Origin of the sequence: Amycolatopsis speibonae, from assembly GCF_042647925.1 — a bacterium.
In the GTDB taxonomy this organism is placed as follows: Bacteria; Actinomycetota; Actinomycetes; order Mycobacteriales; family Pseudonocardiaceae; genus Amycolatopsis; species Amycolatopsis speibonae.
In genome coordinates this window covers 53,833-104,462 of sequence record NZ_JBHRWK010000059.1, presented here as the reverse complement: position 1 = coordinate 104,462, position 50,630 = coordinate 53,833, and the positions used below count along the sequence as shown (strand labels likewise).

At 66.8% G+C, this 50,630-nt stretch carries 75 protein-coding genes, 2 tRNA genes and 1 pseudogene (1 of these 78 running past the window's edge); 61 read left to right on the top strand and 17 right to left on the bottom strand.

Going from position 1 to position 50,630, the window contains the following annotated elements; all coding sequences use genetic code 11:
* A protein-coding gene (locus tag ACFOSH_RS32060) for an MFS transporter (protein ID WP_378243301.1) crosses the window boundary here: on the bottom strand, positions 1 to 900 show its 5' portion. Its footprint begins 327 nt before the window's first position; only the first 900 of its 1,227 coding nucleotides appear in the window; its start codon is at positions 898 to 900; the stop codon falls past the left edge of the window.
* A 64-nt stretch (positions 901 to 964) separates the two neighbouring features.
* Here ACFOSH_RS32060 and ACFOSH_RS32055 point away from each other — a divergent pair, with 64 nt between their 5' ends.
* Positions 965 to 1,327, top strand: coding sequence for a MerR family transcriptional regulator (locus tag ACFOSH_RS32055; protein ID WP_378243299.1), 363 nt, complete (start codon positions 965 to 967; stop codon positions 1,325 to 1,327).
* A 151-nt stretch (positions 1,328 to 1,478) separates the two neighbouring features.
* Entirely contained in the window at positions 1,479 to 2,615 is a 1,137-nt protein-coding gene (locus ACFOSH_RS32050; protein WP_378243297.1) for a Gfo/Idh/MocA family protein, read from the top strand.
* Here ACFOSH_RS32050 and ACFOSH_RS32045 read toward each other — a convergent pair.
* Positions 2,612 to 3,355 (bottom strand): GAF and ANTAR domain-containing protein, encoded by a 744-nt coding sequence (locus ACFOSH_RS32045; RefSeq protein ID WP_378243295.1) that lies wholly within the window; start codon positions 3,353 to 3,355, stop codon positions 2,612 to 2,614. The two genes, ACFOSH_RS32050 and ACFOSH_RS32045, sit on opposite strands and share 4 nt — an antisense overlap.
* Before the next feature lie 277 nt (positions 3,356 to 3,632).
* Here ACFOSH_RS32045 and ACFOSH_RS32040 point away from each other — a divergent pair, with 277 nt between their 5' ends.
* Genes ACFOSH_RS32040 through ACFOSH_RS32025 form a run of 4 tightly spaced genes read left to right on the top strand, consistent with a single transcriptional unit; the run spans position 3,633 to position 6,270 of the window.
* Positions 3,633 to 4,232, top strand: coding sequence for a TetR/AcrR family transcriptional regulator (locus ACFOSH_RS32040; RefSeq protein WP_378243293.1), 600 nt, complete (start codon positions 3,633 to 3,635; stop codon positions 4,230 to 4,232).
* Entirely contained in the window at positions 4,222 to 5,103 is an 882-nt protein-coding gene (locus ACFOSH_RS32035; protein WP_378243291.1) for a crotonase/enoyl-CoA hydratase family protein, read from the top strand. Before ACFOSH_RS32040 ends, ACFOSH_RS32035 begins: the two co-directional genes overlap by 11 nt.
* Positions 5,100 to 5,990, top strand: coding sequence for an AurF N-oxygenase family protein (locus tag ACFOSH_RS32030; RefSeq protein ID WP_378243289.1), 891 nt, complete (start codon positions 5,100 to 5,102; stop codon positions 5,988 to 5,990). Before ACFOSH_RS32035 ends, ACFOSH_RS32030 begins: the two co-directional genes overlap by 4 nt.
* A gap of 22 nt (positions 5,991 to 6,012) precedes the next feature.
* Positions 6,013 to 6,270, top strand: coding sequence for a hypothetical protein (locus ACFOSH_RS32025; protein ID WP_378243287.1), 258 nt, complete (start codon positions 6,013 to 6,015; stop codon positions 6,268 to 6,270).
* Between the two features lie 65 nt (positions 6,271 to 6,335).
* Here the strand turns inward: ACFOSH_RS32025 and ACFOSH_RS32020 are convergent, their stop codons facing one another.
* Positions 6,336 to 7,103, bottom strand: coding sequence for a S1 family peptidase (locus ACFOSH_RS32020; RefSeq protein WP_378243285.1), 768 nt, complete (start codon positions 7,101 to 7,103; stop codon positions 6,336 to 6,338).
* A 203-nt stretch (positions 7,104 to 7,306) separates the two neighbouring features.
* The gene (locus ACFOSH_RS32015) at positions 7,307 to 8,026 is read right to left on the bottom strand and encodes a S1 family peptidase (RefSeq protein WP_378243283.1); all 720 of its coding nucleotides are present in this window, start codon (positions 8,024 to 8,026) and stop codon (positions 7,307 to 7,309) included.
* Positions 8,027 to 8,589: 563 nt separating this feature from the next.
* Between ACFOSH_RS32015 and ACFOSH_RS32010 the strand changes: the two genes are divergently transcribed.
* Positions 8,590 to 9,582: a hypothetical protein gene (locus ACFOSH_RS32010; protein WP_378243281.1), complete on the top strand. Its 993-nt coding sequence runs from the start codon at positions 8,590 to 8,592 to the stop codon at positions 9,580 to 9,582.
* Here ACFOSH_RS32010 and ACFOSH_RS32005 read toward each other — a convergent pair.
* A complete protein-coding gene (locus ACFOSH_RS32005; protein WP_378243279.1) occupies positions 9,570 to 9,983 on the bottom strand; it encodes a VOC family protein in 414 nt (137 codons plus the stop codon). The genes ACFOSH_RS32010 and ACFOSH_RS32005 overlap by 13 nt on opposite strands.
* An 82-nt stretch (positions 9,984 to 10,065) precedes the next feature.
* Here ACFOSH_RS32005 and ACFOSH_RS32000 point away from each other — a divergent pair, with 82 nt between their 5' ends.
* From ACFOSH_RS32000 to ACFOSH_RS31985, 4 genes are read left to right on the top strand one after another with little or no spacing between them, the layout of a single operon-like run.
* Positions 10,066 to 10,935, top strand: coding sequence for a sigma-70 family RNA polymerase sigma factor (locus ACFOSH_RS32000; RefSeq protein WP_378243277.1), 870 nt, complete (start codon positions 10,066 to 10,068; stop codon positions 10,933 to 10,935).
* Between the two features lie 3 nt (positions 10,936 to 10,938).
* A complete protein-coding gene (locus ACFOSH_RS31995; protein ID WP_378243275.1) occupies positions 10,939 to 11,310 on the top strand; it encodes a VOC family protein in 372 nt (123 codons plus the stop codon).
* A gap of 46 nt (positions 11,311 to 11,356) precedes the next feature.
* The gene (locus ACFOSH_RS31990; protein WP_378243273.1) at positions 11,357 to 12,355 is read left to right on the top strand and encodes a zinc-binding dehydrogenase; all 999 of its coding nucleotides are present in this window, start codon (positions 11,357 to 11,359) and stop codon (positions 12,353 to 12,355) included.
* Between the two features lie 9 nt (positions 12,356 to 12,364).
* Positions 12,365 to 13,486, top strand: a complete 1,122-nt coding sequence (locus ACFOSH_RS31985) for a hypothetical protein (RefSeq protein WP_378243271.1) — start codon at positions 12,365 to 12,367, stop codon at positions 13,484 to 13,486.
* Positions 13,487 to 13,496: 10 nt separating this feature from the next.
* On the opposite strand, the gene ACFOSH_RS31980 is transcribed toward ACFOSH_RS31985, so the two are convergent.
* The 3 genes from ACFOSH_RS31980 to ACFOSH_RS31970 form a co-directional block, all read right to left on the bottom strand.
* Entirely contained in the window at positions 13,497 to 13,814 is a 318-nt protein-coding gene (locus ACFOSH_RS31980) for an FHA domain-containing protein (RefSeq protein ID WP_378243587.1), read from the bottom strand.
* 315 nt (positions 13,815 to 14,129) lie between these two features.
* Positions 14,130 to 14,507 carry a hypothetical protein gene (locus tag ACFOSH_RS31975; protein ID WP_378243269.1) on the bottom strand — a complete coding sequence of 126 codons (378 nt, stop codon included), beginning with the start codon at positions 14,505 to 14,507 and terminating at the stop codon, positions 14,130 to 14,132.
* An 83-nt stretch (positions 14,508 to 14,590) separates the two neighbouring features.
* Positions 14,591 to 16,048 (bottom strand): pyridoxal phosphate-dependent decarboxylase family protein, encoded by a 1,458-nt coding sequence (locus ACFOSH_RS31970; RefSeq protein ID WP_378243268.1) that lies wholly within the window; start codon positions 16,046 to 16,048, stop codon positions 14,591 to 14,593.
* Positions 16,049 to 17,031: 983 nt separating this feature from the next.
* Here ACFOSH_RS31970 and ACFOSH_RS31965 point away from each other — a divergent pair.
* The 4 genes from ACFOSH_RS31965 (at position 17,032) to ACFOSH_RS31950 (ending at position 20,363) form a co-directional block, all read left to right on the top strand.
* A complete protein-coding gene (locus ACFOSH_RS31965; protein WP_378243266.1) occupies positions 17,032 to 17,313 on the top strand; it encodes a hypothetical protein in 282 nt (93 codons plus the stop codon).
* Entirely contained in the window at positions 17,306 to 18,358 is a 1,053-nt protein-coding gene (locus ACFOSH_RS31960) for a polyprenyl synthetase family protein (protein ID WP_378243264.1), read from the top strand. Before ACFOSH_RS31965 ends, ACFOSH_RS31960 begins: the two co-directional genes overlap by 8 nt.
* A 17-nt stretch (positions 18,359 to 18,375) precedes the next feature.
* On the top strand, positions 18,376 to 19,536 hold the full coding sequence (locus ACFOSH_RS31955; RefSeq protein WP_378243262.1) for an oxygenase MpaB family protein: 1,161 nt from the start codon (positions 18,376 to 18,378) through the stop codon (positions 19,534 to 19,536).
* A gap of 695 nt (positions 19,537 to 20,231) precedes the next feature.
* Positions 20,232 to 20,363: a hypothetical protein gene (locus ACFOSH_RS31950; protein WP_378243260.1), complete on the top strand. Its 132-nt coding sequence runs from the start codon at positions 20,232 to 20,234 to the stop codon at positions 20,361 to 20,363.
* A 92-nt stretch (positions 20,364 to 20,455) separates the two neighbouring features.
* Here the strand turns inward: ACFOSH_RS31950 and ACFOSH_RS31945 are convergent, their stop codons facing one another.
* Positions 20,456 to 21,151, bottom strand: coding sequence for a hypothetical protein (locus ACFOSH_RS31945; protein ID WP_378243258.1), 696 nt, complete (start codon positions 21,149 to 21,151; stop codon positions 20,456 to 20,458).
* A gap of 853 nt (positions 21,152 to 22,004) precedes the next feature.
* Here ACFOSH_RS31945 and ACFOSH_RS31940 point away from each other — a divergent pair.
* Positions 22,005 to 23,438: a SulP family inorganic anion transporter gene (locus tag ACFOSH_RS31940; RefSeq protein ID WP_378243256.1), complete on the top strand. Its 1,434-nt coding sequence runs from the start codon at positions 22,005 to 22,007 to the stop codon at positions 23,436 to 23,438.
* A gap of 44 nt (positions 23,439 to 23,482) precedes the next feature.
* On the opposite strand, the gene ACFOSH_RS31935 is transcribed toward ACFOSH_RS31940, so the two are convergent.
* Both ACFOSH_RS31935 and ACFOSH_RS31930 read right to left on the bottom strand, forming a co-directional pair.
* Positions 23,483 to 23,779 carry a hypothetical protein gene (locus ACFOSH_RS31935; RefSeq protein WP_378243254.1) on the bottom strand — a complete coding sequence of 99 codons (297 nt, stop codon included), beginning with the start codon at positions 23,777 to 23,779 and terminating at the stop codon, positions 23,483 to 23,485.
* Between the two features lie 204 nt (positions 23,780 to 23,983).
* Positions 23,984 to 24,056, bottom strand: a tRNA-Lys gene (locus ACFOSH_RS31930).
* A gap of 194 nt (positions 24,057 to 24,250) precedes the next feature.
* Between ACFOSH_RS31930 and ACFOSH_RS31925 the strand changes: the two genes are divergently transcribed.
* Positions 24,251 to 25,471: a L,D-transpeptidase gene (locus ACFOSH_RS31925; protein WP_378243252.1), complete on the top strand. Its 1,221-nt coding sequence runs from the start codon at positions 24,251 to 24,253 to the stop codon at positions 25,469 to 25,471.
* A gap of 622 nt (positions 25,472 to 26,093) precedes the next feature.
* On the opposite strand, the gene ACFOSH_RS31920 is transcribed toward ACFOSH_RS31925, so the two are convergent.
* A complete protein-coding gene (locus ACFOSH_RS31920; RefSeq protein ID WP_378243250.1) occupies positions 26,094 to 26,339 on the bottom strand; it encodes a hypothetical protein in 246 nt (81 codons plus the stop codon).
* A gap of 149 nt (positions 26,340 to 26,488) precedes the next feature.
* Positions 26,489 to 26,896, bottom strand: a complete 408-nt coding sequence (locus ACFOSH_RS31915; RefSeq protein ID WP_378243248.1) for a helix-turn-helix domain-containing protein — start codon at positions 26,894 to 26,896, stop codon at positions 26,489 to 26,491.
* A 163-nt stretch (positions 26,897 to 27,059) separates the two neighbouring features.
* Here ACFOSH_RS31915 and ACFOSH_RS31910 point away from each other — a divergent pair, with 163 nt between their 5' ends.
* From ACFOSH_RS31910 to ACFOSH_RS31720, 39 genes and pseudogenes are all read left to right on the top strand, one after another.
* Positions 27,060 to 27,299 (top strand): helix-turn-helix domain-containing protein, encoded by a 240-nt coding sequence (locus ACFOSH_RS31910; protein WP_378243246.1) that lies wholly within the window; start codon positions 27,060 to 27,062, stop codon positions 27,297 to 27,299.
* A complete protein-coding gene (locus ACFOSH_RS31905; protein WP_378243244.1) occupies positions 27,296 to 27,565 on the top strand; it encodes a hypothetical protein in 270 nt (89 codons plus the stop codon). Before ACFOSH_RS31910 ends, ACFOSH_RS31905 begins: the two co-directional genes overlap by 4 nt.
* 170 nt (positions 27,566 to 27,735) lie before the next feature.
* On the top strand, positions 27,736 to 28,434 hold the full coding sequence (locus tag ACFOSH_RS31900; RefSeq protein ID WP_378243242.1) for a hypothetical protein: 699 nt from the start codon (positions 27,736 to 27,738) through the stop codon (positions 28,432 to 28,434).
* Positions 28,431 to 29,201 carry a RhuM family protein gene (gene rhuM / locus ACFOSH_RS31895; protein WP_378243240.1) on the top strand — a complete coding sequence of 257 codons (771 nt, stop codon included), beginning with the start codon at positions 28,431 to 28,433 and terminating at the stop codon, positions 29,199 to 29,201. The genes ACFOSH_RS31900 and rhuM overlap by 4 nt, the downstream gene beginning before the upstream one ends.
* Before the next feature lie 77 nt (positions 29,202 to 29,278).
* Positions 29,279 to 29,707, top strand: a complete 429-nt coding sequence (locus ACFOSH_RS31890; RefSeq protein ID WP_378243238.1) for a hypothetical protein — start codon at positions 29,279 to 29,281, stop codon at positions 29,705 to 29,707.
* The gene (locus ACFOSH_RS31885) at positions 29,704 to 30,045 is read left to right on the top strand and encodes a hypothetical protein (RefSeq protein ID WP_378243236.1); all 342 of its coding nucleotides are present in this window, start codon (positions 29,704 to 29,706) and stop codon (positions 30,043 to 30,045) included. Before ACFOSH_RS31890 ends, ACFOSH_RS31885 begins: the two co-directional genes overlap by 4 nt.
* Before the next feature lie 235 nt (positions 30,046 to 30,280).
* Positions 30,281 to 30,643, top strand: a complete 363-nt coding sequence (locus ACFOSH_RS31880) for a DUF4326 domain-containing protein (protein WP_378243234.1) — start codon at positions 30,281 to 30,283, stop codon at positions 30,641 to 30,643.
* Positions 30,640 to 30,987 (top strand): hypothetical protein, encoded by a 348-nt coding sequence (locus ACFOSH_RS31875; RefSeq protein WP_378243233.1) that lies wholly within the window; start codon positions 30,640 to 30,642, stop codon positions 30,985 to 30,987. The genes ACFOSH_RS31880 and ACFOSH_RS31875 overlap by 4 nt, the downstream gene beginning before the upstream one ends.
* Positions 30,984 to 31,481, top strand: a complete 498-nt coding sequence (locus ACFOSH_RS31870) for a hypothetical protein (protein WP_378243231.1) — start codon at positions 30,984 to 30,986, stop codon at positions 31,479 to 31,481. The genes ACFOSH_RS31875 and ACFOSH_RS31870 overlap by 4 nt, the downstream gene beginning before the upstream one ends.
* Positions 31,478 to 31,624, top strand: a complete 147-nt coding sequence (locus tag ACFOSH_RS31865; RefSeq protein WP_378243229.1) for a hypothetical protein — start codon at positions 31,478 to 31,480, stop codon at positions 31,622 to 31,624. The genes ACFOSH_RS31870 and ACFOSH_RS31865 overlap by 4 nt, the downstream gene beginning before the upstream one ends.
* A complete protein-coding gene (locus tag ACFOSH_RS31860; RefSeq protein WP_378243227.1) occupies positions 31,621 to 32,094 on the top strand; it encodes a hypothetical protein in 474 nt (157 codons plus the stop codon). The genes ACFOSH_RS31865 and ACFOSH_RS31860 overlap by 4 nt, the downstream gene beginning before the upstream one ends.
* Positions 32,091 to 32,666 (top strand): hypothetical protein, encoded by a 576-nt coding sequence (locus ACFOSH_RS31855; RefSeq protein WP_378243225.1) that lies wholly within the window; start codon positions 32,091 to 32,093, stop codon positions 32,664 to 32,666. The genes ACFOSH_RS31860 and ACFOSH_RS31855 overlap by 4 nt, the downstream gene beginning before the upstream one ends.
* Positions 32,663 to 33,349, top strand: a complete 687-nt coding sequence (locus ACFOSH_RS31850; RefSeq protein ID WP_378243224.1) for a hypothetical protein — start codon at positions 32,663 to 32,665, stop codon at positions 33,347 to 33,349. The genes ACFOSH_RS31855 and ACFOSH_RS31850 overlap by 4 nt, the downstream gene beginning before the upstream one ends.
* Before the next feature lie 68 nt (positions 33,350 to 33,417).
* Positions 33,418 to 33,774 (top strand): hypothetical protein, encoded by a 357-nt coding sequence (locus ACFOSH_RS31845; RefSeq protein WP_378243222.1) that lies wholly within the window; start codon positions 33,418 to 33,420, stop codon positions 33,772 to 33,774.
* A gap of 91 nt (positions 33,775 to 33,865) precedes the next feature.
* Positions 33,866 to 34,258 (top strand): SsgA family sporulation/cell division regulator, encoded by a 393-nt coding sequence (locus tag ACFOSH_RS31840; protein ID WP_378243220.1) that lies wholly within the window; start codon positions 33,866 to 33,868, stop codon positions 34,256 to 34,258.
* A complete protein-coding gene (locus tag ACFOSH_RS31835) occupies positions 34,255 to 34,887 on the top strand; it encodes a hypothetical protein (protein WP_378243218.1) in 633 nt (210 codons plus the stop codon). The genes ACFOSH_RS31840 and ACFOSH_RS31835 overlap by 4 nt, the downstream gene beginning before the upstream one ends.
* Positions 34,884 to 35,639, top strand: a complete 756-nt coding sequence (locus ACFOSH_RS31830; RefSeq protein ID WP_378243216.1) for a DNA methylase — start codon at positions 34,884 to 34,886, stop codon at positions 35,637 to 35,639. Before ACFOSH_RS31835 ends, ACFOSH_RS31830 begins: the two co-directional genes overlap by 4 nt.
* A 115-nt stretch (positions 35,640 to 35,754) precedes the next feature.
* Positions 35,755 to 36,003, top strand: coding sequence for a hypothetical protein (locus tag ACFOSH_RS31825; protein ID WP_378243215.1), 249 nt, complete (start codon positions 35,755 to 35,757; stop codon positions 36,001 to 36,003).
* A 71-nt stretch (positions 36,004 to 36,074) separates the two neighbouring features.
* Positions 36,075 to 36,440, top strand: coding sequence for a hypothetical protein (locus ACFOSH_RS31820; RefSeq protein WP_378243213.1), 366 nt, complete (start codon positions 36,075 to 36,077; stop codon positions 36,438 to 36,440).
* A gap of 35 nt (positions 36,441 to 36,475) precedes the next feature.
* A pseudogene (locus tag ACFOSH_RS31815) lies at positions 36,476 to 36,712 on the top strand (WhiB family transcriptional regulator); the annotation flags it as partial.
* Positions 36,713 to 36,888: 176 nt separating this feature from the next.
* A complete protein-coding gene (locus ACFOSH_RS31810) occupies positions 36,889 to 37,716 on the top strand; it encodes a hypothetical protein (RefSeq protein ID WP_378243211.1) in 828 nt (275 codons plus the stop codon).
* On the top strand, positions 37,713 to 38,231 hold the full coding sequence (locus ACFOSH_RS31805; protein ID WP_378243209.1) for a zinc finger domain-containing protein: 519 nt from the start codon (positions 37,713 to 37,715) through the stop codon (positions 38,229 to 38,231). The genes ACFOSH_RS31810 and ACFOSH_RS31805 overlap by 4 nt, the downstream gene beginning before the upstream one ends.
* Before the next feature lie 25 nt (positions 38,232 to 38,256).
* On the top strand, positions 38,257 to 38,490 hold the full coding sequence (locus tag ACFOSH_RS31800; RefSeq protein WP_378243207.1) for an FDXHR family putative zinc-binding protein: 234 nt from the start codon (positions 38,257 to 38,259) through the stop codon (positions 38,488 to 38,490).
* A 13-nt stretch (positions 38,491 to 38,503) separates the two neighbouring features.
* A complete protein-coding gene (locus tag ACFOSH_RS31795; RefSeq protein WP_378243205.1) occupies positions 38,504 to 38,713 on the top strand; it encodes a hypothetical protein in 210 nt (69 codons plus the stop codon).
* On the top strand, positions 38,710 to 39,276 hold the full coding sequence (locus tag ACFOSH_RS31790; protein ID WP_378243203.1) for a hypothetical protein: 567 nt from the start codon (positions 38,710 to 38,712) through the stop codon (positions 39,274 to 39,276). Before ACFOSH_RS31795 ends, ACFOSH_RS31790 begins: the two co-directional genes overlap by 4 nt.
* Positions 39,276 to 39,575: a hypothetical protein gene (locus tag ACFOSH_RS31785; RefSeq protein WP_378243201.1), complete on the top strand. Its 300-nt coding sequence runs from the start codon at positions 39,276 to 39,278 to the stop codon at positions 39,573 to 39,575. Before ACFOSH_RS31790 ends, ACFOSH_RS31785 begins: the two co-directional genes overlap by 1 nt.
* Positions 39,572 to 39,871, top strand: coding sequence for a hypothetical protein (locus ACFOSH_RS31780; protein WP_378243200.1), 300 nt, complete (start codon positions 39,572 to 39,574; stop codon positions 39,869 to 39,871). The genes ACFOSH_RS31785 and ACFOSH_RS31780 overlap by 4 nt, the downstream gene beginning before the upstream one ends.
* Positions 39,864 to 40,832: a hypothetical protein gene (locus tag ACFOSH_RS31775; RefSeq protein WP_378243198.1), complete on the top strand. Its 969-nt coding sequence runs from the start codon at positions 39,864 to 39,866 to the stop codon at positions 40,830 to 40,832. The genes ACFOSH_RS31780 and ACFOSH_RS31775 overlap by 8 nt, the downstream gene beginning before the upstream one ends.
* Positions 40,829 to 41,179 (top strand): hypothetical protein, encoded by a 351-nt coding sequence (locus tag ACFOSH_RS31770; protein WP_378243196.1) that lies wholly within the window; start codon positions 40,829 to 40,831, stop codon positions 41,177 to 41,179. Before ACFOSH_RS31775 ends, ACFOSH_RS31770 begins: the two co-directional genes overlap by 4 nt.
* Positions 41,176 to 41,448: a hypothetical protein gene (locus ACFOSH_RS31765; protein ID WP_378243194.1), complete on the top strand. Its 273-nt coding sequence runs from the start codon at positions 41,176 to 41,178 to the stop codon at positions 41,446 to 41,448. Before ACFOSH_RS31770 ends, ACFOSH_RS31765 begins: the two co-directional genes overlap by 4 nt.
* Before the next feature lie 277 nt (positions 41,449 to 41,725).
* On the top strand, positions 41,726 to 42,052 hold the full coding sequence (locus ACFOSH_RS31760; RefSeq protein ID WP_378243192.1) for a hypothetical protein: 327 nt from the start codon (positions 41,726 to 41,728) through the stop codon (positions 42,050 to 42,052).
* Positions 42,045 to 42,362, top strand: coding sequence for a hypothetical protein (locus tag ACFOSH_RS31755; RefSeq protein ID WP_378243190.1), 318 nt, complete (start codon positions 42,045 to 42,047; stop codon positions 42,360 to 42,362). The genes ACFOSH_RS31760 and ACFOSH_RS31755 overlap by 8 nt, the downstream gene beginning before the upstream one ends.
* Entirely contained in the window at positions 42,359 to 43,645 is a 1,287-nt protein-coding gene (locus ACFOSH_RS31750) for a hypothetical protein (RefSeq protein ID WP_378243188.1), read from the top strand. The genes ACFOSH_RS31755 and ACFOSH_RS31750 overlap by 4 nt, the downstream gene beginning before the upstream one ends.
* Positions 43,646 to 43,831: 186 nt before the next feature.
* Positions 43,832 to 44,167: a hypothetical protein gene (locus tag ACFOSH_RS31745; RefSeq protein ID WP_378243186.1), complete on the top strand. Its 336-nt coding sequence runs from the start codon at positions 43,832 to 43,834 to the stop codon at positions 44,165 to 44,167.
* A complete protein-coding gene (locus ACFOSH_RS31740) occupies positions 44,164 to 44,517 on the top strand; it encodes a hypothetical protein (protein ID WP_378243184.1) in 354 nt (117 codons plus the stop codon). Before ACFOSH_RS31745 ends, ACFOSH_RS31740 begins: the two co-directional genes overlap by 4 nt.
* A complete protein-coding gene (locus ACFOSH_RS31735) occupies positions 44,514 to 44,735 on the top strand; it encodes a helix-turn-helix domain-containing protein (protein ID WP_378243182.1) in 222 nt (73 codons plus the stop codon). Before ACFOSH_RS31740 ends, ACFOSH_RS31735 begins: the two co-directional genes overlap by 4 nt.
* Positions 44,732 to 45,505 carry a hypothetical protein gene (locus ACFOSH_RS31730; RefSeq protein ID WP_378243180.1) on the top strand — a complete coding sequence of 258 codons (774 nt, stop codon included), beginning with the start codon at positions 44,732 to 44,734 and terminating at the stop codon, positions 45,503 to 45,505. Before ACFOSH_RS31735 ends, ACFOSH_RS31730 begins: the two co-directional genes overlap by 4 nt.
* Before the next feature lie 95 nt (positions 45,506 to 45,600).
* Positions 45,601 to 45,762, top strand: a complete 162-nt coding sequence (locus ACFOSH_RS31725; protein WP_378243178.1) for a hypothetical protein — start codon at positions 45,601 to 45,603, stop codon at positions 45,760 to 45,762.
* Positions 45,762 to 45,962, top strand: a complete 201-nt coding sequence (locus ACFOSH_RS31720) for a hypothetical protein (RefSeq protein WP_378243176.1) — start codon at positions 45,762 to 45,764, stop codon at positions 45,960 to 45,962. The genes ACFOSH_RS31725 and ACFOSH_RS31720 overlap by 1 nt, the downstream gene beginning before the upstream one ends.
* Before the next feature lie 42 nt (positions 45,963 to 46,004).
* Here ACFOSH_RS31720 and ACFOSH_RS31715 read toward each other — a convergent pair whose 3' ends face one another.
* From ACFOSH_RS31715 to ACFOSH_RS31700, 4 genes are all read right to left on the bottom strand, one after another.
* Positions 46,005 to 46,601, bottom strand: coding sequence for a hypothetical protein (locus tag ACFOSH_RS31715; RefSeq protein ID WP_378243174.1), 597 nt, complete (start codon positions 46,599 to 46,601; stop codon positions 46,005 to 46,007).
* Between the two features lie 190 nt (positions 46,602 to 46,791).
* Entirely contained in the window at positions 46,792 to 47,205 is a 414-nt protein-coding gene (locus ACFOSH_RS31710) for a hypothetical protein (protein ID WP_378243172.1), read from the bottom strand.
* A gap of 238 nt (positions 47,206 to 47,443) precedes the next feature.
* Positions 47,444 to 47,824, bottom strand: coding sequence for a hypothetical protein (locus ACFOSH_RS31705; protein WP_378243170.1), 381 nt, complete (start codon positions 47,822 to 47,824; stop codon positions 47,444 to 47,446).
* A 129-nt stretch (positions 47,825 to 47,953) separates the two neighbouring features.
* A complete protein-coding gene (locus ACFOSH_RS31700) occupies positions 47,954 to 48,133 on the bottom strand; it encodes a hypothetical protein (RefSeq protein WP_378243168.1) in 180 nt (59 codons plus the stop codon).
* A gap of 105 nt (positions 48,134 to 48,238) precedes the next feature.
* Between ACFOSH_RS31700 and ACFOSH_RS31695 the strand changes: the two genes are divergently transcribed.
* The 5 genes from ACFOSH_RS31695 (at position 48,239) to ACFOSH_RS31675 (ending at position 50,362) form a co-directional block, all read left to right on the top strand.
* Positions 48,239 to 48,430, top strand: coding sequence for a hypothetical protein (locus ACFOSH_RS31695; RefSeq protein WP_378243166.1), 192 nt, complete (start codon positions 48,239 to 48,241; stop codon positions 48,428 to 48,430).
* Positions 48,431 to 48,815: 385 nt separating this feature from the next.
* Positions 48,816 to 49,205 carry a hypothetical protein gene (locus ACFOSH_RS31690; protein ID WP_378243164.1) on the top strand — a complete coding sequence of 130 codons (390 nt, stop codon included), beginning with the start codon at positions 48,816 to 48,818 and terminating at the stop codon, positions 49,203 to 49,205.
* 59 nt (positions 49,206 to 49,264) lie between these two features.
* Complete coding sequence (locus ACFOSH_RS31685) at positions 49,265 to 49,633, top strand: hypothetical protein (RefSeq protein WP_378243162.1); 369 nt, start codon at positions 49,265 to 49,267, stop codon at positions 49,631 to 49,633.
* Positions 49,634 to 49,755: 122 nt separating this feature from the next.
* A tRNA-Ala gene (locus ACFOSH_RS31680) sits at positions 49,756 to 49,835 on the top strand.
* Between the two features lie 347 nt (positions 49,836 to 50,182).
* Entirely contained in the window at positions 50,183 to 50,362 is a 180-nt protein-coding gene (locus ACFOSH_RS31675) for a hypothetical protein (RefSeq protein WP_378243160.1), read from the top strand.
* The last annotated feature ends 268 nt before the right edge of the window (positions 50,363 to 50,630 follow it).

The following is a 50,630-nucleotide window of genomic DNA, read 5'->3' as shown; positions in this document are numbered from 1 at the left end:
CAGCGTCACGGCGACGTAGACCAGCGCCGGACTTTCGCCCGGCAGAGCCAGAATCGTCGCGCCGAGCGCCACGAGGAGGGTGCCCGCGACGGTCAGTGCGCGCAGCCGTCGGTCGATGAAGAGGCCGACGATCCAGATACTGACCATCGACGCCAGCCCGAACACCAGCAGGATCCGATCGACCGAGCCGCCCATCGACACGTGTTCGAGGAAGGTGGCGATGTAGGTGTAGAGGATGTTGTGCGCCAGCACGAAGGTCAGCGTCACGAACAAGACCGCGGCCACACCCGGCACGGCGAGTGTCCCGCGCACCGGGAGCCTGCCGCCCTTGTCCTGTCCCGGGAAGTCGGGGACGGCCAGCGCGATCCAGCCGAGCAGGCCGAGCGCGAGCACCGACATGAGCGCGAACGTCACCTGCCACCCGAAGGCGCCGCCCAGGAACGTCCCCGCGGGGATGCCGAGCGAGAGCGCGAGCGGGATACCGGTCATCACGACGGCGATCGCCTTGCCCCGCACCGGTTCCGGTGCCAGCCGCCGGGCGTATCCGGTCAGCAGCGCCCAGACGACGCCCGCCGCGATCCCGGCGACGAACCGCGCGCCGAGGGTCAGCGGGTAGTTCGTGGACAGCGCGGTGACCGTGTTGGCGACGGCGAAACCGGCCACTCCGGCCAGGAGCAAGCGTTTGCGGCGCCAGCCCACCGTCGCGGCGGACAGGGGGATCGCGGTGAGGGCGGTACCGATCGCGTACACCGTCACCAGCTGGCCAGTCGCCGCTTCGCCGACGCCGAGGCCGGCGCTCATCGCGGGCAGCACGCCCGCGGGCAGGGCCTCGGTGAGGACGGTGACGAACGCGGCCGTGGTCAGCGCGAGCAGTGCGCCAAGGGGGAGTTTCGGAGTCATGAACCGTATGCTCGAACCATCACATAGATGTGAAGGTCAAGTCGGCCGGAGTGAGGTGGCGCACATGCGGATCGGGGAGCTGTCGGAGCGGACGGGGACGTCTCGCCGTCTGCTGCGGTACTACGAGGAACAGGGTCTCATCATCTCCGAGCGGCAGGCCAACGGCTACCGCGACTACGGCGAGCCGTCGGTCGACAGGGTCGTCCAGGTCCGCGGCCTGCTCGACGCCGGGCTGCCGACCAGGATCATCAAGCAGATCCTGCCCTGCCTGGACAAGCCCCGGCAGATCTACTTCCCGGACGCGACCAGGGAGATGCTCGAAACCCTGGAGGCCGAACGCGACCGGATGACCAGGCGCGCGGAATGCCTGCTCCGCAACCGGGACGCCATCACCGAGTACCTCGACGCCGTCCGCGCTCGTCGCTGAGCTGAAGGGGACTTTCCCCGCAACTGACGCGGTGAAAGCTCCCTTCGCCGCGTCTCATGTGGGGAAAGTCCCCTTCAGCCCTCCTTGGTCTTGACAGTATGAGAAAGCGCTTTCAGGATGAGTGCAGGAAAGCGCTTTCAAAGGAGAACGGATGACCACGCGGAAACTCGGCGTCGTGATGAACGGCGTCACCGGGCGGATGGGCTATCGGCAGCACCTGGTGCGCTCGGTCCTGGCGATCAGGGAGGCGGGCGGGGTCGAACTCTCCGACGGCTCGCGGGTCCAGCTTGAGCCGGTACTGGTGGGGCGCAACGCGGACAAGCTCGAAGAGATCGCCAAGCGGCACGGGCTGACCCGCTGGACCACCGACCTCGACGCCGCGCTCGGCGACGACGACCTCCCGCTCTACTTCGACGCGCAGCTGACCGCGGTCCGCGAGAAGTCGATCGTCCGCGCCATCGACGCGGGCAAGCACATCTACACCGAGAAGCCGGTCGCGGAGTCGGTCGAAGGCGCGCTCGCCCTGGCCCGGCACGCCGAAGCCGCCGGGGTCAAGAACGGCGTCATCCACGACAAGCTGTACCTGCCCGGCCTGCTCAAGCTGAAGCGGCTGATCGACAGCGGCTTCTTCGGCCAGATCCTCTCCGTGCGCGGCGAGTTCGGGTACTGGGTCTTCGAGGGCGACTGGCAGGCGGCGCAGCGCCCCAGCTGGAACTACCGCGCCGAGGACGGCGGCGGCATCGTCGTCGACATGTTCTGTCACTGGAACTACGTGCTGGAGAACCTCTTCGGCGCCGTCAACGCCGTGACCGCGAAGGCCGTCACCCACGTCCCGGAGCGCGTCGACGAGAAGGGCGAGCGGTACGCCGCGACGGCCGACGACTCCGCGTACGCGATCTTCGAGCTCGAAGGCGGCATCATCGCCCAGCTCAACTCGTCCTGGTGCGTGCGGGTCCACCGCGACGAACTGGTCGAGTTCCAGGTCGACGGCACCAAGGGCAGTGCGGTCGCGGGCCTGCACAAATGCGTCATCCAGCCGAGGGAGGCCACGCCGAAGCCGGTGTGGAACCCGGATCTGGCCGAGACGCGGTCCTACCGCGCGCAGTGGCAGGAAGTGCCGGACAACGAGGACTTCGGCAACGGTTTCCGCGCCCAGTGGGAGCAGTTCATCCGCCACGTCGTGGAGGACGCGCCGCATCCCTACGACTTCATGGCAGGGGTGCGAGGCATCCGTCTCGCCGAAGCCGGCCTCCAGTCGTCACGCGAGAACCGCCGGATCTCGCTCTAGCGGCCGAAAACCGTTCCCGGGTCCTCGGCGATCAGCACCGAGATCTCCCGGATCTTGCGGTTCGTGTGCTGTGACGCCTCGGTGAGCCAGCGGAAGGCTTCCTCGGCGTTCAGCTCCAAACGTGCCATCACGATTCCCTTCGCGGTGGCGATGGCGTCCCTGGTCTCCAGCGCGGCGACCAGGGTCTCCGCCTGTCGTTCGGCGGCGGCCCAGCGGGACGCGGTGAGGATGATCGCCGAGATCGCCGAGGTGAACATCGCGACCAGGGCCGCTTCGACCGGGTCGAAGGCGTTCTCCTTGAAGCTCCAGACGTTGAGCGCGCCGGACAGCGGTTCGGTGGCGCGCCGCCTGAAGTGGGACTCGTCGGGGACGAACAGCGGGCAGGCCAGTGCGGTCCGCACGCCGAGCTGCTCGGCGGCGGTGGCGAAATCGGGCCAGCGTCTCGCCGTGTCGGCGTCCAGCAGGGTCCGGACGATCGTCCCGCTCTCGGCCGCCTTGAGGCAGGGGCCTTCGTCCGCGCTGTACTGCGCCTTGTCCAGGGGGAGCAGGGACTCGTCGGTGGTGGCGACGGTGCTCGGCTCGTCGTCGGAGTACAGCGTGACCGTGGCCGCGTCCGCGCCGGGCAGCAGGCCCACCACCTTCTTCGCCACCCGTTCCAGCAACTCGTCGCGGGGTTCGTCGAGCCGCATCGACTCCGTGAGCTCCCGCAACGCCGAAGCGGTGTCGCGAAACTGATCCATCGTGTCCCTTCCCGGCGGCCGGCGTGTTTCGCCGACCACCAGAACGTACTCGCTCCGGACGCGCCTTCGTTCGCCAAGACGTCGGCAAGACGCTGGCCGATTCGGGGGAACCGGCCGGTCCCTGATGACCGTCCTGGCCACTCACGCGTGTCGTCCCTCCAGTCACACGAAACCGCTCGGCAGTAGGTACCTAAGACACTGTGGGCCCTAACCGTCCTCACCGCTCACGAGGTTTCCGGGCATTGCTGAAGTGCGGAATCCGTGCTTCACTCCTTCCGTGCCGTACCGACGTACCCCGAAGACGCAGGCCAGGCTGGACTCGCAGCGAGGCGAGATCCTGGCCGCGGCCATCACGCTGCTGGCCGAGACCGGCTACGCGGGCTGCTCCATGGCCGCGGTCGCGGCGCGGGCAGGGGTGGGCACAGGCAGCGTGTACCGGCAGTTCCCGTCCAAGGCCGACCTGGTCGTCGAGGTGTTCCGCGAGGTCGTCTCCCGCGAGATCGCCAGTGTCGAGGCGGCCGCGGCGCGCGGCGACGTCCGGGAGCGGGTGGTCGCCGTGATCGAGACCTTCGCCGGCCGGGCGTTGAAGGCGCCGAGGCTGGCGTACGCGTTGCTGGCCGAACCGGTCGACGCTGTCGTGGAGGCCGAGCGGCTGGTTTTCCGCCGCGCGTTCCGCGAGGTCATCGCCAGGGCCATCGCCGACGGCGTCGCGAGAGGACTGCTGCCCCCGCAGGACGCGGACGCGACCGCCGCGGCGCTGGTCGGCGCCGGTGCGGAAACGCTGGTCGGCCCTCTGGCCGGGGACGGCGGCCCGGACACGATCCCGCATCTGGTCACGTTCACCCTTCGCGCGCTGGGAGGCTCCGATGGCGCCTGAGACGCTCACTTACCGCGTCGAAGACCGGAAGGCCTATCTGACGTTGAACCGCCCCGAGCGGCTCAACGCGATCAACGACGTCATGCCCGCCGAGATCCGGCAGGCCGTGGAGCGGGCGAACGAGGACGACGCGGTCCGCGTGATCGTGGTCCGGGGCGAAGGGCGGTCGTTCTGCGCCGGGTACGACCTCAAGCAGTTCGCGGAGGAAGACTCCGAAGGCCGCTGGAACCAGTGCCCGGTCTGGGATCCGGTCAAGGACTACCGGGTGATGAAGCGCAACACCGACGACTTCTTCAGCCTGTGGCGGTCGCTGAAACCCACCATCTGCCAGGTCCAGGGGCACGCGATCGCCGGCGGCAGTGACATCGCGCTGTCGTGCGACGTGCTGATCATGGCGACCGACGCGCGCATCGGTTACCCGCCCGCACGGGTGTGGGGCTGCCCGACGACCGCGATGTGGGTCTACCGCGTCGGGGCCCAGCGCGCGAAGCGGATGCTGCTCACCGGCGACACCATCGACGGCGCTACCGCGGCGGACTGGGGACTCGCGCTCGACGCGGTGGAACCCGGGCGGCTCGAAGCCGCCGTCGAGGAACTCGCCGACCGGATGGCGGGCGTCCCGACGAACCAGCTGGTGATGCAGAAACTGATGATCAACCAGGCCTACGACAACATGGGCCTTTCCGGCACCCAGACGCTCGCGACGCTTTTCGACGGCATCACCCGGCACAGCCCGGAAGGGCGCTGGTTCCGCGAATTCGCCGAACGCGACGGTTTCCACGAGGCGGTGGCCTACCGCGATTCGGGGCAGGTCATCCCGGACGGCGGCGGACCGCTGCCGGAGAACACGGATCCGAGGAGGTCGTCATGACCGCGAACACCGAAAGCGAACGTGTGGCCGAGCGCCTGCAGCGTTCCTCCGCACGGCTTTCGTACGACCCAGACGTCGACGTCGACTGGCTGGCACCGCTGGTCGACGGCGCCTACGGCAAGACGCCGGAACGATGTTCCTTGTACGGCACCGAACTGTGGGACAGGCTCGACGAAGACCAGCGCGGCGAGCTGAGCCGTCAGGAGGCCGCGGCCGCCGCGGCGTCGGGCATCTGGTTCGAGCTGATCCTGATGCAGGGTCTGGTGCGCCACGTGTACAACAGCGATCCGACGACGCACAACGCCCAGTACGCGCTCACCGAGATCGCCGACGAATGCCGTCACAGCACCATGTTCGCCCGCTCGATCGCGAAGACCGGCGGCGTCGTCCGGCGCCCGAGCCGCACGGCGCACCGGGCGGGCAAGGTGTTCGGCGCCGTCTGCGGTCCCGCGCTGCTGTTCGCCGGAGCGATCTACGTCGAAGAGTTGGCCGACGGCATGCAACGCGAGATGATGCGGGACGACAGCCTGCAGCCGATGATCCGGATGATCTCCCGCATCCACGTCATCGAAGAGGCCCGTCACATCAGCTTCGCCAAGGACGAACTGGGCCGGGCCTGGGCCCGTCACGGCCGAGTCGGGCGCGAACTGATCCGCTGGGCGATCGCCGGGATGGCCTACGTCGCGACCTCGGAGTTGTTGCACCCCAAGGCCTACACCTCCGTCGGGCTCGACCCCCGTGAAGCTCGCCAAGCCGCCGAAACGAATCCGCACTGGCGCCGGACCAAGGCGGCCTGGGCGGCCAAGGCCGTCGAGTACTTCACCGAGATCGGCCTCATCGGTGGCCCGAGCCGACGGCTCTGGCGCCGCGCCGGCGTCCTCGACTGAAACGAACAAGGAAGGTGGTTCCATGTCTTCACGCACCGGCAAGGTCCTCGGCCTCGGTATCGCCGCGACCGGTCTCGCCCACTTCGCCGCCCCGGCGGCTTTCGAACCCGTGACGAAGATGGCCTTCGCCGACGACGTCCGCAACTGGACCTACCGCAACGGCGCCACCGAACTCGCCATCGGACTGGCGATCGCGGCCCGTCCCACCCGGAAGGCCGGGGTCGCGGGGCTGGCCGTCTACGCCGGATGGCTGGCGAAGCGCGTCCTTTCCCGCCGATAGCCCGATAGGCCAGGGAGCGGGCCGCCTGCCGGCGTGGAGCGGCAGACGGCCCGCTCTCTCGTCGGTCAGATCCCGCTGGTCTGGCGGATCCAGCTACGACCCGCGGCGACGCTGCCATAGCTGGTGGTGCTGGACCGGTCGCTGGTCGAGCACACGCCTACCTGGACGCCGTCGTCGATCATCGGGCCGCCGGAGTCCCCGCCCGCGACCGCGCCGTTCGGGGTGTCGGCGTCGATCGCCGGGCCGCCGTAGTTGTCCTGGGCGTTCGTGTCGGAGATGCGGACCGTCGCCTGCTTGAGCACCTTCGACTGGTGGTCGCCTTCGTGGTCGGCCTGGGTCGCGCCCCAGCCGTACACGCGGGCGGAGTCGCCTTCCTGCGCGTCGGAAGTGCTGCCGGCGAGCCGCGCGAAGGTGTTTCCACCATTGGTGTTCAGCTTGATCAGGGCGAGGTCTCCGCCCGAGTACAGGTAGGTCGCCGAAGCCTTGGCGTGCACGCCACCGGAAGCGCTGTCGGAACCGACGTAGAGGTCGATGTCCTGCAGACGCTGCCCGTTGTTGTCGTACATGCAGTGCTTGGCGGTGAGCACCCAGCGCGCGCCGATCAGCGTGCTGGTGCAGAAGAAGGTGTAGCCGTTTGCGTGCCCGTTGAACCGGGCGATGTAGCCGGGATTCTGGGCGGTGCTGCCGCCGATGATCGACGGCGCGGCACCGGGCGAGACCGGTGCGGTCGGGGTGCTCGCCGCCGCGGGCGCCGCGACAAGGGTCGCGAGCGCGGCGCAGGTGCCGGCGAGAAGGGCGACGGCGCGGGCGGTCCGGCCGGTGGTTTCACGCATGGGGACTCCTCGGAAACGCAGGGGAGGGGGAACACTTCGAACGTATTCACGAGAGGTGCCCGGGGAAATCCGCGAGAAGATCCGAACCGGTCAACGGGAAGGAACAGTTCTTTCGGCGGATTGCGCTGCGCGAAACTGTCCGAAATAGACGAAAAAAACGGCACGCCTCGGTGGCCGAGGCGTGCCGTTTCGTGCGCTGTCGCTCAGACGCCGGTCTGCTGCTTGATCCAGCTCAGGTGCTGGGCGATGCCGGTGTAGAGGGTGCTGGTGGCGCATTCGCCGCCGTTGTCCCCGGGGCCGTGCGTCTCCCCGACGAGGGTCCAGCGTCCGGTGGTGCCGACGACCGCCGGCCCGCCGGAATCGCCGTGGCAGGCGGAATGCGTGCGATCGCCGGAGATGCAGACGTCACCGGCGCTGCCGCCGCCGGCGTAGCAAGAGCTGCTGGACAGCACCTTGAGGTCGATCTGCCGCAGCGTGGTCGGTGTGCTGCAGCTCGGCCAGCTGGTGCAGCCCCAGCCGAGCAGCCGTGCGGTGGTGTTCGGCGCCGGGTTGCTCGTGGCCATCGCGACCGGCGTGGAGCGGGCGGCCGTGGACAGGTGCATGAGGGTGAGGTCCGTGCCGGGTTTGGTGACGCGGCGGTCGATCCGGCCGACCTCGCCGCCGGAGTTCTTGTTCGTGGAGCCGATCCGGCCCTGCGACGCGCTGCCGCAGTGGTTGGCCGTCACGATCCACTGGGGCGCGACGAGGCTGCCGCCGCAGCCGTTGTTGAGCGAGACCATGAAGCTGTAGGTCTCCGTGGCGGTGCCGCCGCCGATGATCGAGGGCTGGACACCGGAGTCCGTTTGAGCGTTCGCGATTCCGGGCGTGGACACCGCGAGTGCCGCCGCCAGGATCCCGAGAGCGACTGAAGCCAGTTTTCGCATGGTTGCTCACAATCGGGCGGCCGAGCCGCCTGGTGGTCGTGGATGAGCGGGGATGATGGGGAATCCGGCAGAGGAGCTCGATGCCGGTCGATCCAAGATGTCCGACAACGGGAGAAGCGGAATACCTTCGTAGGTAGGGATACGAAAGTCGCGGATCGTTCCGCCCGCAGCCGGTACGTGGAACACCGGCTGCCTCGTACTTTCCTTCGGTTGAAGGATGTCGCGGCCGGAAGCCCGGAACGTTCACGGCTCCGGGCCGGGGTCTCGGACGGCCGGGAATCGGGCCGCCGGAATGGTTTCTCCGAATTGTCCGAAGTTGTCGAGGAATCCGGCCATCGTCATCCGGTTCGCACTCGGGGATTATGTGGGAAATCCGCGTCAACGGAACAGGACACTACTTTCTGCGGATTGCGCTCACGCCGAAAAGCCGTCCAAGATCACCGCTGAAGTCCGGCGGGCCACGACCCTGCCGTGGCTTGCCACACCGCAAGGGCGCGACCGGCGACGACCCGCCGTCCGCGGCTCCGGTTTCGACGCGATCGTCCTTCCGGGGAGAGAATCCGATGTCGCTGTTCGTCGTCACCCCAGGGGCCTCGGCCGAGGGGGAACTGGAGCGCGCGCTCGTCACAGGGCCTTTCAGCAAGGCGTTGTCGCGGGCCATCGACCGTAGCGGCTTGGGGCTGGGCAGGGTGAAGGAGCGGCTCGCCAAAGCGGGGGTGTCGGTCAGTACGACGACGCTGAGCTATTGGCGAACGGGGCGGACCCGGCCCGAGCGCCCCGAGTCGCTGCGGGCGGTCGGCTTGCTGGAAGACCTTCTCGGGCTCCCCGCGAGATCGTTGCTCGATCTGCTCCGCCGTCCGGAGGGCGACCGTCCCGCGATCCGCCGCCTGGTCGGCTGGGACCGGTTGTGGGATCCGCGGGAGCCGGTGCTTTCCGTGCTGCATTCGTTCGAGGCGGCGGACGAACCGTCGTTCGTGCTGCTGAGCCTGCACGAGTCGCTGCACATCGGGAGCGACCGGAAGCTGACCCGGTTGCGCGTGCGAGAGGTCGTCCGTGCCACCGAAGAGCCTGCCCAGGTCCGGGTCGTGGTCCTGCGGGGTTGCGCGCCGGGAAGCCCGCCGAGGCTGGTGGCGACCCGCTACTGCGTACCCGGCCGCACCGAGGTGTTCCCGGAGCAGGCGCTCATCGTCAGCGAACTGGTGTCGAACCGGATGCTCGCGCCCGGGGAGACCGCGATCTTCGAGTACGAATTCGAGTACACCGACGGTGTTCCCGACGATCGCCACGACCGGCGTTTCCGCCACTCCGTGCCCGAACATCTGCTGGAGATCCACTTCGACCCGGAGGCGATGCCGGAGAGTTGTCACTCCTACCGGCTGGATCACGTCTCCGGCCCGGAGCGCGACGTCACCGATGTGCCGCTCTCGACGCTCTCCCCGGCTGTCGCCTTCACCACGGCGGTGACGCCCGGGATCCAGGGGATGGCCTGGACCTGGCCTGCCGAGCCCGGCAGGCCAGACCGTGAGTCCACTATGGACGCGGGCTATTCCGCGTAGAGCTGATCCGTTCCCTGGGCGCTGTAGCCGAGGCTCCAGATGTAGCCGTCCGGATCCGCGAAGGAGCCGCCGTATCCGCCCCACGGCAGAGCGCCCGCGGGCTTGAGGACCGTGGCGCCGGCCTTCTCGGCTTCCGCGATGACCTCGTCGACCCGCGCCTCACTGCGGACGACGTAGGTGAGGACCAGCCCGCTGAAACCGCTGCCTTCCGGGCTCGTGCCCACCTGGTCGGCCAGGCCCTCGCGGCGGTAGAAGCCGACGGGCGACGCTCCGTCCGATTCGAAGAACACGGAGACGCCGTAGTTGTTCTTGATCTTCCAGCCCAGGCCCTCGGTGTAGAACTGCTTGGCCCGGTCCATGTCCTCGACGGCGAGGAGGATCGAGCTGACGTGCGCTTTCATTTCCTGTCTCCTTCGTGCTGTCACATCGGCGTGGCGTCGCCGGTCAATCCGAATGACAGGTCCGGACGAAGGAATGTGACAGATGGTCGAACAAGACTGGCTGACCGAGCGGTTCGCCGAGCACCACGATCGCCTGCGGGCGGTGGCCTACCGGATGCTCCGCTCCACCGGCGATGCCGAGGACGCGGTGCAGGAGGCGTGGCTGCGGGTCAGCCGCGCCGACACCGGGCAGGTGGAGAACCCGGGCGGCTGGCTGACCACCGTCGTCGCCCGCGTCTGCCTGAACATGCTCGAGGCACGCCAAGTCCGGCGTGAGGACCCGGCCGGTGCGCTGCCGCCCGAGCCGGTCGCGCCGCAGGCGGGCCCCGAGGACGACGCGTTGCTGGCCGACTCGGTCGGCGTGGCGCTGATGGTGGTGCTGGACACCCTGACTCCCCCCGAACGGCTCGCGTTCGTCCTGCACGACATCTTCGCCGTGTCGTTCGGTGAGATCGGCGAGATCATCGACCGCTCCCCGGCGGCGGCCCGTCAGCTCGCCAGCCGGGCCCGGCGGCGGGTGCAGGGAGCGGCCGCCACGTCCGACGCCGCACGATCGCCGAAGCGGGAGATCGTCGCCGCGTTCCTGGCCGCCTCCCGGGACGGGGATTTCGCCGCCCTGCTCTCGCTGCTCGAGGCGAACGCCGTGCTCGTCGCCGACCCGGCCGCCGTCCGGATGGGCGCGGCCGCCGAGGCCCGCGGCGCCGACGCGGTGGCGGCCGTCTTCGCCGGGCGCGCCCAGGCCGCCCGGCTCGCCCTGGTCGACGGCGTTCCGGCCGCGGTCTGGGCACACCGCGGCCGGCCGCAGGTCGTCTTCACGTTCACCGTCACCGACGGGAAGATCACCGGCATCGAGCTGCAAGCGGATCCGGACCTTCTCCGTGACCTCGACATGGTCTATCTCGGGGGTGAGTGACGCGTGGATCTCCGGCTCTCGTGCTGCGCTCTCGCCGTCCACGACCTCGACGAGGCGGTCGGCTTCTACCGTGACGTGCTCGGCTTCGAGGTCCTCGACGACGGTCAGGCGGTGAGTGTCAGCCCGCCGTCGCAGCCGGAACTGCGGATCATCCTCATCGAGGACCGCATGGCCAAGGAGCTGCCGGGGCACCTCGGCTTCGTAACCGACAACTGCGACGCCATCTTCGAACACATCGAAGCCTCAGGCGCCGAAGTGCTCCAGGAACCCATCGACAGGCCCTACGGCGTCCGCGACTGCGCGTTCTTCGACCTCTCCGGGAACATGCTGCGGTTCAGTCAGCTCCGCGGCGGGCGGCCCGAACCCGGAGGGTAAGGCTCACGTATTGACAATTCGTGATATTACGATTCAAGATCATCGTATGTCGACTTCGATGCGTGCGGTGGAGCTTGTCCGCTTCGGCGACGCGGACACCGCGTTCGCCATCCGCGAGCTGCCAAGACCCGCTCCCGGACCCGGCCAGGTGCTGGTGCGCGTGCTGGCCACGTCCGTGAACCCTCTCGACCTGCAGACCCGGCGCGGCGACTACCGCGACCAGGTGGTGCTGCCCGCGGTGATCGGCAACGACGTGTCCGGCGTGGTGGTCGAGACCGGCCCTGGGGCGGACGACTTCCAGCCGGGCGACGAGGTCTGGTACCTGGCGCCGATGTTCGCCGGGCAGGGAACCTACGCCGAGTTCCACGTGGTCGACCAGGCCTTGGTCGCCCGCAAGCCCGCACGGTTGTCGCACGTCGAGGCCGCCGGTCTCGCGCTCGTAGGGGTGACGGTGTGGGAGGCGCTGGTCGAACGCGCCGGGGTGCGATCCGGGGAACGGGTCTTGGTGCACGGCGGAGCGGGCGGGGTCGGCTCGGTCGCCATCCAGGTCGCCGCTGCGCTGGGAGCCGAGGTGGTGACCACCGCGCGGGCAAGGGATCACGAGTTCGTCACCGGACTGGGAGCCGACACCGCGATCGACTTCTCGGCAGGCGACTACGCACCGCAGGTCCGCGCGCTGGGCGGGGTGAACGTCGTGCTGGACACGGTGGGCGGTGACACTCTCGCCCGCAGCCCGGAAGTCCTCGCCGACCGAGGCCACGTGGTGTCCATTGTGGACATCCCCGAGCCGCAGAACCTGCTCGCCGCGTGGGGCGTGAACGCGACCTACCACTTTCTCTTCGTCAGCCCCGGCAGGGCGAAGCTCGAGGCGGTCGGCCGTCTGGTCGACCAGGGCGGACTCCAGCCGGTGATCGGCGCCGTGCTGCCGCTGGCCGACGTCGCACAGGCGCACGCGCTGCTGGAAGGTGGCTCTGGCCGTCCCCGCGGCAAGATCGCCATCGCTGTGCAGTCCTGGATGACGTCGACCAGTCCGCCGCGTTGCTAGCGTGGCCGCATGGGAATTCTGGACCGGATGCGCCGTGCCCGAACGCGATCGGCCGCGGCCGACACCACGAGTCCGTCGCCGTCGAGTCCGGCCGAACCGTCGATCGACGACCTGTATCTGACCCTGCGGGCTCCCGTCTTCCGTGACCCTCACAGCGGCGACCCAGCCCCGCTCGACCCGCACGGCGACCTCGTCAGGACCGCGGTGCTCGGGGGCGACACCGCGGCGGCTTGGCGGTTCCGGCCGGAACTCGATCTGTTCCAGCCGTGGCTGGTCTTCGAGGAACCGACCGGTGAAAACCATGTCGTCACGCCGGAACTGCTGGAGAAACTGGGCGTGGACCGGGAAACCGCGATCGAGCGGGCGCGGGTCACCACCGCCGGACTGCTCGGCGGAACCGGCGGGGCCGAGGTGATGATCGGTGACGGCGGCCCGGCGAAGAGCTTCGCCGTGCGGTCCGTGCGGAGTTCTCGCCGCACCGTTCCGCTCGTGGCCCCGGCCATGCTGGAGCCGTGGCGGAATCGGGTGCCGGGTGAGCTCGTCGTCCTGCCCGCCTGCGACGACGACATCATGATCATCGGTGCGGACGGCGAGTATCTCGAAATCATGGTGAGCAGCGCGATCGGCAGCTTCCGGAATTCGGGAAACCGGCGGCTGTCTCCCACGCCCTACGCGATCGTCGACGGCGCACTCAGCCCGTGGCGGCCGCCGGAGGATTCACCGGCGTACCCGACTGTGCGCGAAGCCGAGGTGATCCAGCGGGTCGTCGCCTACGCCGATTTCCTCGAGTACCTCCGTGAACACCTGCACGGTGTCGAAGCCGACGTCGCGGCGGCGCAGCGGGGCGAGAACGCGAAGACCTCGCTCCCGTTCAGCTACTGCTCCACGACCCTGGTCGGCCCGACCCAGTACCTTCCGTTCGTCGAGTACGTCGGGTTCGAAAACCTGGACCCCCAGCAGGACGGTTGGGCCTGGATCCCCTTCGACAGGCTCCGCGAGCTTCCCGGCGCGACGATGACGCCCGCCTGGCAGTACGGCCTGCCGGTCGTCCGCTTCGAGCCATCCGCGGACCCCGGCATCCGGCAGCAGATTTCGGCTGCGCTTCACGGGTACGCCGAAAATCCTTGGTGACGTCGCAGGTTCAGGAACGGGTGGTGCCGTCGACCGCGCTGACCGGCGTTCCGCCGCTCGTCACAGCCAGCACCGTGTCGCCGCAGCGGATGAGGTCGCCAGGGGAGAGCGGGACGGGTTCCCCGACGCGTTCGCCGTTGTGGAAGGTCCCGTTACGGGAACCGAGATCCGCCAGGACATGCCCGTCGGCGCCGACGGTGATCTCGGCATGGCTGCGGGATGCGGCACCGTCGTGGCGCAACGCGACATCGGCACCCGCGTCCCGGCCGATGACTAGACGTCCGGCCGCGGGCAACTCACGCAGCCGAGCCCGGCCCGCACCGTCCACCCAGGTCAACGTCGGACGCGACGGCGGCTCTCGTCCGGCGGGCGGGATACCAGTGAGGTGCCAAGATCAACAAGGTAGTGATGCCTCGACAGTGCAGCGGGTCGTCGCGGGCGCGGCTGGTAGCGGTCGGTAACTGAATCGGGGTGACACGTCGGCTGCACCCGGGCTGCACAGACGATCAAAGCCCACCAACGGCATCCGGAAATCCGGGCACCGGTTCGCCGCCACAGTCGGTGACCGACAGGATCGGTGTCGGTGGGCACCAAATGGCGCCGCTCATCAGCGTGGCGGGCACGGCGGCCGTTTCCAACGGGCTCACCGGGCTGTTCCGCAACGTGAAGGACAGCAGGTCTTGAAAGTACTGGCTCTGGGGCTGGTCCCGGTGGGGGTCGGTACCGGTTGCTCGCCGGCGACCTTCGAGGCCAAGGTCTTTCGCAGGCTTAGCCGGTCTGCCATGTCGATGACCGCGGGGATGCCGATCTTCCTCTCCAGGTCGACGAACGCGACGTTCGGTGAGGTGGCGAGTGTTCGCTCGAGTGTGATGGGGTTGGGTTGGTCTGCCGCGGTGAAGATCCTGTAGGCCGATCCCGCACCGAACTCGCTCTCCGGCTCGGCGATGATGTTCGTGGTGGGCAGCCGACGAGAGAGCCACCCGTCGAACACCTCGACCAAGCCTGGCTCGGCATCGGTCATGCCGTCATTCGACGAGCTGCCGATGAGCGGGGCTGTGAGCATCCGCTCATCGGCAGCGCGTCGATGGCCAGGCGGCTCGACGGCTAATGTGCGGTGAGCCGTTCCCCGATGCGGGTCACCTCCGCGACCAGGGTTTCGACGTCGGCTTTGGTGGTGCGGTGGCCGCAGACCGACGCGCGCAGTGTCAGCGTTCCGTGCACTCGTACGGTGGCGAGGAACGTCTTGCCGCCGTCCTGCAGTTCGCGGGCGATCCGGGTGGTGAGTACGTCGAGGTCACCGTCGAAACTCGATGGCGAGTAGCGGAAGCAGGTGATCGCCCACGGGCCGTCGGTGATGAGTTCGAGGTCCGGTCGCTCGCGGATCAGTTCGCGCAGCAGCCGGGCGTGGCTCAGGTAATGTTCGAGCAGGTCGCGGACTCCGTCGCGGCCGAGTTGATGCAGGATTGCCCACACACTCAGCGCCCGGCCACCGGGCCGGGTGAGTTCCAGGGTTGATTCCGAGAGCCACGGCCATTCGTCGTTGCCGTCCAAATAGGACGCCCGGGTGGAGAACGCCGCCCGCAGTCTGCCCGCGTCGGTGACCAGCGCCGCGCCGCAGGCGATGGGGACGTTGAGAACTTTGTGTGGATCCACGGTCAGCGAGTCGAGCTCGGCGACACCCTCGTAGTGGGGCGCCAGGTCGGGGTGGGCGCTGCCCAGGCCGCCGTAAGCACCGTCGCCGTGGTGCCACAGACCGTGTTCGCGGCAAACCCGGGTGATCTCCGGCAACGGGTCGATCGCGCCGGTGCCGACCGTGCCGAGGTTGGACACGACGCAGAACGGCAGCAGCCCGGCGACGAGATCCGCTTCGACCGCCGCCCGCAACCGGCCGGGGTCCATCCGCAGATCCGCGGTCACCGGGACGTGGCGGATACGTGACGGCGGCAAACCTATGGTGCGTGCTGCCTTGGTGACGCTCATGTGGGTTTCGGTGGACTGGTAGCACACCAGACGTGCATGGATGTCGTCATGGGCGACACCGTCGGTGGCGTCCCGGGAGGCCAGGAACCAGGTGCGGGCGGCGGCCAGGCAGAGCAGGTTGGCCATCGACCCGCCGCTGGTGAGTACCCCTCCGGTGCCCTGCGGAAGGCCCGCCAGGTCCGCCAGCGCGCGCACCGCCCCGCGTTCCAGGTCCACCAACGCGTTCTCGCCGTAGCCGCAGCTGGCGTTCAGGGTGGCGCCGACGAGATGGGCGAGAATGCCGATCGGCGCGGGCGGGGTCGTGATCCACGCGAAGAACGCGGGATGCCCATTGCCTCCAGGGTAGGGGGCGACATCGGTCTTGATGAAGTCGAGGAACTCAGGCAGCGCCTGCCCGCCGTCGCGCAGCGGAGAAGCCGAAAGGCGACGGCGGTGCTGGTCCGGCAACGGGCGGGTCACCGGCGACTCGGGCATCGCTTCGAGGTAGTCGGCGACCCAGTGTGCCGTACGGACGAGTTCTCGCCGGAAGTCGTCCGGCTCTACCGCCAGGGGACCTTCGATCGAATGTTGCGATCTGTGCATAGCTGATCACCTTAGCGTTACTGTTCGGGGTGTGATCCTCGGCCGGACAGCAGGCGCCTGCCGCGTTTCCGCAGACGGCTGGCTCGGGGACAGGCGCGGACTGGGAAACGCGCATGAGCGCGCTTTCCAGCTCCACATCGGCCGAGTGCTCCACGGTGAGGCCGGGATCCGCGGTGTGCTGTTCGGGTCGGCGGTGGCCTCTCCGAGATGACCGGCCAGCGGGATCCGGCCATCGAGCTGAGTGGCGGCCAACCGGACGAGCTTGGCCGTTTTCGACCGTCGCGTCCGGCGTGGTGCCCGTTCCTGAAACGCGGCTGGTTGCGAAGCGTCACAATAGAAGCTAGCGGCCGCAGAAACGGTCGGGAAGTCACCCAATGGGGCGCCGCGACTAAATTCTCGTCCCGCAATGCTCAGGTCAAGCCCTCGCGCGCCGGCGAGATTTCAAAACTGGCAGCAACGGATTCAAACGACTTGCTCACTCGTTCCCGCCGGGGGCCCGGAAACCGGGTGACCACTATCCCGTCGACAGTGACGATTCGTCGATCCACGCTACTCCTTCCGGGTGCGCCCGGTAATTGCGGAGCAGTCCGAACAACGGCCGGGCTGCTGGAGCAATGGGCCGGTAGCGAGATTTCCTCTCTTTGATTCCGCGTCTGCTCACCTGGCCCCTTGGTGCGGGGTGTCGCCCCATGACGTGGCCCCGAATGGCGTAGTGGCATCGCGATTGTGATTCGGGCGACCTGATCGAGTGAATACGGTTGATGCCTGCGGTAGTCGACGATAATTATTAAATAGTCCACCTATTCGGCGCCCCCGCGATCCAAGGGGGCGACTCAGGTAAGTGCACTGCCGCTATTGCCCTGAATGGAAACACTGTGGTCCACGGCGGCGGTGCGACAAGAGGCCGACAATGCCGGTGACGATATCGCGAGAACCGGCCGGGAGGTCGGACAGTGACAGCGCAGGCAGGGCGGGGAGAATCAGTGACGGACTCGGATGCCAAGACCGAACAGCAGGACGAGAACGAAGCCATGCTCTTGGTCGCGGGGGTGGCGGACATGGCGCTCAGTGGCGTCGGATCAGCCCTGACGGGATTGCAAAGCCTGCTCAAGCGGTCGGATACGGCCGACCTGGCCCACGAGGGCCACCAGCAGATCAAGGCCCGGGGACGTCTGGCGCTCGCGCGCTATGCGGCGGTGGCCCCCTCGCACCTGGAGCTGCTGGCCCGGCGAATCGCAGCTCAGCGTGAGCCCCACCTTGACTGACGAGGACGAACACATCGCGCTGCAGATACGTGTGGACAGTGCGCTGGAGGAGTTCGTTCGGCGCCAGACCCAGCTCCTGACCGCCATCCATGCGGATCTTCAACCGGTGGCGCGACAGTTGGAGATCATCGTCGCCGGGGGCAAACGTCTCCGTGCGGCCTTCTGTTACTGGGGGTGGCGGGCTGCGGGGCAGCCCGACAGTGATGCGCTGGTCAAGGCTGCCGCGGCCATGGAACTGGTGCATGCCGCCGCGGTCGTGCACGACGATCTCATCGACGACAGTGCGCTGCGCCACGGAAAGCCCAGTGCTCACATCGCCTTGCGCGCGGCGATCTCTGAGCGATCATGTGCCCGTGCCGGTGGCCGGGCGCTGGCCCTGCTGTGTGGTGACCTGCTCATGTCCTGGGCGGGACAGCTGTTCACCTCCTGCGGGCTACCCACGGCCTACTTGTCCCGGGCCCACACACTGTGGTCGGTACTGGCCCGGGAGCTGGTCGCCGGCGAATGCCTCGAAGTCCTGCGTACCGGTAGCGAACCCGACGCCACCGGATCACTGCAGGTCATTCGCTACAAAACCGCGAAGTACACGGTCGAGCACCCACTGCATATCGGTGGAGCCCTCGCGGGAGCACCACGTCGGCTCATGCGGACATTCTCCGCCTATGCGCTGCCCCTTGGCGAAGCATTCCAGTTACGTGACGACCTGCTCGGGGTGTTCGGCGATTCCCGGTGCACAGGCAAATCCACCAGTGACGACATCGTGGGTAACCGGCCCACCGCGTTGCTGGCCGAGACCTGGGCGGCGGCCACCACTGCCGAGCGCAGCGAACTGCGCGGCTTGCTGGGACGACCAGGCCTGGCCGAGAGCGGACTACGGCGAGTACGGGAGATCATGCGGCGCACCGGTGCACCGGTGCGTGTCGAAGACATGATCACCCAACGCGGCCGGGCCGCGGAGTCGGCGCTCACCCTCGCCAACCTGCCGCATGGTGCGACTCGCGCCCTGACACATCTGGCAACGATCGCCCTCGCCCGAGAACACTGACCAGCTGAGAGGATCTCGTGACCTACACGGAAAAATCCATGGACGCACTGAGACTGGTCGGCGACGAACTGGCCGACGCGACTGTGAAGACCATGTTCGAGAACGGGGAGATCGGCAAGTTCAACACCCTCATGCGGCAGGTATCCGCAGTCGGGCAGGACTTGCCCGAGGGCCTGCCCGAGGTGGCGCGGGAGTACCTGCACGCCACCAGCACGCCACCTGACTGGGTCGACTGGGGTGAGATGGAGAAAGCGCGATTGTTCTTCATCGACAACAACGTGCACATCTCCACCGCGTTGTCGTTCGCGTCCATGCCGGCTTGCTACGCGATCCCGCACGTGGCCAAACTGCTCAGTGCCACCCATTCCTTGGACTATCCCTCGCGGCGCATGGCCGAGACGGGTCAGTTCACCGTATTTCTCATGCAGCCCGATGCGTTCGAGGCGGGGAGCCGATTCATTCCGGCAGCGCAGAAAGTGCGGTTGCTGCACGCCTCCATCCGCCACCATCTCCGCCAAGAAGATCGGTGGAATATGGCAGAACTGGGCGTCCCCATCTGTCAGGAGGACATGATCGGGGGGCAGATGATGTTCTCGATCCAGGTCCTCGACGCTCTGCACCGGCTTGGCATTCACATGTCGACCGACGGCGCGGAAGCCTATTACTACGCCTGGCGTGTGGTGGCCGCGATGCTGGGTGTCAGCACCGACCACGCACCCGTTGACCTCGACAGCGCCCGGGAATTCTCCGATCTGTACATGACCCGGCACATGGGCCCTTCCCCGGAGGGTGCACGCTTGACCGCTCAGCTCATCGAACTCTACGAAGAGGTCGTCCCCGGAACCCTGTTGGACCCGCTGGTGGCGGCTCTGGTCCGATACCTCATCGGGGATACCTGCGCGGACTGGCTTCAGGTGCCCCGCACCGCGTGGGACTCGGCGGTCAAGGTCGCTCCCGCGGTCTTGGGGCTGCTGGACACGATCGAGGACCGCTCACCTCTGGGCGCGTGGGCTTTGGATCGACTCGGTGGCCTGACCACCCGATTCGAACTCAGCTCCCTGACTCGTGGCCGGGTCATGCAGTACGCCATTCCCGAACATCTCAAGAACCAGTACGACGTCTCCTCCTCTCGGGCCGCACGCTGGAGCCCGCCACCGATGACGGGGTCGCTGCCGTGAGGATGCGGGCATCGTCCTTGCCGGCGGTCCAGACCGCGGGCTCGGCATTTCGCGCGCCGGTTACATTCCATTGGCCTATGGACCATTCGGCCTTGAACCTGGTTGCCAGTTCCAGCAGGGTGAGCGAACCGGGCCGGTTGCCCTCTCGAGTGCCGGGAACTGCTCGTATCGCGCGAGTCTGTGGCCTGTCGAACATCGGTGCCGCCGAGCGGCGCTACGCGGTTATGACGCCCTCGTCGTGCCCAACGATCAGCAGCGCGTGCGGATCGGTCGCCAGACTTCGAGCGACGATCAGTCAAGAACGATCGCTCCTCGGAAGTCGAACGTATAGGAGACGGCAAGGGCGGGCGATCTCGAGGAATATCGCGAATCTGAGACTGATCTCGGTGGTTCCCTTATAAGACGAACTGAGATTCTCGTCATCGGCAGGTTCGTCTCGTCGCCGGGTGTCGTCCTCAACCGTGTCGAGGGACAGGGGGATCGCCATGGGTGTGGGTGATTCCAGTCGCCCGGAGGTGCGGAGCGCTCGCGATGACCTGCTCGACGGGGTCGTGTCGTCGAGCAGGCTACGGCTATCGAAGAGGCGCGTGATTGGTCCAGACCTCGGGCCTGCCTCGGGCGGAGGTGAAGCCGGTGGTCAAGCTTGTGCGGCGAGTACTAAGAGTTCCGGGGTGGCGTCGAAGAGGTAGGCGACGATGGCCGCGCTCGGGGACTGCGGTGTCAGGGTGAGCCGCATCCGCACTTCGCCGCTGATGCGCTCGTCTTCGCCGAACGGCGGGCAACTCCAGGTCGCGGCGTTCTCCCTGGAGATGGCGCGGGTGCTGTAGCGGCAGAACTGGGCGAGGCGTTCGCCGATTCCTCGCTTTACCAACGTATCCGCGATCTCGGCCGAGGTCTCGTCGATCCTGAGGGTGTGGCTTCACGGTGATCCGGTGCCTTGGTTGCCGAGACTGCCGTCGGAACGGGGGCCGGGTTCGTGAAGGGTGAACCGCACGGGCGCGTCGGTGAACTCGTCCCAGGTGCGGAAGCGGTGCGCGTCGGCGTAGGGATAGGGCATCGTCTCGACGACGACGGATTCGGTCTCCGCCGCACCTTCGCCCCTCAGGTGAAGATCGGACCAATTCATGGCCGCGGCCGTCGGCCTGCTGTGCTCACCTGCCAGCCCTATACCCTCGGCGTTGCCGTGGTCGCCGACCCGGCCGATGAGCTTCTTCGACGTGATCGACAACTTGGTGCAGAGTTCCACCACGGAATTGTTGGAGAAGATCGTCTCATGCCAATATGCGCAGAGCCGGATCGCCAGGTTCGGACGATTCAATTCGTCGAGGAACTCGGCCTGTATCGGTGAGCGCTTGTTTGCGAACGCACGCAACCCGGCGATATCGACGTTGTCCACGATGTTCTGGAAGACCTGTTCGGTTTCGGGGTTGAGCCTGCTCACTCCCGGCACCGGATCAGGTTGGGGACCGGGTGGAAAGGAAGGGGGAGACGGTGGGCTCGGCCAAGTCTGAAGGAAGCCCCGAAGCGCGTGAAAGGCCTTTATGCGCCTGGTCTCGTTCTCGTAGAGGGAGGTCGACAAGTCTCCCCATGCGCTCATGGCGACGACGGCCTTCACTCGCTTGTCCTTGGCGGCGATCAGAAGACTGCAGTCCGAGGTGGTCGCCGCCGGCCCGCGAGGCGGTTGGTTAAGCCCAGCGGGTTGACCATAGGATACGTCGCCGGTCAATCGGTTCGATGATCGCCGGGCCGGCGGTCGACACGGTGTGGCGGTATCGGCCAGGTGGTGCGCGGCGGTACGGTCGTGGAGTGTCGGCGTTCGCCGGCACCTCGGGTTCTGCGCTTGTCGGCCCGGCCCCAGCCGACACGTCGAGCGGTGACGGGACGTGAATTCGTGTCAGGCATTCCGGCTCAGTTCGCAGGCGATGCCGCGGCAGGTCGTGACCCTGGCACGGGAGCTGGCCGGGGCTCGGTATGCGGCTCTCGGGTGTTCGGTGAGCACGGTCTCCCCAACGAGTTCTTCCACGCCTCCGCTTGTACCCGGTCGAACTAGCCGCGTATCCCCAGGCTGAAGGTGATCTGGCCCTCATTCAGGCTAGACGGCCTCGTGAGCGAGAGATCTCTACTCTAACGTGAGGTGAGAGTTGCTGAAGGCGGTAGCGATTCTGCCCGCCGCTTCGCTGGGGGCGCTGACATCCCCGCCTTCGAACTTCGGGTCGGGGAGTGTTACTTGCGTGCAGTGCCGGCCGCTGTGACTGTTCCGGGTTAGCCCGCCCATGCTGGGCGATGCCAGGAAAGGCTGACAAGCGCCTTTCGCCCTCACCAAGTCTTTCAAGCACGCCGTGGAGGCGTGAGGTCGTTAGCGCCCCGCGTGGGCGCCCGAGAAGACAGGTTGCCTGCCTGTGCCGAATCTTGTGTCCCGGACGTCGTCGCGTCTGCGTGTTTCGAGGCCTTCATGGTTGTCGCCGAAGGTGGCCCGTACGGAGATCCTTGCCGGCCTGGTGGTCGCGCTGGCGCTGATCCCGGAGGCGATCTCGTTCTCCGTCATCGCGGGCGTCGACCCGAGCGTCGGGCTGTTCGCCTCGTTCACCATGGCGGTGGTGATCTCGATCGTCGGCGGACGACCGGCGATGATCTCCGCCGCGACCGGTGCCATCGCACTCGTCGTCGCGCCGCTGGCCCGGGAACACGGTCTCGGCTACCTGGTCGCCACGGTCATCCTGGGCGGGCTGTTCCAGATCGTGCTCGGTTCGCTGGGCGTGGCCAAGCTGATGAGGTTTGTCCCGCGCAGCGTCATGGTCGGGTTCGTCAATGCCTTGGCCATCCTGATCTTCCTGGCGCAGGTGCCGGAGCTGATCGACGTACCGTGGCCGGTGTATCCGTTGTTCGCCGCCGGGCTTGTGGTGATGGTGCTGTTTCCCAAACTCACCAAAGCGGTCCCCGCGCCACTGGTGTCCATTGTGGCCTTGACGGCGCTGACGATCGCCGCGGGGATCGCGATCCCGACGGTCGGTGACAAGGGCACGCTGCCCTCCTCGCTGCCGGTCCCGGGCGTGCCGGACGTGCCGTTCACCTTCGCCACCCTCGGCCTGCTCGCGCCCTACGCGCTCGCGTTCGCGCTCGTCGGGCTGATGGAATCGCTGATGACCGCGAAGCTCGTCGACGACATCACCGACACCCGTTCCAACAAGACCCGTGAGGCGATCGGCCAAGGAATCGCGAACGTCGTCACCGGGATCTTCGGCGGCATGGGCGGCTGCGCCATGATCGGCCAGACCATGATCAACGTTAAGACCTCGGGCGCCCGGACCCGGCTCTCGACCTTCCTGGCCGGCACCTTCCTGATGATCCTGTGCATCGTGTTCGGCCCGCTCGTCTCGCAGATCCCGATGGCCGCCCTGGTGGCCGTCATGGTCCTGGTCGCGTTCGGCACCTTCGACTGGCACAGCATCGCCCCGGGCACCCTGAAGCGGTTGCCCGCGGGCGAGATCATCGTCATGGTCGTCACCGTGGGCGTCGTGGTGGCCACCGACAACCTCGCCATCGGCGTCGTGGTCGGTTCGATCGTCGCGATGGTGATCTTCGCGCGCCGGGTCGCGCACCTGGTCGAGGTCACCGCCGTCCTCGATCCGGACGGCACGCAGGTCGTGTACGCGGTCACCGGCGAGTTGTTCTTCGCCTCCAGCAACGATCTGGTCTACCAGTTCGACTACGCCAACGACCCTGACAAGGTCGTCATCGACCTCGCCGGCGCCCACATCTGGGACGCCTCCACCGTCGCCGCCCTCGACGCGATCACCGCCAAGTACGAGTCGCGGGGCAAGACCGTCGAGATCGCCGGGCTGAACAAGCACAGTGCCCGCATGCACGGAAAGCTCTCCGGCGAACTCGTCGGCGGTCACTGACCCTCCAGAGGCCAGGTGGCGGGCCGTGCCGGCTCGCCACCACTTCATCGGAAGGCATCGTCGCGATCGACGCGAACACCGTCCTCGTCCTGCGTCAGCACATCGCGTGCCAGGACGCGGACAAGGCTCGACTCGGCGGCGATTGGGTCGACAGCGGGTTGCTGTTCACGCAGCCTGACGGGAGCCCTCTGCATCCGGCCGATGTCACCGAGCGGTTCTACGAGATCGTCCGCCAAGCCGGGCTGCCGCCCATCCGCCTGCACGACCTCCGCCACGCTCGCCCTCGCCGCCATGAAAGTCGTACAGGCCATGCTCCGGCACTCCTCGATCACCGTGACCATGGACACCTACACCACGGTCCTGCCCGAGATCGCCCTCGCAGCGGCCGAGGCGACGGCCAGCCTCATCCCCAGGAACCCCGCCCGACAGCTCGGGCTCGTCTCGGGCGCGGATCAGACCACAATGGACAGTAAGGAAGTGGAAGAAATGCGTCCACATAGCACAAAACCCCACGTCATCGAAACCGAAAACGTGGGGCCTGAATGTGCGCCATCAGGGACTCGAACCCCGAACCCGCTGGTTAAGAGCCAGCTGCTCTGCCAATTGAGCTAATGGCGCCTGCTTGTTCCGCCGCTTTGGTGTTCCCTCGGCGACGTGGAAAACATTAACACGGGGTTGCCGGGGCCCGTTTCAGGGGGGTCCCCTAGCGACGGGCCGGCACGTATTCGGCCATCCGGCCGCAGGCGTTGCGGCCGGTCAGGCAGACTATAGCCAGACGTTGGGGTTGGTACCAGGCGAAACGGGCGGTGTGCATGAGGGTCTGGGGAGCGACGGGGCGGTCGCGGGTGGCGTTGGTGGCTTTGGTGGCCGGGTTCACACTGGCCGCGTGCACGAGTACACCGTCGGGTGAAGCGCCGTCGCAGGGCGGCGCTCCCGGTGGTTCGCAGCAGAGCGGTGAGCCCGCTCCTGCGCCGAAGCCCGCCGCGATGACGCTGACCCCGGCGCAGGGTGCGGCGGACGTGGCGCCCGGCGAGCCGGTCACGGTCGCCGTCGCCGACGGCAAGGTGGGCGAGGTCAAGCTGACCGGCGCCGACGGCAAGGTCGTCGCGGGCAAGCCGAAGGAGGACGGTTCGGGCTGGGAGTCGGCGGAGCCGCTCGGTTACAGCAAGACCTACACGGTCACCGCGGCCGCGACCGGGACCGACGGCAAGCCGGTCACCGCGACCTCGACGTTCTCCACGTCCAAACCGGGCAAGCAGATCGGTGTCTCGATCAACCTGGTCGAAGGCGAGACGGTCGGCGTCGGGCTGCCGCTGATCTTCAGCTTCTCCGGCAACGTGCCGGACAAGGCGGCGACCGAGAAGGCGCTCAAGATCGTCACCGAGCCGCAGGCCGAGGGCGCGTTCCACTGGTTCGGCGAGAAGACCGTGATGTGGCGGCCCAAGGAGTACTTCAAGCCGGGCACGAAGATCTCGGTCAACGCGGCCATCTACGGCAAGAACCTCGGGAACAACACCTTCGGCCGTGAGGACAAGCCGGCCAAGGTGGTCGTCGGCGACAAACTGGTCGCGACCGCGGACGGCGGCACGCACCAGATGAAGGTCGTGGTGAACGACCAAGAGGTCAAGCAGATGCCGATCTCGATGGGCAAGCCGTCGAGCAGCACCCCTGCCGGGACCTACACGGTGATGAGCGAGCACACCGGGTACACGATGGACTCGGGCACCTACGGTGTCCCGTCGGACAGCAAGGCCGGCTACCGGACGTTCGTGAAGTACGCGGTGCGGATGTCGAACAGCGGCATCTTCTACCACTCGGCGCCGTGGTCGGTCGGTTCGCAGGGCAAGCGGAACGTGAGCCACGGCTGCATCAACCTGTCGACCGAGAACGCGAAGTGGCTGATGGACACTTCGAAGAAGGGTGACATCATCACGGTCGCCAACTCGGGCCCGCAGGTGCTGGAGCCGACCGACGGCTGGTCGGTGTGGCAGATGTCCTGGGACGACTGGAAGACCGGCGGCGACCGGAACTGACGCGAGGCCATGAGGGGTCCTCATAGGACGGAATTCGTCCTATGAGGACCCCTCATGGCGTTCCGGGGCGAGGGGTCCCGTTGAAGTACTCCCACTGCGTCTCGCCGCTGGTCTTGTAGCGGCACTTCTGGGACTGGGCCTTCGCTGGTTTGGGCGGGCTCACCGTCGGTGGCACCGAAGTGGACGGTGTCGCCGTCATCGCCGGTGGCGGTACGTGGTTCGGCCACCGACGGCACCGAACGGATGGGGGTCCGGGGGCGCAGCCCTCCGGCGGGGGTTTGGGGGCTCGGCCCCCAAAAAAAGGCGAAACCCCAGCCTGTGGGAAGAGGCTCGTGAGAGCCCCGAACAGACTGGGGTGATGGGGTGAGCGACGGGTTTCGAACCCGTTCTCTACCCGAATGGGGGAACACTCGGGGGTAGAACTGCCTGGTCAGTGACGTTCAGGAACATTCAGCGACGTTCAGGGGACAACAGCGTGTCCCCGTCGGGGACGCGGGAACTGAGCCGGAAAGCCAACTCGACCCTGACATGACGAGGCCCCCGGCACTCTGCCGGGGGCCTTCATCGTCACCACCAGAAACAGGCTGACGTAGCGACCAAAGGTCCAGGGCCGCGTCCCAACTCAGCGATGCGCTGCCGTGATCTCGGCGGCAACCTTCAGGACCTGATCGACCCGATGCCGCCACTGGCGCCGTTGCTCCCCCACGATGAAACACGTACTCGCCGCCACCGCGTGAACGACCACGAACGTCGCCGGGATCTCGCGCACGAACACGATCGCCGCGTGCGGGATGACGGCCACGGCGAGCAGGACACCTGCCAGCAACAGAACCCTGTGCGGTCTGATCGGCGTTCTCAGCAAGGTCATTTCTATCTCCTCCCGCCGGGGGGTTAGCCCGTCTGTCCTAGCACCTTCGCACGATCTGCGAAGCGTGTTAGCGCCGAACGAACTATCGAACCCGGGTGGAGTAACACATGGCCCGGATGTGTCACGAGGGGTTCCGGATCGACTCCGGATTAACTACCCTGCCGCATCGTTTCGTCCGAGTTCCGTCGAAGCTCGGTCGCCTTGCGGAGATAGTCCGCAGCAGCGTCGGGTCCCTGCACCTCGTTGATCTCCACGACCCGCTCGGCGAGTTGAACGTCGGTGAGCGCGAGGATCCGTCGTCGCGCAGCCGACGCCTCTACTTCGTTGTCGATCGGCGCGAGGATCCGTTCGATCTCACCCGCCGGCCACGACAGCGCGGTTTCGATCTTCGAGTAGTTCCTGTCCTGAAGGACGCGAGTCCCGTCTTCGAGGCTCGCCCAGGTGTTGCGGTCGACGCCGGCGGCCTTGGCGGCGGCTCGGACGCTGATCTGCAGTTGAACGCGGCGCTCTTTTACGCGGCGCGCCAGGCGTTGCTGGGGCGTCTCGTCGGTGCTCATGTTCTCTGCCTCTCCCCTGTGGTCGGACGTGCTGAATCTAGCTGAATTTGCCACTGACTTGCATACCGGTTCCACAAGTTGGCACATATGGACGAACATGGTTGCGGAAAGTGATTGCCTGAAACGGTTGCTGAATATGGCTTAACATTGCTAAGTTGATCGCATGGCAAACGAACCCCCCGGAGTCGCCGTCGCAGGCGGTGAACTGCGCAGACTCCGCAAGCTCAGCGGCGACAACCTCGAAGCCTTCGCGGACAAGGTCGGGGTCTCTCTCCAGTACGTCAGTCAGATCGAGCTTGGCGCACGGCAGTACGTCAGTCCCCGCGTCTTCGTCTCCATCTGCGACACCCTCGGCATCGATCCCGCTCAGCGGGACCGTCTCGTTCGGAAGGCGGCGGCATGAGCGAACTCACCACCTACTCCGTCGAGGACGTCGTCCGCATGTTCGGCGCCCGGTCCGACAGTTGGCTGCGGAACGGCATCAAAACGGGACGCTTCTCCTGCCTCCGGGTCGGCCGAGAAACCCGCTTCACGGAGGAGCACGTCCAGGCGATCGCCGCGGCGCTGGAGTACAAGGCGACCCCGAGTCCGGCCCCGGCAGTGGACGCGACGGTGTTCGGCGCGACTCCTCGCTCCGTCGCCAGGCACCGCAACCGCAAGGCGTCCTGACCTGCCGGTGGGCCGGGTCTCCCCCTTGCTTGCCCGGTCCACCGGCTTCCCATCTACTTCCCGAGAGGAACTGTCATGGACCAGTCGACCAGCGAGCTGATCGCCGCGGCGGTGTTCGCGGTCCTGTTCTTCGGTGCGTTGTTCGTTCTCGGCGTGCTGGTGCGTGCCTGATGGCGTCGGACCTGATTGCCAACGACGACCCAGTGAAGGTCGAACGTGCGCGGTCTCTGCTGCGGTCGGCGGCGAAGGCGGTTGATGCATTCGAGGAGGCGATCCGCGAACTGGTCGCGATGCGCGCGTGGGTTGTGCTCGGCTACAAGGACCTCTGTGTCATGTGGGAGGCGGAGAACGGGTTCAAGTGCCCGACCTATGCCAAGGTGCTCGCCGTTGAAACGCTGGCGGCCGAGGGAATGAACACGCGTACGGGACATGCGGTTCGTGTTCATGGGCCCGACGGTCATACGGCGGCGCACGTTGCCGATCTCGTCGGCTTGCCCAAGGCGAAGAGCAACGGGCCGACAGGATCGTCTCGTCACGTCATTGCGATCAGACGACAACTGGACGCGGGGGTACCGGCGAAGGACGTGGGGCTCAGCCCGCACACGGCTGCCGCCAACCTGCACAAATTCGCCAAGTCGCGCCCGAAACCGCGCAGGATTGGCAAGGCGCCCGACGAGTTCGTCAACGAAGGCTTCGCCATTCCGCGCCGTGATGCTGACGCGGTTGCCGAGGTGGCCCGCGAGGCCGACGTGCCGAAGGCGGCGATCTACCGCCAGGCCGTCGCCGAGTACCTCCAGCGCCACAACGTCAGCACGCACTTCGGGCACGCCCCGAACGGTGCCACCCCGGAAGTGGGTGCGTCGCGATGAGCGAGCTGATCCCGTTCGACTTCGACGGGCTCGACCAGTCGGTGTTCGTCGCGCATCCCGAGCACGGGCCATGTGCTCACTCCGAGAAGTTCATCAGGTGGGCCGGATGGAAGCGGCCGAGCGACGTTCGACGTGACCACCTCCTGCCGGGGATGGAGGTCGAAATTTCGATTCTCACCCAGAGTGGCGGGAAGCCGACGCGCCGCAAGGTGAAGCACCTGACGAAGCGCGGCATCCGTCGGCTGCTGATGCGGTCAAACCACCCGCGTGCAGAGCAGTACTCCGAACTCGTGCTCGACATGCTCGACGAGCTCGACCGCGTGGGAATGGTCGTCGACGAGAAGCGGATCACCGACGAACAGATCGAGGTCGGGCAGCGCCGCCTGAGTGCTCTTCAGGTCAAGCGCCTTCAGGAACGGCAGGACTACAAGAACATCCTGCGCACCTTGAAGCTTGGTGGGGCTACCTCTGAGGGCTACCGGCACGTTCAGGACACCCTCTATCTGACGCTGTTCGGACAGACGGCGCGCCAGATTCGCACTGCGGCTCGTGAACTCCGGACTTGGGAAGGGAAGCGCGGGCCCACCAAATCTGACCGTGGTGTCGCGAAGAACTACCTCACCGAGCGCGAGCTCAAGCTGCTGGACAACACGGTCCTGGCTGTCTTCGCGCAGATCGACTTGCACTACCCGAATGGCGCGACCGTCGCGGAAATGGTCGCCGCGGTCGGAGCTGCCTCGAAGCTCACGCTTCCTCGCACTGCCTGAGAAATGAAAGCGCCCGTCCCGTGCGCGAACACGAGACGGGCTGATCACGAGAGATCAACCTGAAGGGATCAACTCTCATGACCGAGACAGATCGTAACCGACCGGAGTCGCTGTCGGCGCGTGTGCGTCGCGGGGTGGCCCTGTTGGACGAGAAGGTGCCGGGCTGGCACCAGCGGGTCGGCCCGGACCTGAACATGGGCTATCCCCACACGGATGTGCTGGGGAAGGTGTTCGGCAGCTTCTACCGCGGTCGTTTGGAGCTGGGCCTGTCCAGCGGTGATTCCCGTGCTCTCGGTTTCGAGGGTGACGAGGAGGTGCCGTGGCGTTCGTGGGCGTCGGTGGTCCGTGGCGACGAGACGTTGACCCGCTTGTGGCGGTTCGTGGTCCGTCAGCGTCAGGCGGCGGCGTTGCGCAACCTCAACGCTGACAGTGACTACGACCGGGCGCTTTTCGCGGATCATCTGGTTCGGGTGTCGGTGGACGAGTTGCCGGTGGGTGCGCGATGAAAGACACCGTGGGCAGGCTCCGCGAGTGGGCCAACACCCAGGATGCACCTGAGCGGGCAGCGTACGAGCTGCTCGCCGACCAGGGCCACTGGCTCTGCCACGAAGGCTTCCTGAAGCACTGCGTGCGCGAGGACTTCGGCACGTTGTGGATCGACTGGTCCGCCGTCGCCGAAGGGCTGGAGACGTCGTCGTTTCTTTGGGGTTCGAGCGGGGAAATGGCGGTCCTCCGGTTCGCGTTGTCGCTCGCCCGTGACCAGCTCGGCCTGTCCAGTTTGGATACCGGCAACCGTCTCCTTGTTGTCCGCGCTCTCGGCTACGCGTTGGGGGTTCAGCGATGACTGCCGCGATCGAGTTCGTCGAGGGTGACGTGGTGGCCGGTACCCGTATCCCGACCCGCGAAGAGACGCACGGGAAGTTCGTGCGCCGATTCGGTCACACGGGTGCGGTGATCGAAACCCCCGAGGGGACGCGGGTTATCGCGAGGGCCCGCCGATACAGCGCTGGGGATGAGTGGCTATCGGGTGAGCGTCCTCCGGTGTTCGCAGGTTCGGGTGCCCTGTGGCTGGTGATCCGATGAGCCCGCAACGGATTCAGCGGCAGCGCACCAAGGACTGGCGGATGCCGGAAGGCGCCGTGTACGTCGGGCGGCCGACGATCTACGGGAACCCGTTCCGTGTCGGCGTTGCGTACTGCGGACCGACGATCCGGCAGGCCAACACGTCAGCCGAGGCTGTCAAAGCGTTTCGTGGGTGGATCGCGATCGACACTCTTCATCCGCTGTTCTGGGACCGCGAACTGATCGTCGCTCACGCGAAGTTGAAGGCGGCTCTCGAACGAGGCGATCTCGCCGGGCGCGATCTCGCGTGCTGGTGCCCGCTGGATCAGCCGTGCCATGCCGATGTCCTGTTGGAGATCGCGAACGGTGGTACGTCATGACCGAACTCAGAACCGGGATGCGTGTCACCGCCCATCGTCTCGACCGCATGGGCAGCGTGGTGATCGGTGAGCTGATGCCGTACGACGACAACCAGGGTGAGCGGGTTCGCGAAGAGGGGACCGGTGACGTCTGGTGTGTGGTCTCGGAGTCGGTGCGCCCGGCTGAGTTCGGCAAGGAAGGCCGCAACCCACTGATCGACCCTGACGACGAGTGTCAGGACCTTCGCTGCACCAGGCTCGAAGGTATCTGCGTCGGCTATCACTGCGCCCGCTGCGGTGAGCCCACAGGGATGCTCGGGCACACCGTTTGCGTCCGTACCGAGTCTCCGGAGGAACGGTCATGACGGTGCGCCAGACGTTCAAGATGCCCGCCCTCGTGCGCCGCGACTCCCCGTCGGTGTTCGTCGACAACCCCGAAGCCCAAGCGGAACACGACGCGATCACCCACCCGGAACCCGAGTTCTGCCACCAGAACTGTGACGGCCCGGAGACGGACCACCCGGTGACGTGGCGAATCCATCCTCGACCAGACCCCGGCCCCGTGGTCGCGGACGGCGTCATCACCGAGCTCGTGTCGTGCTGCACCTGCTGCGCCTGGTCGTGCGGCACCGAAGGGTTCGTGGCTCGTCTTCAGCGCGAGTCCTACGACGGCCGCGACATCCGTATCGAACGCCTCGCCAACGGGGTGTGGACCAAACTTCGAGGTGAAGTTCTGATGGGAATCATCCGCAAGATCAAGGAAGCCTCCAAGACGGTGGAACGCATCGTCCAGGAGGAAGCGCCCCGCCCGAAACCGGAACCGAAGAAGGCCGACGGCGAGAAGGGCGGCGGGAAATGAGCGCCGGGCAGATCGTCATGTGGGCCGTTCTCGGTCCCTTCGCCGCACTGGGTATCGCCGTCTGTATCGCGGGTTTCGTCGTGGACTTGAAGGAGTTCCGCGCGTTCATGTCCGCCCAAGACCGGAAGGAGGGCAAGCGATGAACCAGACCGAGCGACGACTCCGCACCCGACTCGCGGCTGCGTCCGAGCGCATGGAAGAACTCCGCTCGTCGTTCAAGGACGGCAAGCCTGGCGGCAAAGAGTGCGACGCGTGGGCACGCGGCGTTGTCGGCATTCACCGACGACGAGTTCGGCACGGACTACTACAAGATGGAGCGGAACGAGTCGTTGGCTGCTCGGGACTCGGCGGTGACGTCGTGACCGAACTGATCGAAGCCGCGAACTTCCACCAGACCCGGCGGCACTACGGCACCCAGATGATCTCGACGGTCGCCGGTATGCGCGGTATCGCACTCTGCTCAGGGCAGGTGAAGACGGACGTTTTCACCCAGGAGTACCACGACCACCTGGCACAGCAGCACAGATTCGAACGGGTCGAGAACTCGTCTCTGCCTCTGTGTAAGCGGTGTGAGCGGAAGGCCGCGAAGGAAGGCATGGAGGTCCCGAAATGACCGAACACGATCCCGTCCTGCACGTCGCCGCACTGCGTGTGCTGGCCGACTACACCCGCGAACGCTACAACGCGGCGAAGGAAGAACAGGCCGCGCAGATGGGCCGCGGCAGCCGGCTGGTCGCGCGTAGCCCGTTGGGGATGCAGCGGAAGATCGCGGCGCTGTCGCTGACCGACCCGAAACCGGTGGCCCGCATCAGTGATCGGGCGGCGTTCACGGCGTGGGTGAAGGAGAACTACCCGGAGGCGGTCACCTCGACGGGACGGATCGTGGGGTCCGAGAAGGAAGTCACAGAGGTCCTGTTCGAGCACGCCCCGCACCTGATCACGTGGGACACCAAGGTCGATCCGGGATTCGAAGTCGCGGTGCGGACTGGCTCGGCGGCGTTGGGTGCGCCGGTCGCGCCGAACGGGGAGACCGACATTCCCGGTGTCGTGGTGGAGTTGCCGGAGCCGCAGGTGCGATGCGTTCCGGAGAAGGACGCTCTCGCCGAGGTCGTGCACCTGTTCCGTGTGGGCAAGCTGTCACTGGATTCCTTCACACACCCCGAGCTCCCGGACGGTGTGGCGTGACCGACAACATCCTCAAGCAGTTGCGTGCGCCGTTCACCGCGGACCAGGTCGGAAAGCTCCCGCGAGTCACATGCGGCGACTGCTCGGCAAAGGACCGACAGTGCGGCAAACACCAGAAGAAAACCTGCCGTACCTGCAAGGCGTACGTGTCCACCCAGCACATGCACATCGACTACGTCGGACACGCACACGTCACCGAACGTCTTCTCGACGTCGACCCCAACTGGTCGTGGGAACCGTTGGCGCTGTCCGGGCAGGGCCTGCCGCAACTGGACGACGGCGGCGGCCTATGGATCCGGCTCACCGTCGGCGACCACACCCGCCTCGGCTACGGCCACGCCGGGCAGAAGCGCGGCGGGGATGCGATCAAGGAAGTCATCGGCGACGCGATCAGGAACGCCGCCATGCGATTCGGTGTCGCCCTGGACCTGTGGAAGAAGGAATCCCCGGAGCCGGTCGTCGACAGGCAGCCGCAGCAGCCGAAGGACGAGCTGTCGCTCACGCCGGCTCAAAGGGCGGGGCACTTGCGGGGCTTGATCGCGCAGCTCGGCAAGAAAGAGGACAAGGACATCAACGACATCGCGTCCGAGTTCCGTGAGTGGTCGAACGGCACGGAGATCAATGCGGCGCTGCCTGAGTTGCTGGAGAAGTATCTGGCGTACATCCAGCAGGACCGGTCATGAACCCGCATACCTGGCAGAAGCAGTGGGGTCGGAAGACGGTCGTCGAGTGCACGACATGTGACCGGACGATGTCCGAGACGGAGTGTCGCGACATCGTCAAGGAGCGCAGTGGCGGCGGTTGCGAGATCCGGATCGAGGGCTGGTGTCAGGGCCAGGCGCGGGAGTTCCAGCACCGGCTCCCCGCCGGGCGGGGCGGGCTGTACGTGCCGTCGAACGGGCTCGCGGTGTGCGGACACGGGAACGCCGACGGGTGCCACGGGTTCATCCACCGCAACCCGAAGGTCGCGACGGCAAACGGCTGGACCGTCGAGTCCGGTGTGGATCCGGCGTTGAAGCCGGTGGAGATCTGGATGTGGGGCCACATGAAGGCCTGCGGTCTCCTCGACGACGACGGTGGCGTCCATCTTCGGACGGAGGCCGCATGAGCCCGATCTTCGGTGCGTGGCTGCTGCTCCTCGCCGCCGGGCCGTACCTGGTGAACCGGCACCTCAAGTACCTGTCCAGAAAGGACCCCCGATGAAAATTCAGCTGACAGCCGCTCTCGGGGATGTCGACGTGCCCGTGAACTTCCGCTACGAACGCCGCGACCCCTACGCGGTGGCGATGACGATCGTGACCCGACCTCCGGTGACGTGGCTGTTCCACCGTGGCCTGTTGCATGATGGCCTGTCGCGTCCGGCCGGTGATGGCGCGGTCCGGGTGTCCAGTGGTGGCATGACCGTCGGGATCGGGTTGGACGGCTGCAACGGCAAGGGCATCCTCGTGTTCCAGCGGGATGACATCACCAACTTGGTGCAGTTGCTGGACAAGGTGGTGCCGTTCGGTCGGGAGGTCATCGACTGGTCGAAGGCGTCGGCGTTGTTCCCGGGGATCGAGCTCGCGGACGCCGTCGAAGGCGGTGCGTCGTGAGCACCGACCTGAAGGCCATCATGGATCGGGACGGCCGCCGCCGTCGGATGCTCAGCGACCCCGACCTGGTCGGCGACGCGCTGCTTTTCGCGCTGGCGCTCGACGAAGTCCTCGCCACCCGCAAGGAGCAGGGGCGTCGCTCCACGCGGCCGTGGGTGGTGGATGTCGCCGAGCTGATGTGGGGACCAGCCACCCTCAGCACCCGGTACCGGATCCGGCGTGTCATCGGCGACGACGTGCCCCGCTTCGAACCGCTCCACGATCCTGGCTCCCCGTGTGTCGCGCCGATGGTGCGCCGGAAAGGCCTGTGCGGCAAACGTGGATCCCTGTCCCTCGTGGACCGGGATCCGGAAACCGGGGAAGCACGCTGGATCGGGCTGTGCGCCCGCCACCGGGACATGGTGACCCAGTTCGACGCCCGCCGGAAAGCCTGGATCGCGAACGGTGAACCCTCACCGCCGCCGAACACCGGCGGGGTACTGAAGCGCTACTTCCAGACGAACTGGGCGCACCTGTACCAGTGGGCCGCGCCGCACCGGACGCCGCTCGACGGCGCTGTCGAGGCAACTCCGCCCCGTCCGACCCTGCGTCTGGTTCGTGACGACGAAGCCCCTGGGGGTGTGTCGTGAGTTGTGGGACGTGTGATGCCGGGGAGGACAGCCCGATCCACGGCGGAGACATCGAACTCCGCCGGCCGCGGCTGCTGGACTTGTTCTGCAAGGCGGGTGGCGCCGGCATGGGATATCACGTCGCCGGCTTCGAGGTGGTGGGTGTGGATATCGAGCCGCAGCCGAACTATCCGTTCGAGTTCCACCGTGCCGACGCCCTGGAGTTCCTCAGGACGTTCGGCAGGGAGTTCGACGCCGTTCACGGCTCCCCGCCATGCCAGCACTACTCGCCGTTGGGGGCGTTGAGTCCGCACAAGACCTACCCGGACCTGGTGCACCCGACGCGTCTCGCGTTGCGGGAGACAGGGCTGCCGTTCGTGATCGAGAACGTGATGTCGGCGCCCTTGGACAAGTCCCGGTCGGTGGTGTTGTGCGCGGACAACATGGGGTTGCGAACAGTGCGGCACCGCCGGTTCGAGTACGGCGGCGGCCTGGCTTTGACGCAGCCGGCGCACCAGCCCCATCGGGCGAGGACCGCCACCTCCCGCCGGCGGGAGCGGTGGGCGCAGGGCTGGCACGTGTCCATCACTGGTGACGTCGGGGTCTATGTGGGCCCGGAGGCGATGGGGATCGACTGGATGACCGGTGACGAGCTCTCGGAGGCGATCCCGCCGGCGTTCACCAGGTGGATCGGGGAACGGATGCTCGCCCACCTCGATGAGGGACGTGTCCCGGCCGGTTTCCCCTTCCGCAATGGGGAGGGTGCGTTGTGAGCCCCGCGGAGGCTGCCCGGCAGCTGGACGAACTCCTCCACGCTCTTGTGTTGGCGATCGAGTCGGAACCGTACCCGTACATCAAGACACCCACCGTCCAGGAAGGACAGAAACAGTGACCGGAGAAGAACACGCTGAGCTGGCCGAAGCTCTCTCGCTGGGTGCCGACGAAACCTTCGAGATGGCGGTCGACCAGCACGGCGTAGCAGCGGCGCAAGAAGGCTTCTTCATGGCCGTCGCCCGCGCTCAGGTGCACGCCACGCTCGCGCTCGTCGACGCCGTGAAAGCCCTCGCGCCGCAGGACGTACAAATGAAGTACTCCGACCCTGGATCGTCGTCGGATCGGCTGCTTCCACCCGTCTGAGACCGGTGCTGTCCGGGCCGCTTGGCCTGTGCCCGGACAGCACCCCCCTAACACCCCGAAAGGTGAATCCAGTGGCCGACACACGACTCTGGCACGGCGGCTTCCCCGGTTTGAACGTCGGTGACCTGATCCTCCCGCCCACCGGATCCGGCACCACCCGGATCCTCACCGCACCCGAAGGCGCCCACGTCCCGCCCGGACACGTCCGCCGGGACCGGGTGCACCTGACAACCGAGCGCGCGGCCGCCAAGGCATACGCGGCCGCATACCCGGACGGTGCCCTGTACGTCGCCGAACCCGTCGGGGACACCGAACCGGACCCGGACGCACCCGACCGGTCGATCCGCTGCGAACAGGCCCGTGTGGTCGCCGTCTACGACCCGTGCGTCCGCTGGGCAGAGCGCGGTACCCGGTGGCTCCAGCCGCTATTCGCCTGACCCTCCTAACACCCAACACCCCGAGGAGGTGAGCCATGAACCCCCGAGACTTCCTCGACGCTGTAGGGCGTCGCCCCGTATGGCAAGACGACGGGCTCTGCGCCCAAACCGATCCCGAAGCGTTTTACCCCGAGGTCGGCGGATCCACACGCGAAGCGAAGCGCATCTGCATGGCCTGCCCAGTGAAGGACATATGCCTCCAGTACGCCGTCGAGCACAAGGAGCGCTTCGGTATCTGGGGAGGCACGTCGGAGTTGGAACGGCGCAAGCTCTACGACACTCCCGTCCGAGTGTTTGGGCCTCCGAAGGACGACCCGGACCTGATCCGCCGTGTCCGCGAGCTGCTCGCGCAGGACTTCCATCCCGAGGTGGTCGCGTCACTGGCTGGCACATCGTCCAGGACTGTTCGCCGGATCCGCGACAAGTACGAGAACGGAGCAGCTGCCTGATGGGCCGCATGCGCACGATGAAGCCGGAGTTCTTCAAGTCGAGGTCTCTCGCGAAGGTCCCGCGCGAAGTCCGGCTGATGTTCGCGGGCATGTGGACCGAGGCTGATGATCACGGGAACGGGGTCGCGGATCCGCGGCTGTTGAAGGCAGCCCTGTTCCCGCTGGACGACGACGTGGAACCTGAGCATGTTTCTGCATTCCTCCGCATGCTCGTTGCATCTTCACACATCAGCCTCTACGCGGTGGGCGAAGAGACCTACTTTCACATCATCAACTTCACCAAGCACCAAGCGGCGGCGTATCGGAGGGGTGAGCCGAAGTATCCGGGTGTTGCTGCTGGTCAGAAGGTTGAACTAGATCCTGCATGCGAAGGCGTGCAAGAAAGTGCGGCGCGCACACCGAAGAGTGCTGTAACAGGTAACAGGGAACAGGTAACAGGTAACGAGGAAAAAGACTTGGCGACCGCTGCCGCGCCCGCCGTGCCTGTCCCGGATCTCTTCGATGCGTTCTGGTCGAACTACCCGCGCAAGGCGAACAAGCAGCAGGCGAAGAAGGCGTGGCCGAAGGCGTGCAAGAAGCTCTCGCCGGAGCGGCTGGTGAAGGCGGCCGCCTACTGGGCCGGGCAGTGGGAGACCGCGGGCGTCGAGACGCAGCACATCCCCCACGCGTCGACGTTCCTGAACAACGAGCGCTGGAACGACGAGCCGCCGCGTTCGCGCACCACCCCGGCTGCGAGCCCGACGGATGCGTTCGCGCAGCAGTTCCTCGCCGCGGGCCGCCAACCCACCCAGCCGCCACTCCGAGCGCTCCCCGGAGGTGCCTCGTGACCGAAGACGAAATCCGCGCGGTCCTCGCCGCCGCGATGGGCTACGACAACCGCCGCCCCGGCGACCTGAACGTCGTCGCCTGGGAGGAAGCCTCCAACATCGCCCGATGGACGTTGGGTGAAGCCGTCGAGGCTGTGCACCAGCACTACGCGGTGTCCACCGACTTCCTCATGCCCGGCCACGTCACCGAACGGATCCGCAACGAACGCCGCCACGCCCCATTGCCTGCGGAGCGGCAGATCGAGACCGCGCCGCCGGCGTCGGACGAACGGCGAGCGGCGTTCATGGCGCAGATCTCCCAGATCGGCCGGCTGCCCGCGGAGGAGACGCAGAAGTCTTCTCCGTCGGACCGGGAACGTCGTGTGCCGTGCCCGCACGAACCGTGCAAGGCGGGCGTGGGGAGGCCGTGTGGGCGTCGGGTGACGCGGCCTGGTGTGCATCAGGGCGAGTTCCGGGAGATCGCCGGCTATCACCCGTCCCGTGTTGAAGCAGCAAAGCGGCAGGAGCAGTCATGACCGAGATCGACGGAGGTACCGCCTGATGTACGGATGCCGCGGCTGTGGCCGCAACTTCGCTGGGCTCGGTTTGTTCGACAAGCACCGCTCCCCGCTAGGGCCGCACGGAACTTGTCTCGACCCGGCCGGGATCACGAACACCGCGGGGAAGCCGGTGATGGAGCTTCGCGACGGTGTGTGGAGCGGCCCGAAGTTGACGAAGGAGCAGGCCGCCGAGATCTGGAAGAAGAAGCCGACCGATCCCCCTGTGACTGTGTGAAGGAGACACCAGAATGACCGAACAGAAACCGCGTGTGTGGCGTGAAGGCGACGACGAGCCGCACGAGGACGGCCTCCGACTCAGGGATCAGGACGGGGACGTCTGGGTCCAGCTGGAGCCGTTGTCGTGGTCCTGCAACGGGGACGACGACTACGCCGTGGACTGGCATCGGGCCCTGCACTACGGCCCGCTGACGGAGATCGTGGCGGGCGGTGCGGCATGACCGAACAGCGACCGAACTGGGACAAGATCACATACGCCTGTCGTCGATACCTCGAAGTGTTCAACGACGATGTCGCGGATGAGATCGCTCTCGGCAGTCTCGCCGAACGGCTGAAGGTCGTGGTGAACGGGGAGGTCCCGTCTGCTGCCACACAGACAGCAGAACAGGCACAACCGGAGGAGCTTTCCGTCGACGAGATCGGCGGGTTCCTTTACGGGGCCGCCGTCACGCAGATCCCGATGAGCGAGTGCGACGACACGGCGAGGGCGCTACTCGAAGAGTTCGTGATCCAGCGTCGCAGCGACGACGACAGCTCCGCTGGGTCTCCGGTTACGGAGACCACCACACAGCCGAGGGTGTTCTTTCCGGGCGACACCGTGCCTGCTGGTGTGTGGGCTCTAGGGCGCGGTGGCCTCCTGCACGAGCCCAGCAGCGAAGGCTGGGAGGTGAAGGCTGGTCCGCAGGTCGAAGTCCATGTGCCGTCGTTCCCGGAGGAGTGGCAGGCCGCTGTGGATCGTGCTCGCGCTGGGTGGTCGGGAGATGCCTCAGAGACGGAGAAGTGATGACGGAGATGCGACTCAGTCGCGACGAGGAGCGGGCCATCCGCCACGCGCTGATGGACCTGCCGAAGGTGTGCCGTTTCCACGGCGACGACCTTGAACGGACCGGGATGCGCTTCGGCCTGCCGAACTGCGAGTCCTGCCGGACCCCGTGGCGTGCCCGCCAGGCGTGGAAGGCGTCCACCACCGCCCTCGACCGCCGTGACGACGAGATCGAGGACGCCATCACCGAGGCGTTCAACGAGGCCGTGGATCGTCGCGGCGACTTGCCCGCTCGTTCTGTCCTTGGGGAGAAGCGATGACAGACCAGACACCCAGGGTGGTGTGCGTGTGCGGGTCGATGCGCTTCTACGAGGCCATGTTCGCTGTAGCTCAGGACGAGGAGACCGCTGGGCGGATCGTGTTGCTGCCGTATCCCGCCGACCGGTCCGAAGAGGACCTGGCCCGCCACCACCGGGCGAAGATCGACCTCGCGGATGAGGTGCTGGTCGTCAACCTGGGCGGCTACGTCGGGGAATCCGCTGCCAGCGAAATCGCCTACGCCACCGAGGCGGGGAAACCGGTCTGGTATCTGTTCAAGGAGGCTGCTCGTGTCTGATCTGTCACCCCGCCAGTGGGGCAAGGGAGACCCGGAACCACCCGCCGACGTGAAGATGATCGACAGCGAAGGGTTCCCCGTCGAGTGCCGGAACGGGCTGTGGCACGTCGCAGACAGCGAAGACGGCTTCCCGTGGCCCGATCTCCTCGACGAGTTCGACGTTGTCTGGCCGCTGCGGGAGGTTCCGAGCGGCAGCAAGGGCCTGTGGTTCTTCAACGGCCGCGATATGAACCGCAAGCCCCAATGGACGTGGGATCCCGATCCCTGTAGAGACTTCGCTACGCCGTCCCAGTCGTCTCAGGACGCCCCGAAACCCGAATCTCCGTCTGGCGGTCAGGGGAGCGGTGAAACACCCGCCACAGAGGCGCTGAAGGCCGATTCGTGGGCACTCGCTGATCCGAAGACAGAGCTCGTGAAGACGATCAGGGAGTGGTTGTCCGGTGACGCCGCTGTGGAGCTGGCCGATGCGCTTCTGGGCGAGGGGTGGTATCCACCGCAGGCCGACGAGGACCAAGCGCTTCGCGACCGGGTCAGCGCGGCTCAGCGTGCCTGTGCCGAGGAAATCGAGCACGCCACAACCCCGGAAGCAACCCAGCTTCCAACCAAGGTCCTTGCGCTGCTGGCCGACCCCGGAATCGTGCATGAAGTCGAGGTCGACGACTCAGGTGAGGCGGGCGACTGCATTGACGACTGCGTCGGTTGCGCCGCCGATCGTGGAGCAGACTCTCCGATCCTAGATGTCACCGAAGATCTTTTCGCTTGTCTCAGCGCGCTGAGGGCAACCCACCGCGATGCTCTCGCCGAAATCGACCGGCTCAACGATCAACAGAAACGGATTGACGCCGTAATCGCGATCCTCGACGAGGTCCCCGAAGGACAGCCCCAAGGAGCACTCCGCCGCCGTCTACGTGCTGCTCTGCGAGGCACCGCCGATCTCGGGGAGCAGGTGGAGAACCAATGACCCTCAACGACGAACAGGCCACTGCTCTCGCGAAGATCCTGGACCCGGAGATCTGGGCCACCGAGTTGAACGATCAGTCCACGGTCGGTGCCCGCTACCAGTGGCACGAACGACGACAAGCGTCGCTGGTGTACGCAGAGAACGCGCTGGAAGCAGGGTGGCGTCCACCGCAGACCGACGACGAAACCGAGTGGGGACGGCAGTGGCCCGAATCCGGCATCGTCCAGTCGTTCCCGACCCGCGAGGCCGCCGAGGAATACGACGATGTGCCGCCGGAGCACGCGTTCGCCGGATCCCGTCTCGTTCGCCGTCGTCTGGGCCCGTGGGAGCAGGTGGAGCAGTCATGACCGACCCACTACACGCCAAGATCGCCGAATTCATCGACGACTTCGCACTCGGAACGTGGGCTGAGTCCGGGGACGAGGCAGCCCAACACATCCTCACACTCGTCGCCGAATACCAGCCAACCGCGGTCGATGTGTTCGGCTACAACGGCGAGTTCCTATACGCGGGCCACCTGCAACCCCGCCAGGGAGGCGGCTGGAACGTCTTCCACCACGCCGACACACGCCATCAGTGCCCCACTGCCCGTGCTGAACGGGAGGCCAAGCAGTGACCACCGTGACCCGAGTTGTTCGCCGCGTCGGCTCTGACGCCGTTCACGTCGCGGACGTCCCCGAAGGGCTCTTCGCCGAATCCGCCTTGGGTGGCCACAGCTTCCTCGGCGTCACCACCCCGGTCGCCACCCGATGCGATGCGGTCCTCCGTAGCTCCTACCCCGTGGTGTGCATGAAGCCCGGAACTGCCGTCTCCTGCCGCCCCTGCGAGCGGATCACCGGTGTCCACGAAGCCGCTGCAGACAACACCTCCCCGCACACGGAAGGAGTGAACCCGTGACCGACCAACCGGCCTACGCGATCATCCACGTCAAGGAAACCCCCACCTGCGACGCGTGGCCCATCGTCGAACGTGTCCCGGACGGATGGCAGTCCGGCGTCCACCACTACGACGACGAAGACGTCATCGACCTCACACCGCTGTATCTCGTCCCGGAACCTTTCACCACCCACTGGGGTCTTCGTGCCTACGACGGGGTCGTGTTCGGATGCAGCGAAACCACCGCGGCGACTCTCTGCCCCGAGGACTCCACCCCTGTTTCTCGTCTGGTGGGTTCGTGGACACCCGCCACACCCACACCACCGGAGACCCGCCATGTCTGACTTCGATCACCTCGACGGCGCCCAGAGCAGTCGCGGGTTCAAGCGCATGCCCCCGATCCCGAGCGAATACGGCGGCGACGTCCACGTCTACGAGTCGTCGGGAGCGACGGCGCCCGCGATCTGGCTGACCGCCACCGCACCCGCAGACCTGAACAACCGTGACGGCGCACAGGTTGAGGCGCCACTGCACCTCACGGCAGATAACGCGTGGCGGCTGGCCGAACAGCTGATGACGTTGGTCGCCAACCATTACCAGGGCGACGCACGACCCGACCGTCGCGCGGCTGACCTGACCGGGGAGTCCGCATGACCGACCACACCACACCAGCCGGCACCCGAGACGACGAGATCATTCGACTTCGCGATCAGGTCCGGTCCTACGACAGGTCGTTGAAGCGCGTCACGAACGCCCTCAGCCCGTTCGTCGGCGAGCCCGGAGTGGACGGACCAGGACACCTCGCAGAACTCGCGGCCGCCGAGATCGAGAAAGCAAAGACCGACCGGGACGAGGCGTGGGCGATCCTCAACCGGATCCACTACGACCCCTACGGGGGACCGTCATGGGATCCAGATCAAGCCACGGCCACGGAACTGGCACAGGCGAAAGCCGTCCTTGAACGCGTCCTCTACAACCCGCAAGACGACACGTGGGCCTGCGACGGCTACACCCAGGACCACATCAAGGGACTCGTCGAAGACGCACACCTGCTGCTGTGGCTGCACGCCGAAGTTGTGTTCTTCGGCGAGGGCTGGAACGCGCAGTGGCTCGCCGCCCGCCAGGCTGCCGGCGCCGCATGGCGACGCATGGCCGAGTTCGCCATCCACAAACCGATCCCCTGGTACGTGGAGTGCATCGAGCACGACGACCTTCTTCGTGCCGACCCCGACCGCTATTGGGAGACCCACTTCCGGGTGTCCGACGAACAGATCGTGACGTGCGAGGAACGGCGTTGCCCGGACGTCTGTGGGGGCTGCACTCCCGGCGACGACCTCCACGATGAGCCGGTCTGCTGGCCGTGTCTCACCGTTGCCGCGCTGCAAGGCGACCAGCCCGCCAACCTTGTCACGTTCCTCGCCCCCGTGGACTGGCGGGACCAACTCGACGGCGCCGACCCCGTGCACCTGTTCGAAACCTGGATCGTCGGGGGTGAACCGGCTTCTACCTGCCCGACACCGTGCGATGACGACTGTGAATCGCCCTGCCATGAAGCCCACGCCGTCCCCTGGAAGCGGCACCACGACGTCACCGAGTGCGAGGCTCTGACCTCGACTTGGACACAAGCTTCGCCACAAGCCACACCTAGTGTCCAAGCCAGTGGCGAAGCTCAGGGTGACGTAGCGAAGCTCCACGACCCGCGCCCACGGAAGAACGGTGCCGTCGCCGACCCGGACGCGTGCGGCCAGTGCGGCATTCCAGAGCGCGAACACGCCACCCAGGTCGGGAGCGACGGCCTGCACACCTGGCAGGAACCGTCGGACGCGCAACGCAAAGCCCGCATGCGCGCACGCCAAGTCCTCAAGGGGCGCACGTTCCGAGGCAAACCAATCGTCAACGACGTCGACGGCGGCGATGGAGACGGGTGGTGCTCGTGACCACCGTCGAGCAGGACCTCGCGCACCTCCCCGAACTCTCCTGCACGGCTCGGACACCTTCGCCTACCTCATGGCAGTGGGAATCCTGACCGCCCAATCCCCTTGGAGTCCCCGATGAACCCGCCTGTTGTGGTCTGTCCCCGCTGTTTCCCGCGTCACCTGCATCTGCCCACGCGAGGAGGCCAGATGACCAGAGCCGCCTACCTCAGCCCGCCGGACTTCCGGCGCCTCCACTGGGCCTGCCGTCCCGTGGCCGACGCCTTCGGTGCACCCGTGTACCTCGTCGGGTCCGTCCTCAAGCGCGCCGACTACCGCGACATCGACCTCCGGCTCATCCTCCCCGACAAGCGCGTGAAGCGACTTGGCGACGACGTCAGGTCCCTGCTGAACATCGCGCTCTCCGACCTAATCGCCAACGCAGCCAGTGCGCCCGCACCGATCGACTTCCAGATCCAGTCCATGACCGAGGCCAACGTCCCCGAGCACGGAAGCCGCAACCCGCTGGGAATTGAGGCCAGATGACCGCCAACCCCGCCTCCGACCCGATCCCGGCCGCATCGACACCGAAACTCGACGCCGGCTGTTGGTCCGACGTGGTCCGGGCCATCGAGCACGACGGCGGCCCCATCACCGCGTATCCCGACGTCGAAACCCTCCGCCTCCGCGGCATCCTCCACCCGAAACCCCAACTCGAGTCAGTTCCTATCGGACCCCAGCTCGGGAACACCGAGACCCCGATGGATCTCGACGAAGACCCACCCACACCACTCCCGGCCCGCCCCTACCACGACATCCACCGTGCTGTCGTGATCGCCGAAGTGCTCCCGGCCCGCCGCGGCTGGCTCGCCCGCGCCCTCCGGAGATTCGCGTGAAGGGCACCGCCACCGGCCGCGCCCTCAGCGCGCACCTGAAGAGCCTCCGTACCCAACGCGGACTCGCCGTCTCCGAGGTCGCCCAGAGGATGGACGTCGACCGCTCCTACGTATCCCAGATCGAAAACTACGGTCGCGACCTTCGCCTCGAAACTGTCCGCCGCTACTGCGACGCCATCGGCGCCTACATCTACATCGGACTCAAGGAGGCATCGTGACGACCATGTGCACCACACCCGGCCACGAATCCCGCCACCGCCCCGAACACCAGTGGATCTGCGGAGGATGTGTCCGCGATCTCGAACAGAACCTCGCGGAGGTGACGTTCCTGTTCGACAACCTCACCATCACCCTCGCCAGGCAGGACGTCATCGGCGGGGACGGCGGCAGGAAGTCCGCGGAAACCAGCCTCGTGTTCAAGGAGCACGCATCGGAAGCAATGGAGGTGCTGTCCTCGACGCTCACCGCGGCCGCCGACGACCTCTCTGCCCAACTGGGGATGCAGTTCCCGCTGAACCCCGCGAGGTGGCTGGAGGCGTCGCTGGATGAGTTGGCGGGCTGGGATCAGGCTGGCCGGCTGGTGGATGAGATCCGGCATGCGGTGTCGAATGCGTTCCGGGCGATCGATCGGCCACCGGAGTTTCTGTTCGCTGGCCCGTGTCGTACGGAGGGGTGCGGGACGGCGATGGACGCGAACCCTGGGGACATGCATGTCCGCTGCCCGAACTGCGAGGTCGAATATTCGGTGGCGGAGCGTCGGCAGTGGATGGTGGACGCGGCGGCGGTGCGGAATGTGACGAAAACCCAGGCCCTGTCGTGGGTGAAGCTCCTGATGGACCGGGAGATCCCGGATGGGACATGGAGGTCGTGGCGCACCAGGGGACGCCTTCACGTCAGGGGTGTGAATGGGGCGGGGCAGGAGTTGTTCGGGTTCGGTGACGTCAGGGATTTGGCAATCTCGTGGGCGGCACGAGGAAAGGCGGCGTGATGCCTGAACATCTCTCACTCGGGATCAACGCGGGCGATCTGCCACTAGGTTCGTGGGCGCACGTCACAATCCGATCTACCCGCCAGGCTCGGCGCATGACTGTTCTCGGAGATCTGGCTGACCCGTGCCACTACGACCGCCATCCGTCCGATATGGACGAGACGACATCGGATGACACCTTGGACTGCTCGTCGTCGAACGGGGGCCGCTGGTCTGACCTGATGGCGCAGATCGACTACTTGATCGAGGAGGCGTGATGTACGACGGCTACAAGCCGGGCACCTTCGGAACCTCCGGTGACGGCATGGGGATCTGCCCGATCGTGAAGCCTGGGACCCCACAGGAGCGACGCCGTGCTGTGCGGGCGGTGGCGTCGCTCTCCGAGAACGCGGCCGAGTGCGCCGAGGTGCTGGCGATGCTCGGCCTGGAGCCGGCAGACGGGAAGGAATCGACATGATTGACGAAGGCCCCCGGCGTGATGCCGGGGGCCTTCGTGCGACTACTTGTTCTTCTTCCTAGCCTCGGCAGTCGCCTTCGCCGCCGCCCTCTGCTCAGCCTTCCGCTGCGCCGCCGCCTGCCGACGCGCCTCGGCAGCAGCCTCCCGCTTGTCCTTCTCGGCCTGCTTCTTGGCCTCGGCAGTCGCCTTCGCCGCCGCACGCCGATCCGCGATCTGCTGCTGACGCAGCTTCTCCCTCGCCTCACGGACAGCCTGCCGTTTGGCTTCCCCCGCCTTCCTCCGGAGCTCCTCGGCGGCATACTTCACCTCACGCTTTTGCTGCCGCAGCGCCTCAGCCGCGTCCTTCTTCGCGGCTTCCGCCGCCCACTTCGCTTCACGCTTGGCCGTGCGTTCCTCCTCGGCCTTCGCGAGGCGCTCAGTCCGGGCCGCCGCCGCAGCCTCACGGTTCTCCTGGAGGCGCATAGCGGCGGCATCCTGCCGGTCTCGCTCTCGCTGCGCCTTCACCGCGTCCTTGGCCTGCTGCGCCTGCTGAGTCTGCTCGTTTCGCAGACGCTGCTGCTCAGCTCTTGCTGTTTCGGCGCGTTGCTTGTCGGCCTGCTCCTGCAGGTGTTGGGTGTATTCGTCTCCTCCGCGCGCCATGCGGCCCGCCCTTTCGATTGGTCTGGGACTGTGGGCGTGGTTCGTCCACAGTGGAATTACCTCGGCGCGCGCCGGTGATGTTCCTGACGGGAACGAGTTTCCGTGACCCCCGGGACGAGGCGGTCGCGGTCCTCGCCCGGTCGCTCCGCGGCGCGCCAACCACTGTGCTCCGCAGGATGGCCGAGTCGGTCTAGTCGTTGTTGCCGAGGTGGACAGTGCACCCGCAGACAGCGTCGAGCTGGGCCGCCAGCTGCTGAATCAGCGGTCGGAGCGTGCGCAGTTCCTCCGCCGCCGCGGCAGCGGTCTGCGCGCCGGGCCGGTCGTGCCGGTCGTCGTACAGCGTCGCGTCCTTCGCCTGCGTTTCGAGGACCTGGGCGAGCTGCCGGACCAGCTGCTCCATGCCGTACACGGTGGCGCTGAGCCCGCCGACGACGCGGTGGGTGGTGGCCGCCCACGGCCAGGGGTTGCGGCCGATGGTGGCGTGGTTGAGGTAGCGGACGAGTTCGCTGAGGGACGCGGAGGCGTCGGTGGCGGTATCGTCGGTGTGCGGGCCGTCGATGTGGCAGTAGTCGCCGAGCACGTCGACGAGGCGGTTGTCGGTCATTTGGCTTGCTCCTGTCGTTGAAACTGCTTGGCGGGTTTGGTGGGGTTGTGCCCGCCCCGCTGGCCAGTCGGGCGGGCGCGTGCCGTAGGCGCGACCTCGCGGCACCGCGGTTGTGGCGGGAGCAGGGTTCCCGGGGAGCGACCCGTATTCCTGTCCACCTTGGGGTTCCACAACCGGCCCCTTGTGCCCCCGCTCGGTCACGAACCGACGGCGCCTGCGCGCGGCGGGGGCTGGGAGATCAGTACAGGTTGGTCATCTCGCGGTGGCCCACCAGACGCACCACGCCGGTGTCCAAGTGTTCGACCAGGTAGCGCCCGTCGCTCACTGCGGCCCGCACGTGCCAGCAGCGGCACGGCTCCCCAGCAGCGCCGTCGCCCCGCACGTTGCACAGGCGGCCGACGTTGTTGAATCCGTCCTCCACCAGTGTGGTGCGAGCGTCGACGGCGACCAGACGAGCGAGGCCCTGGGGCGACCAGCCAACCGAGCCGTCCTCGAAGCGGAAGACGAACGAGGCGCCCTCGCGGTAGAAGCTCTCGCCCTCGACGTGACCGACGCCGGCGCCGGAGCGCAGGACGTACAGCACGCGGGAGCCGCGGCGGACGGTGAGGGTGTTCGACATGGTGTGTCCTTTCTGGACGGTCAGGCGGCGGGTCGAGAGACGAAATATCTTGCGTGGAAAGTACTTCTCAGGCGGCGGTGAGAGGGGAGTGGAGCGGGTGCCCCCGGCCGGAGCCGGGGGCAGGGGTGGTCAGTGGCCGTAGTGGTTGAGGAAGTGCTCGACGCTCCCGAACTTGACGCGGATCTTGGCGATGACCTTCTCGGCGGGCGCCCACTCGGCGGCGATGATCCCGAAGTCCCGGACCAGGACGTCGCGCATGTCTCCGAGGGCTTCGTTGGTGATCTCGGGGGTGGTGGTCTGCTCGGTCATCTCGTCCTCCGGGTCTCTGCTGCTCGCTGCCTGTGCCACAACTGTAGGCCACATCTGTTGGCATTGCAACCCCCGTAGGCCACACCGTGTGGCATACTTTTGGAGGTGACCCCAGACCAAGCCCGTACCAACCTCCGCCAAATCGCCAAGGAACGAGACCGCGTCGCCGATGCCGAACCCAAGGCCATCCTCGACGCCATCGCCGCCGGCGTCCCCCAGAAGGACATCGCGGCCGATCTCGGTCGCACTCGTGAACACGTCCGCCGTGCAGCGCGGGCGCGCGGAGTTGAGGGGTGATCGAGAATCTTTGTGGGACATAGAAGGACCCCGGCGGATGCTGTGAACATCCCCGGGGCATGGACGACTGCAAAGGGAGTCGACAATGAATGATCTTAACGAAGTGCCCGCAAAGGTGTACGTGCGGCGTTCGCCGTCTCGAAGGCACCCAGACCCACTGGGTCGAGACCGTGCGCGGGCACGCTTCAGGCGACCCGGACGCCGAGTTGATTGCCTTGTCCGTCGAGGAAACCCGAGAGGAACGGAAATCATGACCGACATCGCCCCACAGTGCTGCAAGTGCCATGAGGAGCCCGCTGGTCCGGGCGGCATCCTCGGCGCCAAGTGCCGCGAATTCATCGAGTCCGGCGCCGCCTACGAATCCCGGTGACGCGACACTGAGGCGATGCCCGACCTGCCCCCGTTCGACCCGGCCGTGCACCAAGCGCTCCTCACCCCGCTGGTAGCACCCAAGGGCGACGACCCCACCACACACCACCTCGACTCCCGCAACGGCCGCTCAGTCGCCCGCTGCGGGACACAGGCGGTGAGGCTGTCGCTGAACTGGGCGCTGGTGAACTGCGATCGTTGCCGCGCCGCCGGGCAGCAGCCGACACCAGCCAGTGGGGGCCGTTGCCCGGTGGGCTACCGCTTTCGGGTCGGGGAGGTGCTGTTCACGGTGGTGGGGCATCGGGAGGTCGCCTTCGGGCAGGTTGGGTGCGATGTGGAGGGGCCTGGTGGAGTTCGGCAGTGGGTGGCATCGGAGTACATCCACGAGCACGGGAAACAGGCCTGAGGTGTAGACACGTCTACACCTCAGGCTGTAGAGTGGTCTACAACAGAGAAGGGGAGACCATGATGCAGCTGACCGAGCTTGAGAGCTACCTGGGCGACTTCGCGAACGACATCACGTCGGAGCAGAAGGACACCCTGATGCGCATCTCCGACGAGCTGGACGAGAAGTACCCGCAAGGCGAAGACTTCGACGAGTATCAGGACGAGCGCGAGGAAGCGTTCTCGACTGCTGTCCAGTACGTGATGGGCGACCTTGACGTTGACTCGGTTGGTCGAAACTTGATGGCCGCCCGCTTCGAGATGGCCAAGACCATGGCCGCAGCGCACGCGATGACTCTGGCTGCCGCTGGCGACGAGTCCGAGGCATCGCTGGCCCGGAAGCTCGGCGTCGACCGAATGACGGTGCGGAAGTGGCTCGGGAAGCGCTGAGCGTCACGAATCGACACGCCGTGACGGACCCGATGTTGTCACTGGGGTTGACCATGATGCAACATGTGCTTATTCACCATGAGCGAGTTGTCCCCGTAGGACGCTCGCGCGTGGCTGACTCGTCTCCGGTAGCTCAGTAGCAGTTCGGTAGAGCATGCCTCATGGCGCGGCAAGGTCGGCGGTTCGAGCCCGCCCCGGAGACCTCACTTCGAGACCAGGGGCGAAACAGGCGCTCAACGTCCACGCCCCGGACGCCACCAGGTCGCGCCGACTCAACGAGCGCACGTCCTATCCATCCGGTGGCCTGTCATATGCAGGGCAGACCCACCCGCTAACGGCTGTCGACCCGTTCGTTGTGGACGGTGGATCGACGGTCTCAGCCCGGCCCCACGCATTCGGGAGCCGTCGAGGGCCGGGCCTCAAACCTCTGACCAACCCGCGCAGCCTCGACGTGCGGACGCGGCGTTTCTCGCCCTCAGGCAGCGAGAAACGCTGCAAGGTCGAGCGATACCCGCCCGACACGTCGGATCTCAAGGCGAAGGGTTGATCATGGACTGGATCGCCGAAATGCAGGACGAGTCCCGCCGCTCCTACGACAACGGCGGCGACTTGCCAGTCGGGTTCATCCAGATCCTCAACGACACCGTCCCCGAGCCGGTCTACGTCGGCGGCGACCAAATCGGCGGCAACGAGTGTCCCGCACCGAAGCCTCCAGCGCCGGACGCGTAGGCCGCCCCTGGCGCACCGCCCAAGCCCGCGTCTTCGCCGAAGAAGACCACTGCTGGCTCTGCGGCCAATGGATCGACCAACGCCTCCACCCCCGCCACCCGAGGGCCCGCTCAGCAGACCACCTCGTCCAGCTCCAGCACGGCGGCCCACCCCACGACCGCGCCAACCTCCGCCTCGCGTGCATCGGCTGCAACTCGGCCCGCTCCAACCGGCTCCGCGGCCTCGCCATCGAAGACTGCGCCTGCTCCCTCGGCTACCCATGCGCACG

Excerpts from the sequence above, each read along its gene's own strand:
- ACFOSH_RS31785 (WP_378243201.1), top strand. The coding sequence starts at position 39,276 with ATGACGGAGATGCGACTCAGTCGCGACGAGGAGCGGGCCATCCGCCAC.
- ACFOSH_RS32025 (WP_378243287.1), top strand. The coding sequence starts at position 6,013 with ATGTCTTCACGCACCGGCAAGGTCCTCGGCCTCGGTATCGCCGCGACC.
- ACFOSH_RS31880 (WP_378243234.1), top strand. The coding sequence starts at position 30,281 with ATGAGCCCGCAACGGATTCAGCGGCAGCGCACCAAGGACTGGCGGATG.
- ACFOSH_RS32035 (WP_378243291.1), top strand. The coding sequence starts at position 4,222 with ATGGCGCCTGAGACGCTCACTTACCGCGTCGAAGACCGGAAGGCCTAT.
- ACFOSH_RS32010 (WP_378243281.1), top strand. The coding sequence starts at position 8,590 with ATGTCGCTGTTCGTCGTCACCCCAGGGGCCTCGGCCGAGGGGGAACTG.
- ACFOSH_RS31745 (WP_378243186.1), top strand. The coding sequence starts at position 43,832 with ATGACCAGAGCCGCCTACCTCAGCCCGCCGGACTTCCGGCGCCTCCAC.
- ACFOSH_RS31970 (WP_378243268.1), bottom strand. The coding sequence starts at position 16,048 with ATGCACAGATCGCAACATTCGATCGAAGGTCCCCTGGCGGTAGAGCCG.
- ACFOSH_RS31915 (WP_378243248.1), bottom strand. The coding sequence starts at position 26,896 with ATGAGCACCGACGAGACGCCCCAGCAACGCCTGGCGCGCCGCGTAAAA.
- ACFOSH_RS31795 (WP_378243205.1), top strand. The coding sequence starts at position 38,504 with ATGACCGAACAGAAACCGCGTGTGTGGCGTGAAGGCGACGACGAGCCG.
- ACFOSH_RS31975 (WP_378243269.1), bottom strand. The coding sequence starts at position 14,507 with ATGACCGATGCCGAGCCAGGCTTGGTCGAGGTGTTCGACGGGTGGCTC.
- ACFOSH_RS31705 (WP_378243170.1), bottom strand. The coding sequence starts at position 47,824 with ATGTCGAACACCCTCACCGTCCGCCGCGGCTCCCGCGTGCTGTACGTC.
- ACFOSH_RS32050 (WP_378243297.1), top strand. The coding sequence starts at position 1,479 with ATGACCACGCGGAAACTCGGCGTCGTGATGAACGGCGTCACCGGGCGG.
- ACFOSH_RS32005 (WP_378243279.1), bottom strand. The coding sequence starts at position 9,983 with ATGAAAGCGCACGTCAGCTCGATCCTCCTCGCCGTCGAGGACATGGAC.
- ACFOSH_RS31890 (WP_378243238.1), top strand. The coding sequence starts at position 29,279 with ATGACCGAGACAGATCGTAACCGACCGGAGTCGCTGTCGGCGCGTGTG.
- ACFOSH_RS32020 (WP_378243285.1), bottom strand. The coding sequence starts at position 7,103 with ATGCGTGAAACCACCGGCCGGACCGCCCGCGCCGTCGCCCTTCTCGCC.
- ACFOSH_RS31885 (WP_378243236.1), top strand. The coding sequence starts at position 29,704 with ATGAAAGACACCGTGGGCAGGCTCCGCGAGTGGGCCAACACCCAGGAT.
- ACFOSH_RS31740 (WP_378243184.1), top strand. The coding sequence starts at position 44,164 with ATGACCGCCAACCCCGCCTCCGACCCGATCCCGGCCGCATCGACACCG.
- ACFOSH_RS31700 (WP_378243168.1), bottom strand. The coding sequence starts at position 48,133 with ATGACCGAGCAGACCACCACCCCCGAGATCACCAACGAAGCCCTCGGA.
- ACFOSH_RS31790 (WP_378243203.1), top strand. The coding sequence starts at position 38,710 with ATGACCGAACAGCGACCGAACTGGGACAAGATCACATACGCCTGTCGT.
- ACFOSH_RS32045 (WP_378243295.1), bottom strand. The coding sequence starts at position 3,355 with ATGGATCAGTTTCGCGACACCGCTTCGGCGTTGCGGGAGCTCACGGAG.
- ACFOSH_RS31900 (WP_378243242.1), top strand. The coding sequence starts at position 27,736 with ATGGCGTCGGACCTGATTGCCAACGACGACCCAGTGAAGGTCGAACGT.
- ACFOSH_RS31860 (WP_378243227.1), top strand. The coding sequence starts at position 31,621 with ATGAACCAGACCGAGCGACGACTCCGCACCCGACTCGCGGCTGCGTCC.
- ACFOSH_RS31755 (WP_378243190.1), top strand. The coding sequence starts at position 42,045 with ATGTCTGACTTCGATCACCTCGACGGCGCCCAGAGCAGTCGCGGGTTC.
- rhuM (WP_378243240.1), top strand. The coding sequence starts at position 28,431 with ATGAGCGAGCTGATCCCGTTCGACTTCGACGGGCTCGACCAGTCGGTG.
- ACFOSH_RS31675 (WP_378243160.1), top strand. The coding sequence starts at position 50,183 with ATGGACTGGATCGCCGAAATGCAGGACGAGTCCCGCCGCTCCTACGAC.
- ACFOSH_RS31935 (WP_378243254.1), bottom strand. The coding sequence starts at position 23,779 with ATGGTCACGGTGATCGAGGAGTGCCGGAGCATGGCCTGTACGACTTTC.
- ACFOSH_RS31865 (WP_378243229.1), top strand. The coding sequence starts at position 31,478 with ATGAGCGCCGGGCAGATCGTCATGTGGGCCGTTCTCGGTCCCTTCGCC.
- ACFOSH_RS31715 (WP_378243174.1), bottom strand. The coding sequence starts at position 46,601 with ATGGCGCGCGGAGGAGACGAATACACCCAACACCTGCAGGAGCAGGCC.
- ACFOSH_RS31910 (WP_378243246.1), top strand. The coding sequence starts at position 27,060 with ATGGCAAACGAACCCCCCGGAGTCGCCGTCGCAGGCGGTGAACTGCGC.
- ACFOSH_RS31750 (WP_378243188.1), top strand. The coding sequence starts at position 42,359 with ATGACCGACCACACCACACCAGCCGGCACCCGAGACGACGAGATCATT.
- ACFOSH_RS31800 (WP_378243207.1), top strand. The coding sequence starts at position 38,257 with ATGTACGGATGCCGCGGCTGTGGCCGCAACTTCGCTGGGCTCGGTTTG.
- ACFOSH_RS31920 (WP_378243250.1), bottom strand. The coding sequence starts at position 26,339 with ATGACCTTGCTGAGAACGCCGATCAGACCGCACAGGGTTCTGTTGCTG.
- ACFOSH_RS31840 (WP_378243220.1), top strand. The coding sequence starts at position 33,866 with ATGAAAATTCAGCTGACAGCCGCTCTCGGGGATGTCGACGTGCCCGTG.
- ACFOSH_RS32015 (WP_378243283.1), bottom strand. The coding sequence starts at position 8,026 with ATGCGAAAACTGGCTTCAGTCGCTCTCGGGATCCTGGCGGCGGCACTC.
- ACFOSH_RS31765 (WP_378243194.1), top strand. The coding sequence starts at position 41,176 with ATGACCGACCCACTACACGCCAAGATCGCCGAATTCATCGACGACTTC.
- ACFOSH_RS31780 (WP_378243200.1), top strand. The coding sequence starts at position 39,572 with ATGACAGACCAGACACCCAGGGTGGTGTGCGTGTGCGGGTCGATGCGC.
- ACFOSH_RS31875 (WP_378243233.1), top strand. The coding sequence starts at position 30,640 with ATGACCGAACTCAGAACCGGGATGCGTGTCACCGCCCATCGTCTCGAC.
- ACFOSH_RS31925 (WP_378243252.1), top strand. The coding sequence starts at position 24,251 with ATGAGGGTCTGGGGAGCGACGGGGCGGTCGCGGGTGGCGTTGGTGGCT.
- ACFOSH_RS31870 (WP_378243231.1), top strand. The coding sequence starts at position 30,984 with ATGACGGTGCGCCAGACGTTCAAGATGCCCGCCCTCGTGCGCCGCGAC.
- ACFOSH_RS32030 (WP_378243289.1), top strand. The coding sequence starts at position 5,100 with ATGACCGCGAACACCGAAAGCGAACGTGTGGCCGAGCGCCTGCAGCGT.
- ACFOSH_RS31720 (WP_378243176.1), top strand. The coding sequence starts at position 45,762 with ATGTACGACGGCTACAAGCCGGGCACCTTCGGAACCTCCGGTGACGGC.
- ACFOSH_RS32000 (WP_378243277.1), top strand. The coding sequence starts at position 10,066 with ATGGTCGAACAAGACTGGCTGACCGAGCGGTTCGCCGAGCACCACGAT.
- ACFOSH_RS31810 (WP_378243211.1), top strand. The coding sequence starts at position 36,889 with ATGGGCCGCATGCGCACGATGAAGCCGGAGTTCTTCAAGTCGAGGTCT.
- ACFOSH_RS31770 (WP_378243196.1), top strand. The coding sequence starts at position 40,829 with ATGACCCTCAACGACGAACAGGCCACTGCTCTCGCGAAGATCCTGGAC.
- ACFOSH_RS31690 (WP_378243164.1), top strand. The coding sequence starts at position 48,816 with ATGCCCGACCTGCCCCCGTTCGACCCGGCCGTGCACCAAGCGCTCCTC.
- ACFOSH_RS31985 (WP_378243271.1), top strand. The coding sequence starts at position 12,365 with ATGGGAATTCTGGACCGGATGCGCCGTGCCCGAACGCGATCGGCCGCG.
- ACFOSH_RS31710 (WP_378243172.1), bottom strand. The coding sequence starts at position 47,205 with ATGACCGACAACCGCCTCGTCGACGTGCTCGGCGACTACTGCCACATC.
- ACFOSH_RS31905 (WP_378243244.1), top strand. The coding sequence starts at position 27,296 with ATGAGCGAACTCACCACCTACTCCGTCGAGGACGTCGTCCGCATGTTC.
- ACFOSH_RS31845 (WP_378243222.1), top strand. The coding sequence starts at position 33,418 with ATGTCCGAGACGGAGTGTCGCGACATCGTCAAGGAGCGCAGTGGCGGC.
- ACFOSH_RS31685 (WP_378243162.1), top strand. The coding sequence starts at position 49,265 with ATGATGCAGCTGACCGAGCTTGAGAGCTACCTGGGCGACTTCGCGAAC.
- ACFOSH_RS31855 (WP_378243225.1), top strand. The coding sequence starts at position 32,091 with ATGACCGAACACGATCCCGTCCTGCACGTCGCCGCACTGCGTGTGCTG.
- ACFOSH_RS31990 (WP_378243273.1), top strand. The coding sequence starts at position 11,357 with ATGTCGACTTCGATGCGTGCGGTGGAGCTTGTCCGCTTCGGCGACGCG.
- ACFOSH_RS31725 (WP_378243178.1), top strand. The coding sequence starts at position 45,601 with ATGACTGTTCTCGGAGATCTGGCTGACCCGTGCCACTACGACCGCCAT.
- ACFOSH_RS31950 (WP_378243260.1), top strand. The coding sequence starts at position 20,232 with ATGGCCGCGCTCGGGGACTGCGGTGTCAGGGTGAGCCGCATCCGCACT.
- ACFOSH_RS32055 (WP_378243299.1), top strand. The coding sequence starts at position 965 with ATGCGGATCGGGGAGCTGTCGGAGCGGACGGGGACGTCTCGCCGTCTG.